This window comes from Pseudomonas oryzihabitans (genome assembly GCF_024652905.1).
Classification (GTDB): Bacteria; Pseudomonadota; Gammaproteobacteria; order Pseudomonadales; family Pseudomonadaceae; genus Chryseomonas; species Chryseomonas benzopyrenica.
Genome location: NZ_CP102428.1, coordinates 125703 through 181072 on the forward strand (window position 1 = coordinate 125703; position 55370 = coordinate 181072).

Below are 55370 nucleotides of genomic sequence, written 5' to 3' on the forward strand. Positions count from 1 at the left end.
TCCACACCTTTTTGAGTGGCATCACCCTGGCCGACCTGGTCGCCCGCAACGAGATCCAGCAGGTGGCCAAGCGTCAGGACACCAAGGCCTGTGCCAGTAAGCAATCGCCCTTAGCGGTCGAAAAAATCGAAGCGTCCACCATCGACTGAGCAGAGACGCCCGTCTGATTAGGAGTAACCGATGAAATTGCCGATCTACCTAGACTATTCCGCCACCACGCCCGTCGATCCGCGCGTCGCTCAGAAGATGAGCGAGTGCCTGCTGGTGGACGGCAACTTTGGCAACCCCGCATCGCGCTCCCACCTGTTCGGCTGGAAGGCCGAGGAAGCTGTGGAAAACGCCCGTCGTCAGGTGGCCGAACTGGTCAACGCCGACCCGCGCGAGATCGTCTGGACCTCCGGTGCCACCGAGTCCGACAACCTGGCCATCAAGGGCGCCGCGCACTTCTACCAGAACAAGGGCAAGCACCTGATCACCTCCAAGATCGAGCACAAGGCGGTGTTGGACACCACCCGCCAGCTCGAGCGCGAAGGCTTCGAGGTGACCTATCTCGAGCCGGGCGAAGACGGCCTGATCACCCCCGACATGGTCGAGGCGGCCCTGCGTGACGACACCACCCTGGTGTCCATCATGCACGTCAACAACGAGATCGGTACCGTCAACGACATCGCCGCCATCGGCGAGCTGACCCGTTCCCGTGGCGTGCTCTTCCATGTCGACGCCGCCCAGTCCACCGGCAAGGTCGAGATCGATCTGGAAAAGCTCAAGGTCGATATGATGTCCTTCTCGGCGCACAAGACCTATGGTCCCAAGGGCATTGGCGCCCTCTACGTTCGCCGCAAGCCGCGCGTCCGTATCGAAGCCCAGACCCACGGCGGTGGCCATGAGCGTGGCATGCGTTCGGGTACCCTGGCGACCCACCAGATCGTCGGCATGGGCGAGGCCTTCCGCATCGCCAAGGAAGAGATGGTCCAGGAAAATGCCCGCATTAAGGCCCTGAGCGATCGCTTCTACCGTCAGTTCGAAGGCCTGGAAGAGGTCTACCTGAACGGCAGCCTGATTCATCGTGTGCCGCACAACCTGAACCTGAGCTTCAACTACGTCGAAGGCGAGTCGCTGATCATGGCGCTCAAGGACCTGGCGGTCTCGTCCGGTTCGGCCTGTACCTCGGCGTCCCTGGAGCCGTCCTACGTCCTGCGTGCCCTGGGCCGCAACGACGAGCTGGCGCACAGCTCCATCCGCTTCACCTTCGGCCGCTTCACCACCGAAGAAGACGTTGACTACGCCGCGAGCAAGGTCACCGAAGCCGTCAACAAGTTGCGCGAATTGTCTCCGCTGTGGGACATGTTCAAAGAAGGCGTAGACCTGAGTCAGGTCGAGTGGCAAGCCCACTGACCCACCCTGATAAGCGAGGATTGAACCATGGCATACAGTGAAAAGGTCATCGACCACTACGAAAACCCGCGCAACGTCGGCAAGTTCGATGCGGCCGATCCCGATGTCGGCACCGGCATGGTCGGCGCTCCGGCCTGTGGCGACGTGATGCGTCTGCAGATCAAGGTCAACGAGCAGGGCATCATCGAAGATGCCAAGTTCAAGACCTACGGCTGTGGCTCCGCCATCGCCTCCAGCTCCCTGGCCACCGAGTGGATGAAGGGCAAGAGCATCGAGGAAGCGGCGTCGATCAAGAACAGCATGATCGCCGAAGAACTTGCTCTGCCGCCGGTGAAGATCCACTGCTCGGTACTCGCCGAAGACGCCATCAAGGCGGCGGTCAGCGACTACAAGCAGAAGAAAGGCCTGCTCTAAGGAGGAACCATGGCGATCAGCATGACCGAGTCCGCCGCCCGCCACGTGCAGCGTTCCCTCGATGGACGCGGCAAGGGGGAGGGCATCCGCCTGGGCGTTCGTACCACGGGTTGCTCGGGGCTGGCCTACGTACTCGAGTTCGTCGATGAATTCGCGGCCGAGGACCAGGTGTTCGAAAGCCATGGCGTCAAGGTCATCATCGACCCCAAGAGCCTGGTCTACCTGGACGGCACCGAGCTGGATTTCGTGCGTGAAGGCCTCAACGAGGGCTTCAAGTTCAACAATCCCAACGTGCGTGGCGAGTGTGGCTGCGGCGAAAGCTTCAACATCTGAGGCCCGCCATGGGTAAGCCCTGTCACTTCGCGCTGTTCGAGATCAAGCCCGCCTTCGAGATCGACCAGGCGGGTCTGGCCGCGCGCTATCGCGACCTGGCCCGCACGGTCCATCCGGATCGGTTCGCCGATGCGCCGGAACGCGAGCGGCGCCAGGCGCTGGAGCGGTCGGCCGAGCTCAACGAGGCCTATCACGTGCTGCGCGCGCCGTCGCGCCGCGCGCGTTATCTGCTGGAGCTCGAAGGTCACGAGATGCCGCTCGAGGCGACCATCCAGGACACCGATTTCCTCATGCAGCAATTGCAGTGGCGCGAGGAGTTGGAAGACCTGCAGGACGCCGGCGACAGCGCGGGCATTCCCGCCTTCCGCCAGCGCCTCAAGGAGGCGCAGCGCGACATCGAGCAGGCCTTCGCCGCGATCTGGCAGGACCCCGCCCAGCGCGAGTCTGCCGAACGCCTGGTCCGTCGCATGCAGTTTCTCGACAAGCTGGCCAGCGAGATCCGCCAGCTCGAAGAGCGTCTGGACGATTAATCACAGGTGTCGCTCAGGCACCGACAACCATAAGCCGACTAGCCAATGGCTCTATTGCAGATAGCCGAACCCGGAATGGCGCCCAAGCCGCACCAGCGCAAGCTGGCGGTGGGCATCGATCTGGGCACCACCAATTCCCTCGTGGCTGCCGTCCGCAGTGGCGTGGCCGAGACCCTGCCCGATCTGCGGGGCGAGGTGATCCTGCCCTCCGCCGTGCGCTATGCCGCCGATGGGGTGGACGTGGGGGCAGGCGCCAAGGCCGCTGCCGCCCAGGATCCCTTCAATACCATTCTCTCCGTCAAGCGCCTCATGGGGCGTGGCATCGCCGACGTCAAGCAGCTGGGCGAGCAGTTGCCCTATCGCTTCGTCGCCGGTGAGTCGGAAATGCCCTTCATCGATACCGCTGCTGGGCGCAAGAGTCCGGTGGAGGTCTCCGCCGACATCCTGCGGGTGCTGCGCGAGCGGGCCGAAGCCACCCTGGGTGGCGAACTGGTCGGCGCGGTCATCACCGTGCCGGCCTACTTCGACGATGCCCAACGCCAGGCCACCAAGGACGCCGCCCGCTTCGCCGGACTGAACGTCCTGCGCCTGCTCAACGAGCCTACCGCGGCCGCCGTGGCCTATGGCTTGGACCGGGGCGAGGAGGGCGTGGTCGCCATCTACGACCTGGGTGGCGGCACCTTCGACATCTCCATCCTGCGCCTGACCCGCGGCGTCTTCGAAGTCATGGCCACCGGTGGCGACAGCGCCCTGGGCGGTGATGACTTCGATCATGCCATCGCCGGCTGGATCGTCCAGCAGGCCGGGTTGTCCAGCGATCTGGATCCGGGCACCCAGCGGCGCCTGCTGCAGAGCGCCTGCGCGGCCAAGGAAGCCCTGTCGGCTGCCGAGCGCGTAGAGGTCAGCCATGGCGACTGGTCGGGCGTGCTGGAGCGCAGCACCTTCCAGGAACTCATCGCCCCGCTGGTGGCGCGCAGCCTCAAGGCCTGCCGCCGCGCCCTGCGTGATGCGGAAGTGGAGCCGGCGGAGATCGCTGCCGTAGTCATGGTCGGTGGCTCCACCCGCGTGCCCTATGTGCGCGAAGCCGTGGGCGAACTGTTCGAGTGCACCCCGCTCACCGACATCGATCCGGATCGCGTGGTCGCCATCGGCGCGGCCCTGCAGGCCGATTCCCTAGCCGGCAATCGCGCCGGCGAAGAACTGCTGCTGCTGGACGTCATCCCGCTGTCCCTGGGTCTCGAGACCATGGGCGGCCTGATGGAGAAGATCATTCCACGCAACACCACCATTCCGGTGGCGCGGGGGCAGGACTTCACCACCTATCGCGACGGCCAGACCGCCATGCTGGTGCATGTGCTGCAAGGCGAGCGCGAACTGGTCAAGGACGCCCGCTCCCTGGCCCGTTTCGAATTGCGCGGCTTCCCGCCCATGGTCGCCGGTGCCGCCAAGATCCGCGTCACCTTCCAGGTCGATGCCGACGGCCTGCTCGGCGTCAGCGCCCGCGAGCTGTCCAGCGGCGTGGAAGCCAGCGTCCAGGTCAAGCCGTCCTACGGCCTGACCGACGGCGAGATCGCCAACATGCTGCAGGACTCCTTCCGTCATGCCGGTGACGACATGCAGGCCCGCGCGCTGCGCGAGCAGCAGGTCGAAGCGCGGCGGCTGATCGAGGCGGTCACCGCCGCGCTGGCCGCCGACGGCGAGCGCCTGCTGGACGCCGAGGAGCGTCAGGTGATCGAGCTGGAAATCGGCCAGTTGGCCGAGCTGCTGGACGCCACCGACCTCCAGGCGCTCGAAGACCAGACCAAGCGTCTTTCTCACGTAACCGATGCCTTCGCCGCCCGGCGGATGAACGCCTCGGTCAAGGCGGCCCTGGCGGGTCGTCGTCTCAACGATATCGAGGAGTAGTTCCATCATGCCGCAGATCACCCTGCTGCCCCACGCCGAGCACTGCCCCGAGGGCGCAGTCTTCGAAGCCAGCGAAGGCGAAACCATCATCGCCGCGGCCATGCGCAACGGCATCGACATCGAGCACGCCTGCGAGATGTCCTGTGCCTGCACCACCTGTCACGTAGTCGTCCAAGAAGGCTTCGATTCCCTCGAGCCTTCCGATGAACTCGAAGACGACATGCTGGACAAGGCCTGGGGCCTGGAAATGCGTTCGCGCCTGTCCTGCCAGGCGGTAGTTGGCAGCGAAGACCTGGTGGTGGAGATTCCGCGCTACACCATCAACCAGGTTTCCGAAGGTCACTGAGGACAGCTGTCATGGCACTGAAATGGACCGATGTGCTGGATATCGCCATCGAACTCAACGACGCCCATCCCGACGTGGATCCGCGCTACGTGAACTTCGTCAAGCTGCGTAACTGGGTCGTGGACCTGCCGGAGTTCGACGACGATCCGCAGCGCGGTGGCGAGAAGGTACTGGAGGCCATCCAAGCCGCCTGGATCGACGAGTCCGCCTGACGCATCGCCCGTACCGCGCTACGCTTTTCACCGGGACCCGCGTATAATCCGCGGGTTTCGTTTTTGCTCTATTCTCACATTCGGAGTTCACATGTCTGTTCAACGTACCCTGTCGATCATCAAGCCCGATGCCGTATCCAAGAATGTCGTCGGTGAGATCGTCACCCGCTTCGAGAAGGCTGGCCTGCGCGTCGTCGCTGCCAAGATGGTCCAGCTGTCCGAGCGCGAAGCCGGTGGCTTCTACGCCGAACACAAAGAGCGTCCCTTCTTCAAGGATCTGGTCTCCTTCATGACCTCCGGTCCGGTCGTGGTCCAGGTGCTGGAAGGCGACAACGCCATCGCCAAGAACCGTGAGCTGATGGGCGCCACCGATCCCAAGAAAGCCGACGCCGGTACCATCCGTGCCGACTTCGCTGTCTCCATCGACGAAAACGCCGTCCATGGTTCGGATTCCGAAGCGTCCGCCGCGCGCGAGATCTCCTACTTCTTCGCAGCCACCGAAGTCTGCGAGCGCATCCGCTAAGGATGAGCGCCGGCCAGGGAAGCGGCCAGCCCGCCTTCCTGGCATCGCCCGCGTCCTGCGCGGGCTTCAAACAGATTTCGTCGAGGTGATCCCATGACCACAGCCACCGATAAGGTCAATCTGCTGGGCCTGACCCAGCCGCAACTCGAGTCGTTCTTCGAGTCCATCGGGGAGAAGCGCTTTCGCGCCGGCCAGGTCATGAAGTGGATCCATCACTTCGGCATCGATGATTTCGACGCCATGAGCAACCTGGGCAAGGCGCTCAAGGAAAAGCTCAAGGCCGCCGCGGAGATCCGTGGCCCCGAGATCGTCAGCGAGGACATCTCCCGCGACGGCACCCGCAAGTGGGTGATCCGCGTCGCCTCCGGCAGCTGCGTCGAGACCGTCTACATTCCGCAGAACGGCCGTGGCACCCTGTGCGTGTCGTCCCAGGCCGGTTGCGCCTTGGACTGCAGCTTCTGCTCCACCGGCAAGCAGGGCTTCAACAGCAACCTCACCGCCGCCGAAGTGATCGGTCAGGTGTGGATCGCCAACAAGTCCTTTGGCAGCGTACCGGCCAAGATCGACCGCGCCATCACCAACGTGGTGATGATGGGCATGGGCGAACCGCTGCTGAACTTCGACAACGTCGTCGCCGCCATGCGCATCATGATGGACGACCTGGGCTACGGCATCTCCAAGCGCAAGGTCACTCTGTCCACCTCGGGCGTGGTGCCGATGATCGAAGAGCTGGCCAAGCACATCGACGTCTCCCTGGCGTTGTCGCTGCATGCACCCAACGACGAGTTGCGCAACGAGCTGGTCCCGATCAACCGCAAGTATCCCTTGGCCATGCTGCTCGATGCCTGCCAGAGATACATCCGGCAACTGGGCGAGAAGCGCGTCCTGACCATCGAGTACACCCTGCTCAAGGACGTCAACGACCTGCCCGAGCACGCCCTGCAGCTGATCGAGCTGCTGCGCAACGTGCCCTGCAAGATCAACCTGATCCCTTTCAATCCCTTCCCGCACTCCGGCTACGAGCGGCCGAGCAAGAACGCCACCCGCCGGTTCCAGGAGCTGCTGGTGCAGGCCGGTTTCAATGTCACGGTGCGGACCACCCGCGGTGACGACATCGATGCCGCCTGCGGCCAGCTGGTGGGGCAGGTCATGGACCGTACCCGCCGCAGCCAGCGTTACATCGCCGTTCGCCAGCTCGACGGTGCCGAAACCGTGACGCCGCTCCAGGGCTGAGGGCGCGATCATGGCGATCACGCGCTTTGCGGCTGTCGCGCTCGCCCTGGTGGTCGGTAGCCTGGCCGGCTGCGTGACCGAGGGTGACCGCAACCCCATGGATACCCGCCAGGGACGGATGCAGGCCCGTGATGCCTACATCCAGCTTGGCCTCGGCTATATCCAGCAGGGCAACACCGAACAAGCCAAGGTGCCGTTGAAGAAGGCCTTGGAACTGGATTCCTCCAGCGCCGACGCCCATGCCGCCCTCGGGCTGGTGTTCCAGGCCCAGGGCGAGACCGAACTGGCCGATCAGGAGTATCGCCTGGCCCTGCGCGAGCGGCCCCGCGATGCCCGCATCCTCAACAACTATGGCAGCTTCCTCTATGAGCAGGGGCGCTACAAGGATGCCTACGAACGCTTCACCCAGGCCGCCGAAGACAGCCTCTACCCCGAGCGCGCGCGGGTGTTCGAGAATCTCGGCCTGACGGCCTTGCGACTCAATCAGGTCGACTTGGGCAAGGAAAATCTGGAAAAATCCCTGCGGCTGGATCGCAATCAGCCCAGGGCCCTGTTCGAATTGGCTCAATTGGCCTATCAGACGCGCGACTACGTGCCGTCTCGCAGCTATTACCAGGCCTTCAGCCAGCTCAGCCCCCAGGATGCCCGCAGCCTGTTGCTCGGGATCCGCCTCGCCGAGGTGTTCAACGATCGCAACACCGCCGCGAGCTATGCCCTGCAGCTGAAGCGCCTCTACCCGAACTCACCTGAATATCGTCAACTTCAGTCGGAGCAGAAATGACCGCAGTGCAATCCGAAGCGGTACACGCCGGACGGGGCAATCCCGGTGAGATCTTGCGTCAGAAGCGACTGGCGCTTGGCTGGAGCCAGGCGCAGGTCGCCCAGAATCTCAATCTCAGCGAGCGCATCATCGAGCAGCTCGAGTCCGGCAACTATCTGCAGATGCCGGGGCACACCTTCGCCCGTGGCTACACCAAGGCCTATGGCAAGCTGCTGGGCCTGGACCAGGTCGAACTGGTGCGTACCTTCGACAGCTACACCGGCACCGATGCCAAGGGCAGCACCGTGCACAGCCTGGGCCGCCTCGACGAGCCGGTGCGGCTGTCGCGCAATGTCCTCAGATTCGTCAGTTTCGTCCTGGTGGTGCTGATCATCGCCATGGGTCTGTTCTGGTGGCAGGAGCGCAGTCGTCAGACTTCCAGCAGCAGCGCCGTGAGCATGGAGCATGTCGAGGTCGAGGGTGCCGACGGCAAGACCGAGATCCATCCCATCGACGAGCCGGAAGAACAGACCCCAGTCACTGCTCAGCAGCCCGCCGTCACCCTGCCGTCTCCGGTAGGCACGCCGACGCCGGATGCCAATGCCGTGGCCGCCATGACCACCCCGACCGCCGCGCCCACCCCGACTCCGGCCCCGGCCAGCGGTTCGAGCACGTCCACCCCTCCGGCGCCGGCTGCAACGGCGCCTGCCGCCCCGGCCACCGCGCCTGCCGCAGCGCCCGTCGCCGGCAGCGACAGCCTCAACATCCGCTTCACCGCCAACTGCTGGACGCAGGTCAGCGACGGTACCGGCAAGATCCTTTTCAGCGGCGTGAAAAAGGGCGGCGAGAGCCTCGACTACGCCTCGATCAAGGCGCCGGTCAACATCCGTCTCGGCTTCGCTCGCGGTGCCCAGATCACCTACAACGGCCAGGTCGTCGACCTCGCGCCTTACACCAAGGGCGAGACCGCCCGCATCAAACTCGGTCAGGCCGGACAATGACGTCCGGCGACCCCATGGGAAACCAGCATGCATAGCGAATCGCCCATCAAACGTCGGTTGTCCCGCAAGATCTGGGTCGGCTCGGTGCCGGTCGGCGGCGATGCTCCCATCGCCGTGCAGAGCATGACCAACACCGAAACCTGCGACGTCGACGCTACCGTGGCCCAGGTTCAGCGCCTGCAAGACGCTGGTGCCGACATCGTGCGCATCTCCGTGCCCGATATGGACGCCGCCGAAGCCTTCGGCCGCATCAAGCAGCGGGTCAGCCTGCCGCTGGTGGCCGACATTCACTTCGATTACAAGATCGCCCTGCGCGTGGCCGAGCTGGGCGTGGACTGCCTGCGCATCAACCCTGGCAACATCGGTCGCGAAGACCGGGTCAAGGCGGTGGTCGACGCGGCCCGCGAGCGCGGCATCCCGATCCGCATCGGCGTCAACGCCGGTTCGCTGGAAAAGGACCTGCAGAAGAAGTATGGCGAGCCCACCCCGGAGGCCCTGGTGGAGTCGGCCATGCGCCATGTCGACCATCTGGAGAAGCTGGACTACCCGGACTTCAAGGTCAGCGTGAAGGCCAGTGACGTCTTCATGGCCGTGGCGGCCTACCGTCAGCTGGCCACCCGCATCGAGCAGCCGCTGCACCTGGGCATCACCGAAGCCGGCGGCCTGCGCTCGGGCACGGTGAAGTCCGCCGTGGGCCTGGGCATGCTGCTTGCCGAAGGCATCGGCGACACCATCCGCATCTCGCTCGCGGCCGATCCGGTCGAGGAGATCAAGGTCGGTTTCGACATCCTCAAGTCCCTGCGCCTGCGTTCGCGTGGCATCAACTTCATCGCCTGCCCGAGTTGCTCGCGGCAGAACTTCGATGTGGTCAAGACCATGAACGAACTGGAAGGGCGCCTGGAGGACCTGCTGGTGCCCCTGGACGTCGCGGTGATCGGTTGCGTGGTCAACGGTCCCGGCGAAGCCAAGGAAGCCCACGTCGGCCTGACCGGGGGTACGCCCAACAATCTGGTGTACATCGATGGCAAGCCGGCCTCCAAGCTGAACAACGACAATCTGGTGGACGAGCTGGAAGGGCTCATCCGCCGCAAGGCGGCCGAAAAGGCCGAAGCGGATGCCGCGCTCATCGCGCGCAGCTGAAAGATCAAGGAATAAGGCCCTTTCGTGAGCAAGTCCCTGCAAGCCATCCGTGGCATGAACGATATCCTGCCGGAGCAGACTCCGGCCTGGCGCTACCTGGAACGTACCTTCGCGACGCTGCTCGACGGCTATGGCTACCACGAGATCCGTCTGCCCATCATGGAGTTCACCGAACTCTTCGCCCGCGGCATCGGCGAGGGCACCGACGTGGTGGACAAGGAGATGTACACCTTCCTCGACCGCAACGAGGAGTCCCTGACCCTGAGGCCGGAAGGCACCGCGGGTTGCGTGCGGGCCGTGCTCGAACATGGCATGACCGGCGGTGGCCAGGTGCAGAGGCTCTGGTACGCCGGGCCTATGTTCCGTTACGAGAAGCCGCAGAAGGGTCGCTATCGCCAGTTCCACCAGATCGGCGTCGAGGTGTTCAACCTGCCCGGTCCGGACATCGATGCCGAACTGATCGTGCTCACTGCACGTCTCTGGCAGCGCCTGGGCCTGACCGACGCCGTGACCCTGCAGCTCAACAGCCTGGGTTCCAGCGCCGATCGCGCCCGCTATCGCGAGGCCCTGGTAGCCTATCTGCAGGAACGCTTCGAGCAACTCGACGAAGACAGCCAGCGTCGGCTGACCACCAATCCGCTGCGCATCCTCGACAGCAAGAACGCCCAGACCCAGGCGCTGCTGCAGGACGCCCCGACCCTGGCCGACTATCTGGACGACGAATCCCGCGCCCACTTCGACGGCCTCAAGGCCCGTCTGGACGCCGCCGGCATTCGCTACCAGATCAATCCCAAGCTGGTGCGTGGCCTGGACTACTACGGTCGTACCGTCTTCGAGTGGGTCACCGATAAGCTGGGTGCCCAGGGCACCGTCTGCGCCGGTGGCCGCTACGACGGCCTGATCACCCAGTTCGGCGGCAAGCCCACCCCGGGCGTCGGCTTCGCCATGGGCGTCGAGCGCCTGGTGCTGCTGCTGGAAACCCTGGCGTGCCTGCCGGGCGATCTGCAGCGTCCCGCCGATCTCTATCTCTGCGCCTTTGGCGAGGCGGCCGAACTGGCCGGCCTCAAGCTGGCCGAGCAGTTGCGCGATGCCCGTCCCGACCTGCGTCTGCTGGTCAATGCCGGTGCCGGCAGCTTCAAGAGCCAGTTCAAGAAGGCCGACAAGAGCGGCGCGCTCTGGGCCATGATCCTGGGTGAAGACGAACTGGCCGCGCAACAGGTGGCGCTCAAGCCGCTGCGTGGAGATGCGCCCCAGGAAAAGGTCGATTTCGCGGCCCTGGCCGCCCGTCTGGACGAGATTTTGCCCCCGGCCGGTTCCGGTCGCGGGAATTGAGGAGAACGGATTTGAGTTCCATCGACGACGACAATCTGGTGGTCGCCAAGGCCTGGTGGCAGCGTAACGGCAAGCCGCTGGTGGCCGGTGGCGTCATCGCCCTGGTGGCGGTACTTGGCTGGCAGGGTTGGCAGCGTTATCAGAACAACCAGGCGCAGGGCGCCTCGGTGCTCTATCAGCAACTGGTGGAAGCCGCCCTGGCGCCCGGTGGCAAGGTCGACACCGCCCGGGTGACCGATACCTACGGCAAGCTCAAGCAGGATTATTCCGGTACCGCCTACGCCCAGTACGGGAGCCTCTTCGTTGCCAAGGTGGCGGTAGAGAACAATCGCCTGGACGACGCCGCCGCCGAACTCAAGGCCGTGGTGGACAAGCCCCATGACGCCGAACTCGGCGAGCTGGCGCGTCAGCGCCTGGCCCGGGTGCTGGCGGCCCAGGGCAAGGCCGAAGAGGGCCTCAAGCTACTGGATGGCGAGGCGCCCAAGGCCTATGTCGCCAATCGCGAAGAATTGCGTGGTGACCTGCTGGTGGCGCTGAAGAAGCCGGCCGAGGCTCGCGCCGCCTATGAAAAAGCCCGCGCCGCGCTGCCCAACGACGCAGCCGAAGGCGTGCTGCAGATGAAACTCGATGATCTCGCCAAAGGAGACGCCTGATGTTGCGCTGGAAGTCTATCGCGGTACTGGGTCTCGCCCTTGCGGTCGTCGGGTGCAGCAGCACCGGCAAGAAGGAATTGCCGCCGGCCGAGCTGAAGGACATCAAGGCTGAAGTTCGCCTGGATGAAGTCTGGAGTCGCTCGGTGGGCGACGGCCAGGGCAAGGAATACAACCGCCTGGTACCGGCCGTCGACGGCCAGACGATCTTTGCCGCTGATGCCGACGGCCGGGTCATGGCGATGAATCGCGAGACCGGCCAGGTGCTGTGGAAGAAGGACCTGGACCTGCCGGTGTCCGGCGGCGTCGGCGTGGGCTCCGGCCTGGTGCTGGTCGGCACCCTGCGTGGCCAGGTGATCGCCCTCGACAGTGCCAGTGGCGACGAGAAGTGGCGCGCCCAGGCGTCCAGCGAAGTGCTGTCCGCCCCGGTGGTCAACAACGACGTGGTGGTGGTGCAGTCCCAGGACGACAAGCTGCAGGCCTTCGAGCTGGGCAGTGGTACCCGTCGCTGGATCTACGAAGACACCCAGCCGGTGTTGAGTCTGAGAGGCACCGGTGCGCCCCTGGTCACCAACCAGGTGGTCATGGCCGGTTTCGCCAGCGGCAAGGTGGTCGCCCTGGACGTGCAGCGCGGCCTGCCGCTGTGGGAACAGCAGATCGCCGTGCCCAAGGGTCGTTCCGAACTGGAGCGGATCGTCGACGTGGACGGCGGCCTGTCGCTGTCCGGCGACACCCTCTATGTGGTCAGCTACAACGGCCGCGTGGTCGCGCTCAATCCGGCCAACGGCCAGATCCTCTGGCAGCGTGACGCCTCCAGCTACGACGGCGTGGCCGAAGGTTTCGGCAACGTCTACCTGAGCCTGGACAACGGCACCGTGGAAGCGGTCGAGGAATCCTCCACCTCCGCCCTCTGGACCAATGCCGATCTGGCCCGTCGCCAGCTCACCGGTCCGGTGGTCTGGTCGAGCAACGTGGTGGTGGGCGACTACGCCGGCTACATCCATCTGCTGAGCCAGGTCGACGGTCGTTTCGTCGGTCGGACCAAGGTCGACGGTGACGGCGTCCGGGTACGACCACTGGTCGTCGGCGACATGCTCTACGTTTACGGCAATGGCGGTAAACTCGTCGCCTATCGTCTGCGCTAGAACCCTTTATCCTCAACCGATGGCCGCTACCGTGAAGTTCGGTAGCGGCCATCGTGTTTTCTGCTCTGGGAGAGCCGCATGGTTCCCGTAATTGCCCTGGTGGGGCGGCCGAACGTCGGCAAATCCACGCTTTTCAACCGCCTGACCAAGACCCGGGACGCCATCGTCGCCGACTTCGCCGGCCTGACCCGCGATCGCAAGTACGGCGAAGCCAAGTGGCAGGGGCGCACCTACATCGTGGTCGACACCGGCGGTATTTCCGGTGACGAGGAAGGCATCGACCTGAAGATGGCCGAGCAGTCGCTGCAGGCCATCGAGGAATCCGATGCGGTGCTGTTCCTGGTGGACTCCCGCGACGGCATGACCGTCGCCGATCAGATGATCGCCGAGCACCTGCGGAAGCGAAACAAGCGCACCTTCCTGGTGGCCAACAAGGTCGATACCGTCGACCCGGATATCGCCCGGGCGGAATTCAGCCCGTTGGCCATCGGCGACGCCTATCCTATCGCCGCGGCCCACGGGCGCGGCGTGAACAACCTGCTGGAAGACGCCCTGGGCGTCTTTCCCAAGGATGAGGTCGAGGTCGAGGAGCTCACCGAGGAGCAGGTGCGCGCTGCCGCGGAGGAGGGGGGCGACGTCTTCCGTCGCGTGCAGGGCATCGACGAGACCACCGGCATCAAGATCGCCGTGATCGGTCGGCCCAACGTCGGCAAGTCGACCCTGGTCAATCGCATGCTCGGCGAAGAGCGGGTGATCGTCTATGACCAGGCCGGTACCACCCGCGACAGCATCTACATTCCCTTCGAGCGCAACGAAGAACGCTACACCCTGATCGACACCGCCGGCGTGCGCCGCCGCGGCAAGGTCTTCGAGGCGGTCGAGAAGTTCTCGGTGGTCAAGACGCTGCAGGCGATCCAGGACGCCAACGTGGTGATCTTCGTCATGGACGCCCGCGAAGGCGTGGTCGAGCACGACCTCAACCTGCTCGGCTTCGTGCTGGAGACCGGGCGTGCCCTGGTGATCGCCCTGAACAAGTGGGACGGCATGGAGTCCGGCGAGCGCGACTACGTCAAGACCGAACTGGAACGCCGCCTGCTGTTCGTCGACTTCGCCGACATTCACTTCATCTCGGCGCTGCATGGCACCGGCGTGGGCCATCTGTACAAGTCGGTGCAGCAGTCCTTCGCCTCGGCCACCACCCGCTGGCCCACCAGCCGCCTGACCCAGATCCTCGAGGATGCGGTGCAGGAGCACCAGCCGCCGATGGTCAGCGGCCGGCGCATCAAGCTGCGCTATGCCCACCTGGGCGGCGCCAACCCGCCGCTGATCGTCATCCACGGCAACCAGACGGAAGCGGTGCCCAAGTCCTATACTCGCTACCTGGAAAAGACCTATCGCCGGGTACTCAAGCTGGTGGGTACGCCGATCCGCATCGAATACCGCGGTGGCGAGAATCCCTTCGAGGGCAAGAAGAACACCCTCACCGAGCGCCAGGTCAACAAGAAGCGCCGGCTGATGAGCCACCACAAGAAGGCCGAGAAGAAGCGCAAGGACAAGCGGCGGTAAGCCGGTCGGGCGTTGTGAAGGGAAGGGGGCTAATAGCCCCCTTTTTCTTTGTTAGAGGATTGGGGCGAGGAGGCTACTCGCGCACCGAACTTCCCCCTCTCCCTTTGGGATAGGGTTGGGGTGCGGGCATCCCGTACGACGTTTGTTCCAGTGGAAAAGACTGCGCCGTTTTCCACGCTACGGTGGTTCCTCTTCGCGGCAGCGGCGGTGCATTGATGCGTCCGGGTGGACGAAACATCCCCTCTCCTTTTGGGAGAGGGGATGTTTGGATCAAGCCTTGTACCCAGGCTATGCCGAGACCGCTGGCTGGCTGATCGGCATAGCACTACTTGCCCTCTCGCGCAAAAAATCGCAGTCTGCCGATCTCCTTCCAGCCAGACCCGTGCCCGCGCGATGATCCAGAGCAAGCTTCCCGACCTCGCCGTCACCATCTTTACCCGCATGTCCCAGCTCGCCGCCCAGACCGGTGCGCTGAATCTGTCCCAGGGCTTTCCCGACTTCGACGGCCCCGCCGAGTTGCTCGCGGCGGTCGGTCGCCATGTCGCGGCGGGCCACAACCAGTACGCACCCATGACCGGATTGCCGACGCTGCGCCAGCAGGTAGCGGCCAAGGTTGCCGCCTTCTATGGCCGCGAGGTGGATGCCGAGGCCGAGGTCACCATCGTGCCCGGGGCCACCCAGGGCCTGTTCTGCGCCCTGCAGACGCTGGTACGACCAGGCGACGAGGTGATCGTCTTCGACCCCTGCTACGACAGCTACGAACCCTCGGTGCAACTGGCCGGCGGGCGCTGCGTGCATGTGCCCCTGGCGCTGCCGAGCTTCGGTATCGACTGGACGGCGCTGGAAGCGGCCCTGAGTCCGCGTACCCGCGCCATCGTGCTCAATACCCCGCACAACCCCAGTGGCGCTCTGGTCAGCGCCGCCGAGTTGGATCGCCTGGCCGCACTGATCCGCGGGCGCGATCTCTATCTGGTCAGCGACGAGGTCTATGAGCACCTGGTCTACGACGGCGAGCGCCATGCCAGCGTCATCGCCCACGACGAACTCTATGCCCGCGCCTTCGTGGTCAGCTCCTTCGGCAAGACCTATCACGTCACCGGCTGGAAGACCGGCTATGTGGTAGCGCCGCCGGCGCTGTCGGCCGAGTTGCGCAAGGTGCACCAGTACGTGAGCTTCTGCGGAGTGACGCCGATCCAGGCCGCCCTGGCCGACTTCATGGCCGCCCATCCCGAGCACCTCAGCGAGCTGCCGGCCTTCTACCAGGCCAAGCGCGATCTCTTCTGCGATCTCCTGGGTAACTCGCGCTTCACCTTCCAGCGCGCCGCCGGCACCTATTTCCAGGTGGTGGACTATTCCGCCATCCGCCCGGATCTGGACGACGTGGCCATGGCCGAATGGCTGACTCGCGAGCATGGCGTCGCCGCCATTCCGCTGTCGGTGTTCTACCAGACGCCGCCCGCTGACCTGCGCCTGGTGCGCTTCTGCTTCGCCAAGCGCGAAGACACCCTGCGTCAGGCAGCGGAGCGGCTATGCGCGATCTGACTCCTACCGCAGACCTGCGCCTGGCGCTGCTGCAGAGCGAACTGGCCTGGCATGACCCGGCCGCCAATCGCGCCCATTTCGAGCGTCTGCTGACAGCCGTGGGCGAGACCGACCTGGTCATCCTGCCGGAGATGTTCACCACCGGCTTTTCCATGGAATCGGTGGTCCTCGCCGAACCCGCCGATGGGCCGACCGCCGTCTGGCTACGAGAACAGGCCCGACGTGTCGGCGCCGTGGTGACGGGCAGCCTGATCGTGCAGGACGAAGCTGGACAGCATCGCAACCGGCTGCTGTGGGCGACGCCCGAAGGCGAGTTGCTGCACTACGACAAGCGTCATCTGTTTCGCATGGCCGGCGAGCACGAGCATTACGCGCCTGGCGAGCAGCGCCTGGTGGTGACGCTCAAGGGTTGGCGAATCCGCCCGCTGATCTGCTATGACCTGAGATTCCCGGTCTGGAGTCGCGCCCAGGACGACACCGATCTGCTGCTCTATGTCGCCAACTGGCCGGCACCGCGCCGCGGCCACTGGAATCGCCTGCTGCCGGCGCGGGCCATCGAGAATCTCTGCTATGTCGCAGCGGTGAATCGTGTTGGCAGCGACGGCAACGGTCATCCCTACGCTGGTGACAGCCAGGTGCTGGACTTCCAGGGTGAGCCCCTGGTCGAGGCCGGCGCGGCGGCCGGCATCTTCCACACGACGCTGTCGGCCGCAGCCCTCACGGCCTATCGCGAGCGCTTTCCGGCGCAGCGCGATGCCGACGCCTTCCGCCTGGACTGATCAGGCCCAGAAGGGCGTGGGCTGGACGGCATGCTGGTGGATCAAGGCGACGGCCTGGTCAACGTCCGCCGCGGTGGTGTAGCGACCCAGGCTGAATCTGTAGCTGCGCGCGGCCTGTTCGGCAGATAGGCCCAGGCCCAGGAGCACATGGGAGGGCGCCGCCTTGGCCGAACTGCAGGCCGAGGTCGTCGAGAAGGCCAGCTGACGCTGCAGCGCCACGGTGTCCAGTGGCGTGGCGAAGGTCAGGTTCAGGGTATGGGGAATGCGCTGCCGGGCGCAGCCGTTCAACTGCATGCCAAGCAGGTTCTGGACGCCGACCAGGAACCGCTCGCGCAACTGGCCGAGACGCTCGTTCTCCCGCGTCATGGCCTGGCCGGCGAGGGCGAAGGCGGTCCCCATGCCCACGATCTGGTGAGTGGCCAGGGTCCCCGAGCGCAGCCCGCGCTCATGGCCGCCGCCGTGGATCTGCGCCTGCAGGGCACCCTCCGCCCGCGGGCCGACGTAGAGGGCGCCGATGCCCTTGGGCCCATAGGTCTTGTGCGCGGAAAAGGACATCAGATCGACATCCAGGCCGGTTAGGTCGATGGCGACCTTGCCGGTGGCCTGGGCGGCGTCCACGTGGAAGAGGGCGCCACGGGCGCGGACCAGCCGGCCGATGGCGTCGATGTCGGTCAGGGTGCCCAGCTCGTTGTTCACCAGCATCAGCGAGACCAGGCAGGTGTCCTCCTGCCAGGCTTCGGCGACGGCATCGGGGGTGATGAGACCTGCCGCGTCCGGCGCCAGGTAGGTGACGGCGAAGCCTTCGGCTTCCAGCTGGGCCGCGGTATCGAGCACCGCCCGGTGTTCCAGGCAGCTGGTGATCAGATGCCCACGTCCGCGACGGCGAGCCACGCCGAGCAGCGCGAGGTTGTTGGACTCGGTGGCACCGGAGGTCCAGATCAGTTGCTCGGGCCGGGCGCCGACCAGGTCGGCCACTTGCTGGCGAGCGCTATCCACGGCGCGCTGGGCGTCGTTGCCGAAGGCATGGCCGCGAGAGGCGGGATTGCCGAAGACGCCCTGGCGCCCCAGGCAACCCAGCATGGCCTCGATGACGACATCGTCGACAGGGGTGGTGGCGGCGTAATCGAAATACAGGGGATAAGCGTCCATGGCGGCCTCGAGCGATCAGATGAGAATAGACTAGCGTCTTCATCTCGAAAGGAATTTGCTTTTCGATCGCTAACTGTGGGGTCTATGCGAATAGAATTCCTCTGTAAAGCCTTTTAGGGGAAAAGCATTTCATGGATCGCTTCGATCGCGCCATTCTCGACATCCTCCAGCAGGACAGCACCCGGTCGGTAGCTGATATCGCCGAGCGCATCGGTTTGGGCACCACCGCTTGTTGGCGGCGCATCCAGAAGCTGGAGGAGCAGGGGGTCATCCGCGCTCGGGTGGCGCTGCTCGATCCCCGCCAGCTCAACGTGGGGGTGACGGTGTTCGTCTCGGTGCGCACCAACCAGCACGCCATGGACTGGCTGCAGCGCTTCCACGCGGCGGTGGCGGCCATTCCGGAGGTGGTGGAGCTCTATCGCATGGCCGGCGACACGGATTACCTGATGCGCATCGTGGTGCCGGACATCGCCGCCTATGATGGTGTGTACAAACGGCTGATCCAGGTACCGGGGTTGCTGGACGTCAGCTCCAGCTTCGCCATGGAGCAGATCAAGTACAGCACGGCCTTGCCGCTGGATTATGTGCGTTGAGGGGGCGGTCTATCGCGGCCATGGGCCGCTCCTACGGCTAAACCGGAGCGTGTAGGAGCGGCCCATGGCCGCGATTAAATCCTATGATCGCTACCCAACACTGGCGGCGCCTCGAGGCAAGGCCTGTTGGGCTTCGCTACGCTCAGCCCAACCTACGGCGGCCCGTCATGACCGCGATGAAGTGGGTTGGGTGGCGCCAAGTCTCAGCGATAGGCGCTGACCTGATTCAGCAGGGTGATGTCGTCGGCCGGTAGCTGCAGCCGGGTGGCGGCCACCAGGTCGTCGAGCTGGGCCTGGGAGGTAGCGCTGGCGATGGGGGCGGTGATGCTGGGGCGGGCGATCAGCCAGGCGAGGGCGACCTGGGCCGGGGTGGCGTCGTGCTTTTCGGCGATCTCGTCGAGGCCGGCCAGGATGGCCATGCCGCGTTCGTCCAGGTAGCCCTTGACCATGTCCGCGCGTGAACCCTGGAGATCGTCCTTGGTGCGGTACTTGCCGGTCAGGAAGCCGCTGGCCAGGGAGAAGTAGCTGATCACGCCCAGGCCGAGTTCCTCGACCACCGGTTCCAGGTCGGTCTCGTAATCCTGACGGGCATGCAGGTTGTAGTGAGGCTGCAGGCTCTGGTACGCCGGCACGCCCAGGCGTTCGGCGACCTGGGCCGCTTCGCGCAGGCGCTGGCCACCGTAGTTGGAGGCGCCGATCACCCGCACCTTGCCCTGTTCCACCAGCCGGGCGAAGGCGCCCAGGGTTTCCTCCAGCGGCGTGTCCTCGTCATCACAATGCGCCTGATAGAGATCGATGCGATCGGTCTGCAGACGCTTGAGCGAGGCTTCCACCGCCTGCTGCACATAGCTGGCCTTGAGGCCTTTGCGGCCCTCACCCATATCCATGCCCAGCTTGGTGGCCAGGATCACCTGATCACGCTTGCCACTGCGGGCCAACCACTTGCCCAGCAGGGTCTCGGATTCGCCCCCGCTGTTGCCCGGTGCCCAGCGCGAATAGACGTCGGCGGTGTCGATGAAATTCAGACCCGCTTCGAGCAGGGCGTCCAGCATGCGAAAGGACTGGGCCTCGTCCAGCGTCCAGCCGAAGACATTGCCACCAAAGCAGAGCGGCGGCACCTGGAGGTCTGAATGGCCAAGGGTACGTGTTTGCATGGGATCCTCATCGGGTTGGGGAAGTCATGCAGGTTACGACCGATGGCCTGGGCTCAAGGTTCGAGGCGCGACGGCCCCGGCCACTCGCGCAGAGGAAGGGGTTTGCCGAGGGCATAGCCCTGGGCGTAGTCCACGCCGATGGTGCCGAGCAACTCGAAGGTAGCCTGGGATTCGACGAATTCGGCGATGGTCTCGGCGCCCAGGTGGTGGGCGACCTGGTTGATGGACTCGACGATGGCGCGATCCAGCGGATCCTGGTCGAGGGTGCGGATGAAGCTGCCGTCGATCTTCACGTAGTCGACGCGGAAATGCTTGAGGTAGGCGAAAGAGCTGAGGCCGGCGCCGAAGTCGTCCAGGGCGATGCGGCAGCCGCGTCCGCGGACCTGGCTGATGAGTTCGGAGGCCACCGAGAGCTTGTTGATCACCGCAGTCTCGGTCAACTCGAAGAGCAGGCGCTGCGGATCCAGCGGCGAGGCGGCAATCAGCTCCAGCAATTCGGGCAGGAAGTCGGGATCGCTCAGGCTGTTGCCCGAGAGATTGATGCCCACGTGCAACTCGGGTCGCTCCTGCAGCCAGGGCACCAGTTCGACCAGCACCTGACGTACCACCCAGCGGTCGATGCTGCTCATCAGGCCGAAGCGTTCGGCGGCCGGGATGAAGGTGGCCGGCGAGATCAGTTGGCCCTGGACATCGCGCAGGCGCAGCAGCAACTCGACATGCTGTGCCGCGCTGCCGCGGCTACGGGTAGGGACGATGGTCTGGGCGTGCAATTCGAAGCGGTGCTGCTCCAGGGCCTCGCGTAGGCCGCTGGCCATGAGAATCTCGCGGTGTTGGCGCTCCACGTCCTCGCTGCCAGCGCGATAGAGCGCCGCACGATTGCGCCCGGCATGCTTGGCGGTGTAGCAGGCCACATCGGCCTGGCTCATCAATTCGGCCGGACTGCGGGTCTCGGCGGTGATGGCGACGATGCCGGCGCTGGCACCGACGTCGTAGATCCGGCTTTGCCAGTTGAAGCGCACGGCGCCAATGCTGGCGATGAGCTTTTCGGCGACGGCCTCGGCCTGCACCAGATCGCAATCACGCAGCAGCAGGGCGAATTCGTCACCCCCGATGCGCGCCACGGCGTCGGAGCCGCGTAGGGAATCGCGCAGCAGGGTGCCCAGCTCGCGCAGCAGCAGATCGCCCGCGGCATGGCCGGCGGAATCGTTGACCACCTTGAAGCGATCCAGGTCGATGAAGCACAGCGCATGCTGGGTGGTGCCGGCCTGGGCCTGTTGCCAGGCGGCTTCCAGCTCCTGCTCGAACTTCAGGCGGTTGAAGAGTCCGGTCAGGGCGTCGTGGGAGGCGTTGTAGCTCAATTCGCGCTGCAGGTTGCGGGCATGGGTGACGTTCTGGAACACCAGTACCGCGCCGATGATGTGGCCATCCACCGTGCGTACCGGTGCTGCGGAATCCTGTACCTCGTGTCGCTCACCGTGCCGGCTGAGCAGCACGGCGCCTTCGTCCAGCGAGGTGATGGTCTGGTCGCGCAGGCAACGGGCCACCGGGCTGGGCAGCACCTCATCGCTCTGGCTGTCGTGGATGAGGAACACCTCCTCGTGGGGGCGCCCCTGGGCATCCGCCAGCGACCAGCCGGTGAGCTGCTCGGCGACCGGATTGAGAAAGAGGATGCGACCGTCCACGTCGGTGGTCAGGACGGCGTCGGCGATGGAGGCCAGGGTGACCTGCAGCCGTTCCTTTTCCTCATAGAGCGCCGTGGTCAGCTGATGGTGCTCGGTGACGTCGCTGTTGCTGCCGACCAGGCGGACGTGGCCATCGGCCTCGACCACCGAGATCAACTCGGAGCGGATGTGCCGCACCTCGCCCCCAGGCCCGCCGCGATTGATGCGGAAGTTGAAGGTGTAGGACATCGAGGCGCTGACGACCTTCTCGAACACCTCCAGCGAGAGTGCCTTGTCATCCGGGTGGATGAAGGTGAGCCAGAAGTCCATGTCCCGGCTGAGATTGTCGGGGGCGATGCCATACAGGTCACGCAGGCGGGCATCGGCATTGAAGCCCGGACTGCGGGTATCCCACTCCCAGATGCCCACGTTGCTGGCGCGAATGGCCAGTTGCAGGCGCTCCCGGAGCCGGGCGTTGGTCGCCTCGGCACGGCGCTGGGCATCGATGTCGCGCGCCTGCAACAGGTAGCCGCTGAGCAGGTCGCCGTCATCGTGGTCGGGCGACAGCGCCAGTTGCATCCACAAGCCCTGGCCATCACGGTGCAGCAGGCGCCGGGTCTGTTCACCTTCCTGGACCGTCAGCTGTTCTTCGGGATCGGCGATCAACTCCTTGAGCAGCCGGCCGTCGAGACTGTGGCGCGGATAGCCGAGCATGGCTTCCAGGGCCGCGTTCACCTGGCTCAGACGCCCATCCACCGACAGCAGCGCCATGCCATAGGGCGCGGTGCTCAGGGCATGACGGAAGCGTGCCTCGTTGCGCGCCAGGCGCTGGTTGTGATGACGGCTCTGCTCCACGGCAGCGGCCAGCAGCAGCGGTGGAATCTGCATCAGCGCCACCGGGATGTAGGTCAGGGCCTCCTGCACCAGCGAGACGGCTGGGGCGCCAAGCAAATAGCCGTGAGCTACCAGGTAGGTGAAGATCAGGATGTTCAGGCCGCCCACCACCGCGGTACCCAGGGCGGTGAGCCTCAGGGTGATCAGCAGCAGCAGGGTGGAGACATAGACGAAGGGATAGGGCACATAGGCCAGCAGTCCGAGCACCAGCAAAGGGCTGATCAGCAGCAGGGCGAGGAATTCGCGGGCACCCTGGCGGCTGAATTGCTGCCACTGCAAGGGGCGGCGAAGAAAGGCGAGGGGCATCACCACCAGCAGGCCAAGGGCGTCGCCCAGGTACCAGTGCATGGCCACCCTCAGCAGCTCGGGATTGCCTTGCTGGGCGGCGATCAGGGTACCCAGGGCGGTACCCGCCAGCGGGGACATCAGCACCCCGTAGAACAGCAGTCGCCCCATGGCCGCGATGTTGCGTTCGGGGTGGAGGATGCGGCCATGCAGCAGCCAGGCGCCGAACAGGATCTCCGCCAGATTGGGTAGGGAATAGAGCGCTCCGATGGCCGGGTCACCACTGAAGGGCAATTCGGCCAGGGCGCCAGCCACCCAGATCGCCAGCAGCTGCAGCGGCCAGCGACGCCGGGCCGAGCGCAGCAGCCAGGCGATCGCCAGCCCATTGGGCAGCCAGAGGGTGGCCACGGTGCTGGAGGCCTGGCGGGTGAAGAGAATGCACAGGACGGAACTGATCAGGAACAGCAGGGACAGCGCGGCGATGTCACGCCGCAGGCTGGTGTTTCGCGACAGAATGGAAGTCATTGCCTATCCAGACAAGCTGCTCGGCCGGCAGGTGCCAGGCAGACGAGACGATCCCTAGGAAGCGGGGAGTATCTCCGCTGGTTCGCCATAAAAAAAGGGAACGCCGACGGGCATTCCCTTAAGTTTGACGAATGTCAGTATTAGGCAGCCTTGGCCTGGGCCTGGGTGACCGCGCGATTCAGGGCGCTGAGCAGGGCACGGAAGCTGGCGGTGGTGATGTTCTCGTCGATGCCGATGCCATGCAGCGGGCGCTGGCCCTCTAGGCGAATCTCGATGTAGGAGGCGGCCTTGGCGTTGGCGCCGGCGCCGATGGAGTGCTCGTGGTAGTCCATGATCTCCACCGCCTGGGGCAGGCTGGCGACCAGGGCTTCCAGCGGCCCCTTGGCGGTACCGTGCCAGTGCTCGGTACGACCTTCGACAGCGACCTTGATGTCGACGGTGGAGGTGCCGTCTTCCTCGCGCAGCTTATGGCTGACCAGCGCATAGGGGCTCTTGGCCTGCAGGTATTCCTGTTCGAGCAGACCGTGGATCTGCGCCGCGGTCATCTCCAGGCCCAGGCGATCGGTCTCACGCTGCACCACCTGGCTGAATTCGATCTGCATGCGACGCGGCAGGCTGATGCCGTATTCCTGTTCCAGCAGGAAGGCGATGCCACCCTTGCCCGACTGGCTGTTGACGCGGATGACCGCCTCGTAGTCGCGCCCGATGTCGGCCGGGTCGATGGGCAGATAGGGCACTTCCCAGAGCGCATCCGGCTTCTGCTGGGCGAAACCCTTGCGGATGGCGTCCTGGTGGGAGCCGGAGAAGGCGGTATGGACCAGATCGCCGACATAGGGATGACGCGGGTGCACCGGCAACTGGTTGCACTCCTCGACGGTCTTGCGCACGGCGTCGATGTCGGAGAAGTCCAGCTCGGGATCGACGCCCTGGGTGTAGAGGTTGAGCGCCAGGGTCACCAGGCAGACGTTGCCGGTGCGCTCGCCGTTGCCGAACAGGCAGCCTTCGACGCGATCGGCGCCGGCCATCACCGCCAGCTCCGAGGCGGCGACGCCGGTGCCGCGGTCGTTATGGGTGTGGACGCTGATCAGCACGCTGTCGCGGCGATCGATGTGGCGGCCGAACCACTCGATCTGGTCGGCGTAGTTGTTGGGCGTGGCGCACTCGATGGTGGCGGGCAGGTTGAGGATCAGCTTGTTGGCCGGGGTCGGCGCGAACACCGCGATCACCGCGTTGCACACCTCGACGGCGAAGTCGGTCTCGGTGGAGCTGAACACCTCGGGGGAATACTCGAAGCCCCACTGGGTCTCCGGGCGCTCGGCGGCCAGGCGCACGATGGTCTGGCCGGCGGCCACGGCGATGGCCTTGACGCCCGCCTGGTCCTGGTTGAAGACGATGCGGCGGAAGCTCGGCGCGCAGGCGTTGTAGTAGTGGACGATGGCGCGCTTGGCGCCCTTGAGCGACTCGAAGGTGCGCTCAATGAGGTCGTCGCGGGCCTGGGTCAGCACCTGGATGGTGACGTCATCGGGGATGTGCCCGCCCTCGATCAGCTCGCGGACGAAGTCGAAGTCGGTCTGGGAGGCGGAGGGGAAGCCCACCTCTATCTCCTTCAGGCCCACGGCGACCAGGCACTTGAAGAAGGCCATCTTCTTCTCGGCATCCATCGGCTCGATCAGCGACTGGTTACCGTCGCGCAGGTCGGTGGACAGCCAGATCGGCGCCTTGTCGATGACCTTGTCCGGCCAGGTGCGGTCGGGCAGGGCGACGGGCGTGAAGGGACGGTACTTCTGCGAGGGATCTTTGAGCATGGTCATGGCGATTCTTTCCTTGGGCGTGGTCGGGACTTACGAAGCGAGCGCGGTCGAGCTTCGCAGTCGTGGACTGACCAGTCGCAGGCAGCGGTGCTGCCGGAGGAGGATGAGGGTATGGGCGTTGTGCATGGCGCTAACGGTAGTCCGCTCAGGGTAGGGCTCGCAATCTTCTTTTTAAAATTGGCAGGAATGGTCGTCTAGATTCTATAGTCGACGATTTATTGCTATGTAGGGCTCCCTATTGGTGATTTATGAACAGTGGGCCTTGCGGTTTTTGTGTAACCCGAAATCGCAAGGGCGATCCCTGACGCCGGACCGAGGTCAATGCTGGACGACTCTTGGCAACCGAACGGAAGGAAGGCTTCCATGAAGACCCTCGCACTGGTAGGCCTGGCGACCACCCTGATCGCCGGTCTGGTCTCGACGGCCCAAGCGGCCGACAACCCCCTGGAGGCGGAACGCTGGAAGACGCGACCGCTGATCCTGGTCGCGCCTACGGCGAACGATCCCCAGGTGGTGAAGCTGCGCGAGGAGCTGGCGCAGCCAGCGAATCGCGAAGCCTTCGTCGAACGGGACATGGTGCTCTATACCGTGGTGGCCGGCGCCGGCAGCCGCAACGACCAGCCATTGCGTCCGGAGCAGACCCGGGCGCTGCTCAAGGCGCTGGACGCCCGCGCCGTGCAGCCGGCGACGCTTTATCTGGTAGGTAAGGATGGTGGGATCAAGGTGCGCGAAGAGCAGGGGTGGTCGCTCAAGGCCTTGTTCGGCACGGTCGACCGGATGCCGATGCGGCGGTAAGGGAGGGGACCCTCACCCCAACCCTCGCCCAGGGGGAGAGGGGGCCTGTCGAGGCAGCCGGATGCAGCGTAGGTTGGGTTGAGCGTCAGCGAAGCCCAACACCCATGGCACCCTGCGCCTGTTGGGCTTCGGCGATGGAGCCGCCTCAGCCCAACCTACAGGTGCGGGCATCGGCGTCAGAGTCTCGGCGTAGACGTAGTAAAAGGTACCGGGCCGTCAGTGGAGAGCGCTGGTGCGGTTTTCCACACTATTGGGGATTAGGGCTTCCCTCACCCCAGCCCTCTCCCGGGGGGAGAGGGGGCCTATCGAGGCAGCCGGATACGGCGTAGGTTGGGTTGAGCGTCAGCGAAGCCCAACACCCATGGCACTCTGCGCCTGTTGGGCTTCGGCGATGGAGCCGCCTCAACCCAACCTGCGGGGTGCGGGCAGCAGCGTCAGAGTCTCGGCGTAGACGTAGTAAAGGTACCGGGCCGTCAGTGGAAAACGCTGGCGGTTTTTCACACTATGGGGGTGGGGCTTCCCTCACCCCAGCCCTCTCCCTTGGGGAGAGGGGACCTATCGACGCAGCCGGATGCGGCGTAGGTTGGGTTGAGCGTCAGCGAAGCCCAACACCCAAGGCACCCCGTAGGTTGGGCTTCGGCGATGGAGCTGCCTCAGCCCAACCTACGGGGTGCCGGTATCGGCGTTCGAGTCTCAGGCGTAGACGTAGGGGCCGCCCTGTTCCAGTGCGCGCTGGTAGGCCGGGCGGGCGTGGATGCGCTTGAGGAAGTCCACCAGCCTGGGGCGCTTGCCGTTGTCGAGGCCGGCGCGGGCAGCGGCGGCTTCCAGGGGGAAGCTGAGCTGGATGTCGGCGGCGGTGAAGCTGTCGCCGACGAACCAGCCGCTGGCCCCCAGCTGGCTTTCCAGGTAATCCAGGTGCAGGTCCAGTTGCGGCTGGATGAAGCTGGCCGTGGCCTTGGCGGCGATGCCCTTGGCGATGGGTCTCGCGAAGAAGGGCATGGGCGAGGTGGCGATGCGGTCGAACACCAGTTTGAGCAGCAGCGGGGTCATGGCCGAGCCTTCGGCGTAGTGCAGCCAGTAGGTGTAGCGCACGAACTCGGGACTGTCCTGGGCCGGCAGCAGTTGCGGCCCGTAGCGCCGTGCCAGGTAGTCGACGATGGCGCCGGATTCGGCCAGGGTCAGGTCGCCGTCGACGATTATCGGCGACTTGCCCAGGGGATGCACCTTGCGCAATTCCGGCGGCGCGAACAGCCCGCCAGCGGCGCGTTCGTAGCGCTGTACCCGATACTCGATGCCGAGTTCTTCGAGCAGCCAGAGCACCCGCTGGGAGCGGGAGTTGTTCAGGTGGTGGACGACGATCATGGTCTTTCCTTAGGCCGGGGGCGGGGGATCAGGGCGCCGGGGTGCCCGGTTCGCCCAGGGAGGTCATGGCCTCGCGTGGTTCCAGGCGTCCGCGGAAGTCACGTCCGCTCGGGTGCTGGAATACATGGAGGCCGAATTCCGGGAGGATGGAGAGCAGGTGATCGAAGATGTCCCCCTGGATACCCTCATATTGCGCCCACACCGTGGTGTTGGTGAAGCAGTAGATCTCCACCGGCAGACCCTCGCTGGAGAGCGGCATCTGGCGTACCAGCAGGGTCATGCCCTGGTGGACCCCGGGATGGGCGCGCAGATAGCGTTCGACATAGGCGCGAAAGGTGCCCAGGTTGGTGACCCGGCGGGTGTTGACCGGTTCCTGGCCGCGCTTTTCCAGCTTGCGATTCCAGTCCGCCAGTTCCTGTTCCTTGGCGGTGAGGTAGTCGTCCAGCAGGTTGAAACGGTGCAGGTGCTCGCGTTCGGCGTCGCTGAGGAAGTGCACGCTGTTCTGGTCGATGTTGAGTGCCCGCTTGATGCGCCGACCGCCGGCCTCCTGCATGCCGCGGTAGTTGCGGAAGGAATCGGTGATGAATCTCTTGGTGGGGATGGTGGTGATGGTCTTGTCGAAGTTCTGCACCTTGACCGTGTGCAGGGCGATGTCGATGACGTCGCCATCGGCGTTGAGCTGGGGCATTTCGATCCAGTCGCCGACGCGGATGATGTCGTTGCTGGAGATCTGCACGCTGGCCACCAGGGAGAGCAGGGTGTCCTGGAAGATCAACAGCAGCACCGCGGCCATGGCGCCGAGGCCGGAGAGCAGGATCAGCGGCGAGCGGTCGATCAGGGTGGCGATCATCAGGATGACCGCGATGGCGTAGATGACGATCTTGCTGACCTGGAGGTAGCCCTTGATCGGCTTGAGCCGCGCCGAAGGGCGCCGCGAATAGAGCACGTTGACCATGTTCAGGGCGCTGCCCAGGGCCAGGGCGATGGTCAGCACGATGAAGGCGCTGCAGACGTTCTGCACCACGGTGACCAGGGCATCGGGGCGACCCGGCACCAGCTCGATGCCGATCGAGAGCACCAGGGCCGGGACGATGTTGGCCAGCCGGCCGATGACCCTGTGGTGATTGAGTTCGTGATCCTGGCCGAAGGAGGTGCTGCGCAGCAGGCGATAGAAGCCGCGCACCAGGATGCGCTTGACGATCCAGTTGAGAACCCAGGCCGCCAGCAACAGGCCGAGGCAGGCGACCAGGGTGAGCAGTTGAGGGTGTTTTTCGAGGTCGTCGATCAGTCGGGTCAGGGCCGTGGGCATAGGGGGTCTCTTGACGGGATACTACGGACGCCACGTTAGCAAAGCTGCGCCCTGCTTGCCGTATTCGTCATCTGCGGTCGGTCCTAGGTTCAGCCCTTTCAGGAAGATATCCATGCGTCCCTTAGCTGCTGTTCTTACCGTCGCCGCGACACTGCTGCTCGCCGGGTGCGTCGGGCGCCCCTTCGCTCCACCGACCCTGGACGATCGCCTGGCCGATCTGGGCTATCGGCAGGGCGCTGCCGTGGACACCATCCTGGGCTTCGATCTCTCCGGCTGGCACTACCTGGACACCCGCCATCTGGCGCTGGGGACCGGGCTGGGTCATGCCTATCTTGTGGACTTCGCCGTGCCCTGCCGCAACCTGGCCGCCGGCAATCGGCTGGGCTATCGCTCGCGGGCCGCCGGCCTGCGTCCGGGCGACTTCCTGGTCTCCACCGATGCCCGGGGCAGTCGGATGGAGTGCCCCATCGGCGGGCTGTATCGCCTCGACTCCCGGCGTTGAGCGGCCATGATCCTGACTCTCGGGCATTCCAATCATCCGCTGGCGCGCTATGTCGAACTGCTGCAGGCGCAGGGGGTGACGGCGGTGGCCGATGTGCGCTCGCAACCCTATAGCCGCCATGTGCCCCAGTATCGCCGGGAGGCCTTGCGCGAGGGGCTGGCCGCGGCCGGGATCGCCTATGTGTTCCTGGGCCGGGAGCTGGGTGCGCGCAGCCCGGATCCGGCGCACTACGAGGATGGGCAGGTACGTTATGACCGCCTGGCCGCCAGCGCGCTGTTTCAGCAGGGACTGCTGCGCCTGGAACAAGGCCAGGCACGCTGGCGGATTGCCCTGCTGTGCGCCGAGCGCGATCCCCTGACCTGTCATCGTGGTCTGCTGGTGGCGCCCTGTCTGGTGCAGCGGGGCCTGGCGGTGACGCATATCCACCCGGACGGTCGGCTCGAAAGCCAGACCGAGCTGGAAGATCGGCTACTGGCCGCGAGCGGCCTGGCGGATGGCGATCTGTTCAGCTCGCGCGAGGAGCGGTTGAAACGGGCCTATGCCCGCCACGGTTGGCGGTAGCCCGCCTAGCGCTCCACCGGCTCGCGCTTCTTCCACCAGCCGGCGTAGAGGCCAATGGGATAGACGCTGATCAGCACGGCGTAGACCACCCAGGTGCGCCAGGACCAGGCCGACAGCACGAAGCCCTGGGAGAAGCCCACGAGCAGGTAGCAGGCGGCGGCGACCAGCAGAATGCTGCCGAGGGCGCTGCCGAAGCGGGGTCTTGGGGTCATGGCGGTTCCAGGTCTGGGCAGAGGAGGGCGTCTCTTTTAAGCCAGCGCCGGACGCCTGGCAATGCCCCTGACTGCAACCAATTGTTTATTGTCGATCAGGGCTTGAAGGCCCCGATGAAGATGCTCGGGTCGACCCGCACGTCGTTGAGGCTGACGTTCCAGTGCAGGTGCGGACCGGTGGCGCGCCCAGTGCTGCCGACGCGACCGACCACGCCACCGCGGGGCATCTCCTGGCCGACCTGGACGTCGACGCGGGACAGGTGGCAGAACATGCTGATCAGCCCCTGGCCGTGGTCGACGAACACCGTCTTGCCGTTGAAGAAGTAGTCGCCCACCAGCACCACCTTGCCGGCGGCCGGGGCCTTGACCGGGGTGCCGGCGGGTACCGCGAAGTCCAGCCCCGAATGCGGATTGCGCTCCTGGCCGTTGAAGAAGCGGCGCAGACCGAAGGGGCTAGAGAGCGGGCCGTCCACGGGTTTGTCCAGCAGCAGATTGCTGGGCTGGTTGGGAGAGAACATTCGGTAGGCGGCCTGCTGCTCGGCCAGTTCGCGCTCGAAACGCTTCAAATCCTCGGGATTGGGCGTGACCTGGCGCTGGTTCTTCAGGGTGATGCGCTGCTCGGCGTAGTGGCGGCTGCCAACCGTGAAGGCCTGGGGCGCGGCGCCGGCGACCTCCAATGGCTGGCGGCCTGTGGCCGTGCCCAAGGGGATACCGACGATGGCCACCCAGCCATTGCCATCCTTGACCACCAGCACCGGCTTGCCCTGGTAGCGCACCCGCGGCGCGGCGTCACCGGGGATGGGGACCACGGCGACACCGCCCGGCACCGGCTTGTCCAGCAGACGTTGCAGATAGGTGCCGGCGTGAGCGGGCAGTGCGAGGAACAGGCAGCAGAGCAGCGGCAGCAGGCGGGACATGGGGTTTTCCAACGGCGAAAACGCCCATGCTGGAGCAGGCGAGGGCCGCAGGGCAAGGCACCTGCGGCTCTGTTCGTCAGTTGGGGATGATCTTGTAGAGCACGGTTTCCAGCGCCGGCTTCTGCTTGGGATCGAAGAAATTCATCTTGGGGATGCGCGAGTCCGTGACATAGACGGTGCCATCCGGACCGCGACCAAAGGTGTCCGGCCAGATCAATTTCTTGTCCTGTACCAAGGTGGTGAGCTGGCCGTTCTCTCGGATCTTCACCGCATGCTCTTCCACGGCGCTGACATAGAGGCGCCCTTGCGGATCCATCAGCAGGCCATCGGCCGGACCGTTCTCGCCGACCTTTTCCACCTTGGCCGGCAGGCTGGCGAGGTCGTCACTCTGCAGGCTGGCGGTGGCGATGCGATAGAGGGTGTTGCCCTTGACCGCCTGCCAGTAGAGGTAGTCGCCGGCCGGCGAGAGGGCGATGCCGTCGGCGGAGAATTCCACGCCGCGGCCATCGGGGCGCATCAGCGGCTCGCCATCGGCCTTGACCTTGACGCCCTTCTCGGCCTGGGTGCTGGGGTCGCCATCCAGGGCGCGGCGGGCCTTGCCGCTCTCCAGGTCCAGCACCACCAGGGCGCCGCGGGCGCCGGAGTCGGTGATGTAGGCATGGCGACCGTCCGGGCTGAATCTCATGTCGTTGAGATAGCTGCCCTGGGGCGCCACGCTCTCGTCCAGCGCATAGACCTTGCTCACCTGGTTGCTGGCCAGGTCGATCTTGACCAGCTTGGGTGCGCCGGGCACCACCAGGGCCTGGGCGGGAGCGCCCGGATCGATCACCCAGAGACTGCCACGGCCGTCGGCCACCACGGATTGCACGCAGACCCAGTGATTGCCCGGGGTCAGCTCGTCGCGCTTGGTGTTGCGCCAGCCATTCCAGGCCAGGTCCGGATAGGGCATCAGGCTGCCATCGGGCTTGAGTTCGGCGACCGAGACTTCGCTGTCCTCGGTCCAGCGCGGGAAGTTGACGAAGATCCGACCGTTCTCGCTGACGGTTACGCCAGTGACCTGATGGTCGAAGCTGGCGACCTTTTCCAGCTTGGCGCTGGAGTCGGCGGCCAGGGCGACGGGGGCCAGAGGCAGGGCGGTCAGCAGGGTGGCCAGGGCGAGGCGGGAGAGGGCGGGTCTGGGCATGGCAGGGTCCTTGTAGGGGTGACCGGACGGTCCGGTGCTACAGGTACGACTGCCTTGGCCGTGGAGAAAGTCGCCGGGACCGACGACCGGCTGGCCGTTGGCCAGCCCGGGAACGCACCGGGAAATCCCGAGGTCCTCCCTGAAACCCCAGAGGAGAAGACCATGGTCCGTCCCATCGCCAGCAGCCTGGCCCTGCTTACCCTGAGTGCGCTACTCGCCGGTTGCGACAAGCCACCGGAAACCCCGCCGCCCCAGCGTAGCGAGGTGGTGCAGAAGAGCGCGCCTGGCAGCGATCCGGCCACTCAGTCGCCCGATCGCACGGTGGAGCATGGCAACCCAGGGACCAAGGCGCCCTGAGGCGCTGGCGTCAGTCCAGCAGCGACAGGGTGACCGGCGCCTGGTGATTGTCCAGCACCCGCACCTCCAGCTCGCCCTCGGCCAGGCGGGCCTGGAGCTTCTGACCTGGCTGTACCTGGCCAGCCGCACGCACGGCCTGGCCGCGTTCGTCGAGGAGGATGCTGTAGCCACGGCCCAGGGTGGCCAGGGGGCTGACGATCTGCAGGGTCTGGACGGTGCCGGCCAGGCGCTGCTGGCGCTCCTTGAGTTGCCGCTGCATGACTCGCGGCAGGCGGTCGGCCAGTTGCTCCAGCCGTTGGCGCAGCAGGGCCAGCTGGCGCCCGGGATGCTGGCCGGCCAGGCGGGTATCCAGGTGGGCCAGACGATCGCGGCGACGATTCTGGGCGATGACATAGGCGCGCCGCAGACGCAGATCCAGATCATCCAGGCGCTGGGCCTGCTGGCGCAGCCGTTCGCCGGGATGGCGCAGGCGCCGGCTGCAGGCCTCCAGGCGCAGGCGTTCGCGCGCCAGGCGCTCGCGCATGCGCAGGAGCAACTGGCGATGCAGACCATCCAGGCGCTGGCGCAGATCGGCGCTATGGGGGGCGAGCAATTCCGCCGCCGCCGAAGGGGTGGGCGCGCGGACATCGGCGACGAAGTCGGCGATGGAAACGTCCGTCTCGTGACCCACGGCGCTCACCACCGGGGTCTGGCAGGCCGCCAGGGCGCGGGCCACGGGTTCTTCGTTGAAGCACCATAGGTCTTCCAGGGAGCCACCACCGCGGGCCAGGATCAGGGCGTCGAAGCCCTGGCGGTCGGCCAGTTGCAGGGCGCGAACGATCTGGCCGGTGGCCTCGCGGCCCTGCACCGCGGTGGGAATCAGCGTCAGTTCGACCTGGGGCGCGCGTCTCTTGAAGACGCTGACGATGTCGCGGATCACCGCGCCGGTGGGCGAGGAGACGATACCGATGCGCTGGGGATGAGCGGGCAGCGGGCGCTTGCGCTCGGCGGCGAACAGCCCTTCGGTGGCCAGGCGCTCCTTGAGGGCCTCGAAGGCCAGGCGCAGGGCGCCGTCGCCGGCCGGCTCGACGCTGTCGAGGATCAGCTGGTAGTCGCCGCGGCCTTCGAACAGCGAGACCTTGCCGCGCACCTTGACCGCCAGGCCGTCGCGCAGCGCCTGGCGCACTCGGCTGGCATGCTGGCGGAACAGCGCGCAACGCACCTGGGCCTGGCCATCCTTGAGGGTGAAGTACAGGTGGCCCGAGGCCGGCTTGGCCAGGTTGGAGATCTCGCCCTCGACCCAGACCTGGGCGAAGACGTCTTCCAGCAGCACCCGGGCGCGGCTGTTGAGCTGGCTGACGCTGAGCACCTCGCGGTCGAGACCGAGGCGGGCGAAGGGATCCTTGAACATGGGGCGCTTTCTGTGGCTTTCGTCGGCCTCACCTTAGCAGCTCTGGGCGTGGGGCGAGCAGGGGATTAAGCTGCGCGCCCCCTTTGCCGAGACCCGCGTTCCATGACCCTGCGCCAGACCATCCTCGCTCCCCGCATTTCCAGCCATCCGCGAGTGGAGCGTACCGCCGTGGAGATCCTTGGCTGGCTCGCCGCCAGCGGTGTGGTCAGGGCCGAGGCCTCGCCGTGCCTGCCCAGCCGCGGACGGCGCGGCCATGCGCCGGGACCGCGGCTGACCGAGGTATTGCACCTGACGCCGGGCATGGACGATCCGCGCGACTATCCCGATGGTGGCCTGGAGATCGTCACCGAGCGCTGCATCTTCACTCCGCTGGACGGCTTCGAAGGTCGCGCGCGTTGCCCCGCCTGCCGTCGCGAGATCGGCGAGGCGCTGTTCGAGCACCTGGAAGTCTGGATGCCGGCGGAAAGCGACAACTTCGCCTGCCCGGAATGTGATCACGAAGACGACATCAACGGCTTCGACTTTCCCCAACCCTGCGCCTTTTCCGACCTGGGCTTCATCTTCAACCACTGGCCGGCGCGGGCCTTCGCTGCGGCGTTCCTGGAGGAGTTCCGGAGGCGGCTAGGACAGCCGTTGGCGGTGGTGGAGGTGTAGGGGCGGGTGGGTCTATCGCGGCCATGGGCCGCTCCTACGGTTGCCCCGCGGCCGCATCGGCGGCCGCGATTAGGCATCGGTACATGACGGTGAACAGGGCTCAACCGTAGGTTGGGCTGAGACGGCTCTTTCGTCGAAGCCCAACAAGGGCAAGCGACTGGCGTTGCGAGGTGTTGGGCTTCGCTGTGCTCAGCCCAACCTACGGGTTTACGCCTGCAACTGGCGCAGCCACTCCAGCCTCGCCGGGCACGGTGCCTGATCGTAGGTTGGGCTGAGACGGCTCTTTCGTCGAAGCCCAACAAGGGCACGCGACCGGCGTTGCGAGGTGTTGGGCTTCGCTGTGCTCAGCCCAACCTACGGCTTTCAAGCTTCAGTTTGCGCAGCCACTCCAGCCCGGCCGAGGTGTCGCCCCGCGGACGGTATTCGCAGCCGATCCAGCCGTCGTAGCCGAGGGCGTCGAAGCGCTCGAACAGGTAGGGATAGTGCAACTCGCCCAGGTCCGGTTCGTGGCGATCGGGCACGCCGGCGATCTGCACATGGCCGATGCCGGCGAAGTCGCGTTCGAAGGTCTTGCTGACGTCGCCCTCGACGATCTGGCAGTGGTAGCAGTCGAACTGCACCTTCAGATTGTCAGCGCCTATGGCCTGGCGGATGGCCTGGGCGTCGTCCTGGCGATTGAGGAAGTAGCCGGGCATGTCGCGCCCGTTGATGGGCTCGATGAGGATCGTCACTCCAGCCTTGGCCGCCTGTTCGGCGGCATAGGTCAGGTTGCCCAGGTAGGTGTCGCGGGCACGGGCCCGGTCGACCTCGGCGGGCAGCAGCCCGGCCATCACATGCACCAGGCGATTGCCCAGCACGGCGGCGTAGTCCAGGGCGCGGTCGATGCCGGCGCGGCATTCGGCTTCGCGACCGGGCAGGGCGGCCAGGCCACGTTCGCCGGCGGCCCAGTCACCGGGCGGGGCGTTGAACAGCACCTGGGTCAGGCCCGCGGCGTCGAGGCGTGTCTTGATCTCGGCGGCACTGTGCTCATAGGGAAAGAGGTATTCCACGGCCTGGAAGCCATCCGCCGCGGCGGCGGCGAAGCGGTCGAGGAAGGCATGCTCGGGGTAGAGCATGCTGAGGTTGGCGGCGAAACGGGGCATGGCTTGTCTCCCAGATCAGACGAAGGGCCAGAGCAGCAGGGTGATGGCGAAGCCCAGGCACCCCAGCAGGGTGGTCAGGACGGTCCAGGTACGCAAGCCGTCGGCGACGCTCAGGCCGACCAGCTTGGTGAAGATCCAGTAGCCGGCGTCGTTGATGTGCGACACGGCCAGGCCACCGGCGCCCATGGCCAGGCAGAGCAGGGCCATGTGGTTGGCCGAGAGGTCCAGGGTGGCGATCAGCGGGCCGAGGATGCCGGCGGTGGTGACCAGGGCCACGGTGGTGGAACCCTGGACCGCGCGCAGCAACAGGGTCAGTACGAAGCCCAGCGCCAGCACCGGCAGGCCGGTGGCGCGCAGCAGCTCCGAGACCACCGCGCCGATGCCGGTGTCCACCAGCACCTTGCCGAAGACGCCGCCGGCACCGGCGATGAGGATGACCATGGCCACGCCGGGCAGCGCCGAGCCGATGACGTCCGAGACCTGCTCACGCGACCAGCCGCGGCGGAAGCCCAGCACATAGGCGCACAGCAGGGTGTCGATCAGCAGGGCCACCAGGGGCGCGCCGACCACGGTGAGGATGTCCCGCAGCAGGTTGCCGGCGGGCAGCCAGCTGGTGGCCAGGGTGCCCAGCAGGATCAGCACGATGGGCAGCAGGATCAGGGTCACCACCAGGCCGAAGCCAGGGGCCGGGGCGGGCGGCAGACCGGCGGCGAGGCCGGCCGGGGTCTCGTCGACCTTGACCGCGGCGGCGCCGAGGCTGGGCAGGCCGGGGGCCATGTCCTGGCCGCGACCCCACTGCTGCAGATGGGTGTCGGTGATCTGCGGACCATAGACGTCGCTGCGGATGTCGTCGGTCATGGGGTAGTGACGGCGGGTCATGCGCCCGGCCACCCACCAGCCGATCAGGGCCAGCACGGCGGTGATCGGCAGGCCGAACAGCAGTACCCGACCCAGGTCGGCGCCCAGCTGGCCAGCGGCGGCCACGGCGCCCGGGTGGGGCGGCAGCATGGCGTGCACGGTGAGCATGGTGGCGCACATCGGCAGGGCGAAGACGATCAGCGGCTTGCGCGCGGTGCGGGCGATGCCATAGGCCAGCGGCATCAGCACGATCACGCCGACTTCGAAGAACACCGGGATGCCGACCAGGAAGCCGGCCAGGGTCAGGGCCAGCGGCGTGCGTCTGTTGCCGAAGCGCTCGATCAGCGTCTTGGCCAGGGCCTCGGCGCCGCCGGAGAGTTCGATGATGCGGCCGATCATGGCGCCCAGGGCGATGATGATGGCGATGTGGCCGAGGATCTTGCCCATGCCGCCTTCGATGGTGGCGACCAGCTTCGACGGTTCCACGCCAGCGGCCAGGGCCACCAGGATGCTCACCAGCATCAGCGCCACGAAGGGCTGGAATTTGTACTTGAGAACCAGGAACAGCAGCAGGGCGATGCCCGCCGCGGCGATGAGGACCAGCAGCAACGGACTCATGAGCGGGACTCCGGGCGGGTAGGGCTGACGACGTGGGACATGGCACTTTCCTCGCTATTGTTGTTTTTCCAGGGCAAGCCGATCCCGCGACGGCCGGCGAGGGCCATCGTGGGGGTGTTGCGGTAGCGCGGGCTTCAGGTCACCAGACGGCGCCGAAGGTCTCCGCCAGTTCGGCCAGGGCGGCGGCATCGAGCGGCGCCGGGCGCGGTTCGCTGAGCAGCCACAGCCGCGCGGTTTCTTCCAGCTCCTCCAGGGCGAAGCTGGCCTTGCTCACGCTGCTCTCCCAGACCACCGGGCCGAGGCGTTCGAGCATCACGCCGCGAACCCGGTTGGCCAGTTGCGCCACCTGCTCGGCGACGCTGGCGGCGCCGGGACGGGCATAGGGAATCAGCGGGATATGGCCGACCTTCATCACCTGGTAGGGGGTGATGGGTGGCAGGATGTCGTCCGGGCGCCAGACCCCGGCCAGGGTCAGGGCCACCAGGTGGGTGGAGTGGGTATGCACCACGCCGCCCACGCCGGGATTGCGGTCATAGACCTGGCGATGCAGGGCCAGGGTCTTGGATGGCTTGTCCCCGGAGACCCAGTCGCCATCCAGGCCGACCTTGGCGATGGCTGCCGGGTCGAGACGACCCAGACAGGCGTCAGTGGGGGTGATCAGCCAGCCGTCTTCCAGGCGGGCACTGATGTTGCCGGCGCTGCCCACGGTGTAGCCGCGGGCATAGAGGCTGGCGCCGACGGTGCAGATCTCTTCGCGCAGACGGGCTTCGACGCTCATGCCTGCTCTCCTGCCAGCTGGCGCAACGCCTTGGCGAAGAAGTCGCGGCTGCCGAAGTTGCCGGACTTGAGCGCCAGGGCCAGGGGTTCGCCCGCGACCTGGCCGAGGGTGGCCGGCACGCCCGGATCGATCTGGGCGCCGATGCGCAGGCTTTGCACGCCCAGGGCCTGGACCACGGCGCCGGAGGTCTCGCCACCGGCCACCACCAGACGGCGTACGCCTTGGTCGAACAGGCCGCGGGCGATCAGGCCGAGGGCGCGTTCCACCAGTTCACCGGCGCGCGCCACGCCCAGCTCGCGCTGGATGGCCTTGACCTCGTCGGCGGGACTGGTGGCATAGATGAGCACGGCCTGGCCCTGCTCGCGCGCCCAGGCGAGGGCGGCGTCGATACTGTCGTCACCCCGGGCCAGGGCCAGCGGGTCCAGGCGCAGGGCCGGGCGACCGGCTTCCAGCCAGGCGGCGACCTGGCCATTGGTGGCCTGGGAAGCGCTGCCGGCCAGCACGGCTTCGCCACCGGCGGGCAGCGCCAGGGCGGCAGCGTCATGGGCCTGGAGCAGGCCGGCGCGGCGGAAATTCTCCGGCAGGCCCTGGGCGATGCCCGAGCCGCCGGTGACCAGGGGCAACTCGGCACAGGCCGCGCCCAGGGTATGCAGGTCGGCGTCGGACAGGGCATCGGCGATGGCCAGGCGATGACCCGAAGTACGCAGTTCGGCGATGGCCGCGCGCACGGCCTCGGGGCCCTTGGCGACCTGATCGTAGCGCAGCAGCCCTACCTTGCCGCGGCTCTGCGCCTGCAGCACCCGCACCAGGTTGGCGTCGCCCATGGGCGTCAGCGGGTGATGCTGCATGCCGGATTCGCTGAGCAGCTGGTCCTGCACGAACAGATGGCCGCGGAACAGGGTGCGCCCGGTTTCCGGGAAGGCCGGGCAGGCCAGGGTGAAATCGCAGTCCAGCGCCTCCTGCAGCGCCTCGGCCACCGGGCCGATGTTGCCTTCGGCGGTGGAATCGAAGGTCGAGCAGTACTTGAAGAAGAACTGCCGGCAGCCGCGCTGGCGCAGCCAGGCGAGGGCGGCCAGGGATTCGCTCACCGCCTCGGCGGTCGGCGTGGTGCGGGATTTCAACGCCACCACCACGGCATCGGCCGCTTCGAGTTCGGCGTCGGCCGTGGGCACGCCGATCACCTGCACGGTGCGCATGCCGCCGCGCACCAGCATGTTGGCGAGATCGGTGGCGCCGGTGAAGTCGTCGGCGATGCAGCCCAGCAGCGGGCGGGTCTCGGTCTGGCTCATGGGGCTCACTCCGCGGCCTTGGGCAGCTCGATGCCCGGGAAGATCTTGATCACGGCCGAGTCGTCTTCACGACCGAAGCCCGCGGTGGAGGCCTGCATGAACATCTGGTGGGCGGTGGCCGACAGCGGCAGCGGGAATTTCGAGGTGCGCGCGGTATCCAGCACCAGGCCCAGGTCCTTGACGAAGATGTCCACGGCGGACAGTGGCGTGTAGTCGGCCTTGAGGATGTGCGGCACGCGATTCTCGAACATCCAGGAATTGCCGGCGCTGTGGGTGATGACCTCGTAGAGGGCGTCCGGGTCGACGCCTTCGCGCAGGCCCAGGGCCATGGCCTCGGCGGAGGCGGCGATGTGCACCCCGGCCAGCAGCTGGTTGATGATCTTGACCTTGGAACCCTGGCCGGGCGCATCGCCCAGGCGATAGACCTTGCCGGCCATGGCGGCCAGGACCGCTTCGCCCTTGGCATAGGCCTCGGCGGTACCGGAGGTCATCATGGTCATCTCGCCGCTGGCGGCCTTGGCCGCGCCGCCGGAGAGCGGGGCGTCCAAGAGCAGGATGCCGCGCTCGGCCAGGCGCTCGCCCAGCTCGACGGCGTAGGCCGGGGCCACGGTGGCGCAGGCGATCACCAGGCTGCCCGGCCGCAGGGCAGAGGCGGCGCCGCCTTCACCAAACAGCACCGCCTCGGTCTGCTCGGCGTTGACCACCACGGTGATCAGGATGTCGCAGCTGTCGGCCAGGGCCGCGGGCGAGGTGCAGGCCACGCCGCCTTCGCTGGCGAAGCTTTCCAGCACGCTGGCGCGCACGTCACAAGCATGCACGGCGAAACCCGCGCGCAGCAGCGAACGGGCGACGCCCAGACCCATGGCCCCGAGGCCGATGACACCGACGTTGTCTTGCATCTTGTTGTTCTCCGTAAAAAAGGTCAGGCGAAGCCGGCCTGCCGCAGGCGGCGGGCGGCGTTGTAGATGTGCTGGCGGGCGGCGTTGGCGGCGGCCAGGGGATCGCCGAGGCGGATGGCGGCGACGATGGCCTGGTGTTCTTCATGCACCTGGCGGGAGAAGTCCTCGCGCCGCGCCTCGTTGGTGCGGGTGATGCGCGTGGCCGTCTCCAGGTACTGGCTGACGAATTCCAGGGTCTTGATGAAGTAGGGGTTGCCGGCGGCCTGGGCGATGGTGCGGTGGAAGGCCACGTCGGCGCGTACCCCGTCATGGCCGTCGGCGACCTCTTCGTCGATGGCCGCCAGGGCCTCGTCGATGGCCACCAGGTCGGCTTCGCTGCGGTTGATGGCGGCCTCGGAGGCGATTTCCGCCTCGACGGCGCGGCGCAGGGCCAGCAGGTGGAAGACGCTGCCGGGCAGGCTGGCTTCGTCGGCGTCGATGCGCAGCGGGCGGATGCTGGCGTGGGTGGTGACGAAGATGCCGCGCCCTTGCTGGGGCTGCAGCACCCCTTCGTTCTTCAGCCGCGAGATGGCTTCGCGCACTACGGTACGGCTGACGCCGAAGGCTTCGGAGAGCAGGGCTTCGCTGGGGATCTTGCTTCCGGGGGCGAAAACACCGGCTTCAATCTTGTCCAGCAGTTGCTGAGCGACGTTATCGCTCAGGACATTGGCGGGGACCTTGGCGAACATGGAGACCTGCTGTTGTGGTTGTAAGGTTGTCATACAGGTTGTGGCGCTACTCTCTCATAGCCTTTTGGCTTTGTGTAGTGGTTTGGCAAAGGCACTACGAGATTTTTGTGACGGCTTCGCTAGGTACAAGACCCAGGCTAGAGCACTTGTGAACTGTTATAATATAACATTTATGTCGAGGAGCGCTGTCGTATGACCCCTGAAGAACTCTTGGCCCAACCCGAGTCGGCCTATATGAACGAGGCCCAGCGCGACTTCTTTCGCCGGCTGCTGCTCGATCAGCGTGGCGATCTGCAGCGGCTGATCGACGAGCAGGTGGAAGACCTGCGCGGCATGGACGCCCATGGCGATCCCGCCGATGTCGGTAACGCCGAGCAGCAGCGGCAATGGCAACTGCGCCAGCTGGAACGGGAGAAGAAGCTGCTGGACAAGATCGACGAGGCCCTGGAGCGTCTGGCCCGTGATGAGTATGGGTGGTGCGAGGAGACCGGCGAACCCATTGGCCTGGCACGGCTGCTGCTGAGACCCACCGCCACCCTTGGCGTCGAAGCCAAGGAACGCCAGGAGCAGCGCGAGCGGCATATGCAGTCGTCGTGAGGGTGCGGTGACTGGGCTTTCCCTCACCCCAGCCCTCTCCCGAGGGGAGAGGGGGCGGTATGGCGCAGGAAGGGTCGCCCGTAGGTTGGGCTGAGACGACTCCATCGTCGAAGCCCAACAGAGCAAGGCCGAGCACGGTACCGTTAGGCTTCGCTGACGCTCAGCCAAACCTACGAAAGCCGTTGCGCCTCGAACCACTGGCCGTAGGTTGGGTTGAGACAGCTCCATCGTCGAAGCCCAACAGAGCAAGGTCGAGCACGGTACCGTTGGGCTTCGCTGACGCTCAACCCAACCTACGCAAGACATTGCGCCTCGAACCACTGGGCGTAGGTTGGGTTGAGACGGCTCCATCGTCGAAGCCCAACAGGCAGACTCGAACGTGGCACCGTTGGGCTTCGCTGGCGCTCAACCCAACCTACGCAAACCGCTGCGCCTCGAACCCTGGCCCGTAGGTTGGGCTGAGACGGCTCCATCGTCGAAGCCCAACAGGCAGACTCGTAATAGGCACCGTTGGGCTTCGCTGATGCTCAACCCAACCTACGCAAACCGCTGCACCTTGAACCCTGGCCCGTAGGTTGGGCTGAGACGGCTCCATCGTCGAAGCCCAACAGGCAAACTCGAACGTGGCATCGTTGGCTTCGCTGACGCTCAACCCAACCTACGCGAGCCGTTGCGCCTCGAACAGCTCGCCTGGTCGCACGATTTGCTCGCGGGCGGCGATTAGCGGCAGGTCGCGGCTGCCGGGAGCGGTGCGGGCGACCAGGGCGTAGAGGGCGCTGACCGCATGGGACGCCGCGGCGGGCGTGGACTGGCCGTTCAGCAACTGGCCGAGCAGCACCGCCGAGAAGACGTCACCCATGCCGTTGGGCAGCGGTTGCAGGTCCAGGTAGGGCGTCTGCACCAGCCAGGCATCTTGGCTTTCCACCACTAAGGTACTGAGGACGTCGGCGGGCAGGTCCGGGGTGCGCAGGCTGGTGATGACGATGGTCGCGGGGCCCGGCTGACCAGGGCGGCCAAGCAACAGGCGGGCGGCGCTCACGGCGTCGGCGGTATCCGCCAGCGGCTGCCCGTGCAGCAATTCGAATTCGTACTGGTTGGGGGTAATCAGGCTGGCCTGTTCGATGGCGCGGCGGCGCAGGAAGTCGGGGATGCCCGGACGCACGAAGATGCCGCGACCGACATCGCCCATCACCGGATCGCAGAGGTAGTGCAGATCGCTGCGCTGGCGACGGATCTCCTGGACCACGCCCAGGATCACCTCGCCGATGGCGGCGTCGCCCAGGTAGCCGGAGAGCACCGCTACGCAGCGCTCCAGCACGCCGCGGGCGCGCAGGCCGTCGAGCACGTCGTGGATGTGTTCGGGCGGAAAGACCTGGCCCTTGAATTCGCCGTAGCCGGTGTGATTGGAGAACTGCACCGTGTTGACCACCACCGGCTGCAGGCCGAGCAGTTGCAGCGGCAGGGTGGCGGCGGCGTTGCCGACGTGGCCATAGGCGACATGGGACTGGATGGACAGCACCAGCGGCGGCTGGGCGGGCAGGGTGGCGGGCATGGCGGTCACCTGGGCAGCGGGCTCGCGATCCGAGCCGAAAACGAAAGGTCTTTGCAGCTTACCCCAGCCCTTCCGGCGAACCCTAACCCGGCTGCGGCGGTCTGCATCGGCAGTGCGGATCGCTACCTGCGCCAGGTCGTTTGGCTGGCTACACTGGAGCGGCTGTCATCCACCTCTGGCCCCAAGGAGAAACGGGGAATGTCCGAGCTTCGCTTCGCACGTCTGGTGTTGGGTCTGCAGGCCCTGGTCTGGTTTGGACTCGCCCTGGCGCACTGGTTCTACCCCTACGAGATGGCCAATGCCCGTGGCATGGTGCTGATGGATTCGGCGTCGGTGGCCGAGGCGCGGGTCTGGTATGGCGGCATGCAGTTCGCCCTGGCGCTGTTCGCCGTGCTGGCCTTTCGCCGGGCGGAATGGCTGTCGGCCGGCCTGCTGCTGGTGGCCTTCGTGCAGCTGACGCTGTTCGTGGTGCGGCTGATCAGCGGCGTGCTGGGCGAATCGGCCACCGCCGAGCTGGATCTCTATTCCCAGGGCTATCGCCTGATCATCGGCATCCTGGCCCTGTTGGCGCTGCGCGCCCACCGCCGCCACGAGCAGCGGGAGCTGGAGAATCGCCGGATCTACCAGGGCCAGTGATCAGTGGGATCGGGGCCGCGCGGTGTCGATCTGATCGCTGCGGCTCAGGCCCTGGGTGAGCTGGCGGCAGAGGTCGAGGAATTCGACCATGGCCCCGGTCTGGTACTTCTGCTTGTGCCAGATGAAGCAGAACTGGCGACGCAGATCCAGGGTCGGGGTGGCGATGGGCACCAGGGTGCCGCGGGCGAAGGCGTCGCGCAGCGCCAGCCGCGACAGGCAGCCGATGCCCAGCCCCGACTCCACCGCCCGCAGGATGGCCTCGGTGTGCTCCAGCTCCAGGCGCACGTCCAGCGGCTGGGCGTGATGCCGCATGGCCTGGTCGAAGGTCAGGCGGGTGCCGGAGCCCTGTTCGCGGAGGATCCAGGCCTGGGCTTCCAGCTCGGCCTGGGTGGCCTGCTTTCCTGCCAGGGCGTGCCCAGGCGCGCAGAACACCACCAGTTCGTCTTCGATCCAGGGCTGCACCTCCAGATCCGGATGCTGGCAATCGCCTTCGATCAGACCGAGGTCGATGTCATGGTTGGCGATGCGCTGCACCACGCTGGCGGTGTTGTGCACGTGCAGCCGCACCCGGCAGTCGGGATGGCGCTGCATGAAGTCGCCCAGCAGCAGGGTGGCCAGGTAGTTGCCGATGGTGAGGGTCGCGCCGACCTCCAGGGAGCCGAAGCCGGTCTTGCCGCGCAGCAGGTTTTCCACCTCGGCGCTGCGGTCGAGCAGGGCCACCGCCTTGGGCAGCAGCTGACGGCCCAGGGCGTTGAGCGTCAAACGCTTGCCGGCGCGGTCGAACACCCGGCAGTCGAATTGCCGTTCCAGTTCGCCCAGGGCGGTACTGGTGGCCGACTGCGACAGACTGAGCGCCTCGGCCGCGCGGGAAACGCTTTCCTGGCGGGCCACGGCGACGAAGACCTCGAGTTGACGCAACGTGAATCTCATATCTGCCTTTTGGATAACCTATATTCGAATTATTCATTTCACGGATATTTTGTCCCTCTATAAACTGTCGCGCAATTTCTATCCAGCCCCGGGCTGTACCGATTTTTCCTGGAGTCATCGATGAGCAACCTGTACACCGAGCGCGTCCTGAGCGTTCATCACTGGAACGATACCCTGTTCAGCTTCAAGACCACCCGCAATGCGGGCCTGCGTTTCGAAAACGGTCAGTTCGTGATGATCGGCCTGGAAACCGAAGGCGGTCGTCCGCTGATGCGCGCCTACAGCATCGCCAGCCCCAACTACGAAGAGCACCTGGAGTTCTTCAGCATCAAGGTGCCGGACGGCCCCCTGACCTCGCGCCTGCAGCACCTCAAGGAAGGCGACAACCTGATGGTCAGCCGCAAGCCCACCGGCACTCTGATCCTCAGCGACCTCAAGCCCGCCAAGCACCTCTATCTGCTGAGCACCGGCACCGGCATGGCGCCCTTCCTGAGCACCATTCAGGATCCGGAAACCTACGAGCGCTTCGAGAAGGTGATCCTGGTCCACGGCGTGCGCTACGTGAACGAGCTGGCCTATGCCGACTTCATCACCAAGACCCTGCCGGAGCACGAGTTCATCGGCGACCTGGTGCGCGAGAAGCTGATCTACTACCCCCTGGTCACCCGCGAGGAATTCCGCAACCAGGGTCGCCAGACCGACCTGATGCGCAGCGGCAAGCTGTTCGAGGACATCGGCCTGCCGCCGATCAATCCGCAGGACGACCGCGCCATGATCTGCGGTAGCCCGAGCATGCTGGACGAGACCAGCGCCGTGCTGAACGAATTCGGCCTGACCATCTCGCCACGCATGGGCGATCCGGGCGACTACCTGATCGAGCGCGCCTTCGTCGAGAAGTAACGCGAGCAGACTCCGCGAAAACCCGCCCTCCGGCGGGTTTTTCGTTTCCACGACCCGGCGGGCTGAACTCCCCCGGCGCCGGGCCGGTCGGTTGCTGCAAGGCGTGTCATGGCGACACGCTATTGCCGGGAGTCCCCATGAAGCCCTATGTGATCTGCCATATGATGTCGTCGGTCGACGGTCACGCCCTCACCGATGGCTGGGACCGCGCCGTCAAGAAGCAGGCCGATGCCACCTACGAGCGCCTGGCCGAGCGCTTTGAATTCGACGCCTGGGCCTGTGGCCGGGTGACCATGGAAGAGATCGCCCACGGCGAGGGCTATCCCACCGGCGTCGCCCAGGCGCCCATCCCGCGCACCCATCATTTCGCCCGGCGCGACGCGAGCAAGTACGCCATCGCCATCGATCCCCAGGGCAAGGTGGCCTGGAAGAAGAACGAGGCCCTGGATTCCCATGTGGTGGCAGTGCTCACCGAAGGGGTGAGCGACGACTACCTGGCCCACCTGCAGAACATCGGCGCTTCCTATGTCTTCGGCGGCAAGGACGAACTGGATCTGAGGGCCGTGCTGGAGCTGCTGAACGCCGAACTGGGCATCGAGCGCCTGGTGGTGGAGGGCGGTCCCCACGTCAGCGGCTCCTTTGTCGCCGCCGGCTTGGTGGACGAGATCAGCGTGCTGATCATTCCGCTGGTGGACGGTCGCGGCGCCCATCCGGCGTCCTTCGAGATCGCCGAGCGGGCCTGGCAGCAGCCGCTCTACCTCACGTTGGATTCGGCCGAAGCCCAGGACGACGGCAGCGTCTGGCTGCGCTATCGGCGCGGTTAGCCGAGCGCCTTGGCCAGGGCCAGGGCGTCGGCGTCCGCCTCGGCCTGGGCCTGCAGCGGACAGACCCCGCTGGCATAGCGGGCGATCACCTCGGGCACCTGGGCCAGGGGGACCGGGCGGCTGATGTGGTAGCCCTGGATGAAGTCGCAGCCCAGGGCGCAGAGCAGGCGCAGCTGCTCCAGGTGCTCGACGCCCTCGGCGGTGACTTTGAGCTTGAGCGGCCGGGCCATGCCGATGATGGCCTGGACGATCTGGTGGTCGGCATTGCCCTCGGCCAAGCCGGTGACGAAGGAACGATCGATCTTCACGGTATCGATCGGCAGGCGCTTGAGATAGGCCAGCGACGAATAGCCGGTGCCGAAGTCGTCGATGGACACCGTCACGCCCAGGTCGCGGATGCGCTGCAGCAATTCGGCGGTAGGCTGCACGTTCTTGACCAGGGCATTCTCGGTCACCTCCAGTTCCAGGCGCCGCGGCGACAGCCGATGGTCGTCCAGCCGCCAGGCGATCTGTCCGGGCAGGGCGTCATTGCTCAGGCTCAAGGCCGAGCAGTTGACCGCTAGGCGCAACTCCGTGAGACCGGCGGCGGTCAGCTCGGCGAGGTCCTGGCAGGCACGTCTGAGCACCCAGGCGTCCAGGTCCTCGATGAACCCATTGGCCTCGGCGACGCCAAGAAAGCAGTTCGGCGCCAGCATGCCGAGGCGGGGGTGATCCCAGCGGATCAGGGCTTCGGCCTTGTCCAGCTGGCCACTGGCGACATCGAGGATCGGCTGGTAGTAGAGCTGCAGCCCGCGTTCCTCGACCAGGGCCTCGCGCAGTTCGGCTTCCAGCTCCAGTTGCAGCGAGATCTTCTCGCGCAGGGTCTCGTCGAAGAAGCTGTAGGTGTTGCGGCCATTGCCCTTGGACAGATAGAGCGCGAGATCCGCGCTCTTGAGCAATTCCTCGCAGCAGCCGCCGTCGCGGGGATAGAGACTGATGCCGATGCTGGTGGTCATCACCAGGGTGCGGTTGCCGATGGTGACGGGGTTGCGCAGGCGTTCCAGGATGCGCTGGGCCAGCTGCCTGGCCTCTTCGGGCCCGGCGAGGCTGGCCAGGATGCAGAATTCGTCACCGCCGAAGCGCGCCACCAGATCGCCTTCGCGTACCGCGTCGCGAATGATCTTGGCCATGGCCACCAGCAGCTGGTCGCCGGCATCGTGGCCGAGGCTGTCGTTGATGCGCTTGAAGTGATCGATGTCGAGAAACATCACTCCCAGGTTGCGCCCCTGCTGGGCGTGGCGTTCGAGGATCTCGGCGAAGGCCTGGTTGAAGGCGCGGCGATTGTGCAGGTCGGTGAGGGGGTCGTAGTGCGCCGCCTGCTGCAGCGAGGCGCGGGCCTCGTCGAGCTGGCCAACCAGGGAATTGACCCGCTCCAGGTCGTTTTCCTTGCGCTGCAGCTGGCGATCCGCCCAGGCCGCGCCCAGGCCGCCCACCCCCAGCAGCAGGGCGATGATGGCGATGCCCACCCCCAGCTGCCAGGAATTGCTGGCGCCTTGCAGGGTGCTTTCGGTCTGGGCCGGTGCGATCAGCACCATGGACCACATGCCGGTGAAGTGCATGGCGGCGATGGCCAGTCCCATCACCAAGGCGGTGGCCATGCGCAGCCAGCGATAGATGCCGGTGTAGTGGCGACGGAAGATCTGAATCAGTTGCAGCGCGGCGAAGCTGGCCCCTACGGCGATGCCGATCGACAGCAGGAAGGGCAGTGGTCGATAGAGCACCACGGCCTCGGTATGCACCGCCGCCATGCCGGTGTAGTGCATGAGCACGATGCCCACGCTCAGCACGATACCGGCCTTGAGGCGCTGCCCCAGGGTGAGGTCGGGCTGGCTGAGGGCGGGCATGGCCATGAGTCCGGCCAGCACCACGATCAGCAGCGAGGCGATGGTGATGAAGAGGTCGTAGTGCACCCGGGTGGGCACGGTGAAGGCGAGCATGGCGATGAAGTGCATGCCCCAGACGCCGAAGCCGAAGCTCAGGGCGCCCATCAGACTCCAGGCCCGCCGCCGCGCCAGGGTGCGGGTCTGGCCGATGCGCTCGGCGAATACCAGGGTCACGTAGCAGGCGCTGACCGCGACCAGATAGGCGAGGGCGACCAGCCAGCCGTCGTGCTGACCGTGAAGGTGGATCTGGGTGTGGTCGAGAGGAGCGACGAGAAAGTCGAGTCCCAGCCAGTTGTTCATTCCATGGCCTCGGCAGGAAGTCTGGCGCGACTGGGTGAAGACGGCCCGGCGGGATCTCCGGTCCGGGGGATTTCACAGCGGCAGCCTGCGCGTTGAGTTTAGCTTGCCTTGCCCTATCGGCGTGGTGAAGAGGGGCTTTAGCAGGCGCCTCGACAGTTAGTGCGCGAGATTTTTTCCTCAGACGAGCGCATCTGGAAACGCAGCGGAAAATCGCCAGAAGAAGCGCTCTAGATAGCTGGCTAGCGACTTATCGATAGCATATCGCCAGTAATGCGACCGTTCGTCGATAGGAGGAGGGATGAACGGTCCCATGAGAGGGAAGACCGGCCAGAACGGCCGGTCGAACGGATCAGCTCACCACGCGGTAGCAGGGCTCGTAGGCCGCGCCGCCGGGTAGCTTCATGCGGTGCTGCTCGACGAAGGCCTGCAGCAGCCGATCCAGTGGCCGCATGATGTCGGGATCGCCATGGATCTCGTAGGGCCCGCGTTCCTCGATCAGCTGAATGCCCTTGGCCTTGACGTTGCCGGCGACGATGCCGGAAAAAGCGCGGCGCAGGTTGGCGGCCAGTTCATGGGGCGGCACGGCATGGGTCAGCTGCAGGGCGGCCATGTTCTCGTGGGTGGGATCGAAGGGCCGCTGGAAGCCTTCTTCGATGCGCAGCAGCCAGTTGAAGTGGAAGGCATCGTGGCGGTCGCGGCGGAATTGCTTGACCGCCTTGAGGCCCTGGGCCATCTGCCGGGCCACCTCGACCGGATCGTTGACCACGATCTGGTAGTGCCGCTGGGCAGCTTCGCCCAGGGTCGCGCCGATGAAGGCGTGCAACTGTTCGAGGTAGGGGGCGGCGCTCTGCGGTCCGGTGAGCACCACCGGAAAGGGGATGCCTGTGTTGTCCGGGTGCATGAGGATGCCCAGCAGGTAGAGGAATTCCTCTGCCGTGCCGGCGCCACCCGGGAAGATGATGATGCCGTGGCCGACGCGGACGAAGGCTTCCAGGCGCTTCTCGATGTCGGGCAGGATCACCAGTTCGTTGACGATGGGATTGGGTGCCTCGGCGGCGATGATCCCCGGCTCGGTGAGGCCCAGGTAGCGACCGCCCTGGAGGCGCTGCTTGGCATGGGCGATGGTGGCGCCCTTCATCGGGCCTTTCATCACGCCCGGGCCGCAGCCGGTGCAGATGTCCAGGTTGCGCAGGCCGAGTTCGTGGCCGACCTTCTTGGTGTACTTGTATTCCTCGGTGCTGATGGAGTGACCGCCCCAGCAGACCACCATCTTCGGCTCCACGCCGGCGCGCAGGGTGCGGGCATTGCGCAGCAGGTGGAAGACGTAGTCGGTGATGCCCTCGGAGCTCTCCAGATCGATGCGCAGGCTGCTCTGCTCGCTCTCGGTGTAGACGATGTCACGCAGGGCGCTGAACAGCATCTCGCGGGTGCTGGCGATCATCTCGCCGTCGACGAAGGCATCGGCCGGGGCGTTGACCAGTTCCAGGCGCACGCCGCGGTCCTGCTGGTGGATGCGGATCTCGAAGTCCTGGTAGGCCTCGAGGATGGTCTTGGCGTTGTCGCTGTGGGCGCCGGTGTTGAGGATGGCCAGGGCGCACTGGCGAAAGAGCTGGTAGAGGTTGCCCGAGCCGGCGGCGCTGAGCTGCTGGACCTCGCGCTGGGAAAGGGTCTCCAGGCTGCCCTTGGGGCTGACCTGAGCGTTGATGACCTGTCTGCTTGGAGCCATAGATGCTTCCCTATCGGTGATACGGCCGAACGGCGGCCGTAGCCGGGTGCGGACCACTTCATGCGATCCGGCACTGTCATTGTTGGGGGCGCGGGCGCCGGAATGCAAACGGGGCCGTGTCAGACCGCGGCGGTGACGTCCAGCACCTGGATGGAGGTCGCGGTTGGATAGTGCCAGTGCACCTCCACATCCCACAGCCGCACCCCGTAGCGCCGCTCGGGCGTCGGCGTCTGGTAGGCCGGGCGTGGATCCTGGGCCAGGCACTGCTCGATCAGTTCGGCCAGGGGCTCGCCCAGGCGCTGGCCATGGGCCTCGGCCTGGACCCGCGCCGCGTCCGCCCAACTGACCGCGAGGGCCGGCGGGGGCGCCTCGGCGATGGCGTTGTGGGCGCCCGGGGGGCTGTCGGCATAGGGCACATAGGGCTTGATGTCCAATACCGGGGTGCCGTCGAGCAGATCGATCCCCGAAAGCAGCAGCCGTCCCGGTTCCAGGCCGTCGAGGCGTACCACCGACTGGCCGATGCCATTGGGTCTATGGGTGGCGCGGGTGGCGAAGACGCCCAGGTAGCGATTGCCGCCCAGGCGGGGTGGCCGCACCCGCAGCCGCGGCTGGCTTTCTAGCGCCTGATGGAACAGGAACAGCAGCCAGACATGGCTGACGCCTTCCAGACCCGCGACCGCTTCGGGCCGGTCGAAGGGCGGCAGCAGTTCCAGCACGCCACGGGCGGCCGGGGCCAGCGCGGGTTGCCGGGGAATGGCGAATTTCTCCTTGAAGCAGGAGCGGACGTGGCCGATGGGGGTGACGCTGTACTGCATGGGCGGGGGCCGTCTGACGCAGGGCCGGTCATTATGCCCTGCCCGAGGCCTCCGCGACCGCAGCAGCCGGCGCTTCGCCGGCGTTGCGGCGCACCCCGCGCAGATTCATCGCCGCCAGGCCCAGCTGCAGCACGATCAGGGCATAGGCCTCGGCCTGCAGGCCCCAGGCGATCCACAGGCCGTTGCTCAGCAGGAAGACCCAGAAGCCCAGGTTGCGCCGGCCCTGACGCTGAGAGGCCACCAGCCAGGCGGCGAGCAGGGTGATGGCCATGGCCGGCCATTGCAACAGATCGAGCGCTTCCATGGAGAACCTTCAACGGAGTGACTAATGAAGGTGAACCCTGGGAGCGGTTCCGAGTTCCAGGCGACGGCTTCAGGGCGCCGGATGGCGCGCCCGCGCGTAGGCGATGAAGCCCTCGATATCGGCACTGCACAGGTGTTCGCCGGCAGCCAGGATCTCGGCTTCGGGCCAGTCCCACCAGGCGATGTCGAGCAGCGCCTGGCAGGTGGCTTCGGGAAAGCGCCAGCGGATGAAGCGCGCCGGATTGCCGCCCACCACCGCATAGGGCGGCACGTCGCGGGTGACCACGGCACCGGCGGCGACCACGGCGCCATGGCCGATGGTGACGCCGGAGAGGATCAGCGCATCGGTGCAGATCCAGCAGTCGCTGCCGATCACCACATCGCCGCGCGTACCGCCGTAGTCGGTGATATGGGCCAGATCGTCGACGAAGGCAGGGAAGGGGTAGGTGGTCACCCAGTCCAGCCGGTGGAGGCCGCCGAGCAGGATGCGCACGCCCTCGGCGATGGAGGTGTAGCGTCCCAGGCGCAGGGTGGCGCCTTCCTTGAGATCGAACACCCTGGGCGCGCCGTAGGTGCCGGCACCGATCTCATAGTCGGGCAGCTCGCGGCGCAGGCGCGCCGTGCGCTGGTGCAGGCGGGGCAGGGCGGCCAGCGCCTGGCGTTCACGTTTCTTGCGCAGCTTGTCGAGAAAACCCATGGCGATGCCCTGGCGAAAGGTATCCGGCAGGATACCGAAGCGCCCGGGCCGCGCTCAATCGCCGGCCTCGGGCTCCGCCGGATCTCGCTCGATGGCCGCCATGCCCAACTGGTCGGCGAGGTCCTGCAGGTCGCTCGCTTCCAGATCCCAGCCGCCGCTGGACACCTCGCCACCCGCCGGACCCTTTTCCCGTGGGCGCTGGATGAAGGCGGTGGCCAGGCCCAGCTCCTTGGCCGCCTGCAGGTCGCCATTGTGGGCGGCGCAGAGCATCACCTGTTCCGGTTGCAGGTCGAGCAGGGCGCAGGCGCCCAGGTAGACCTCCGCGGCCGGTTTGTAGCGCTTGAAAAGATCGGCGCCGAACAGCATGTCCCAGGGCAGCCCGGCGTGGCGGGCCATGTCCAGCAGCAGGCTGACATTGCCATTGGACAGGGCGCAGACCGGATAACCCTGGCGCAGCCGCGTGAGACCCGGTACAGCATCGGGCCAGGGCGTCAGCTGGTGCCAGAGGCGATTGATCCAGGCCACCTCGGCGGTGGTCAGGCCGACCAGGCCGTGGCGTGGCAGCAATTCGTCCAGCGCCAGACGATGGACTTCGTCGAGGGGCAGCCAGGGCAGGCTGCGGGCGGCGATCTGCGGCAGGATGGCTTCATAGGCTTCGGCGCGCCAGGCATCGGCCAGCCGCTCCCAGTCGCCCTGGACGCCGTGCTTGGCGGACAATCCTTGCAGACCGGTGACCAGACTGCCGCGCCAATCCACCACGGTGCCGAAGACATCGAAAAGTAGCGCCCGAACGGTCGTCGTCATGGGTAGACTCCTGCAGAAGGTTGTCTCCACCAGACGGACCACGGGTGACGGGGGTTCCCTCAAAGTGCCCGAAGGTCACCCTCGCCAAAGGATCTCTGCATGACGCTGCGCCACCTCAGCCACTGGGTGTTCGATATGGATGGCACCCTGACCCTGGCGGTACACGACTTCGCCGCCATTCGCCGGCACCTGGGCATTCCCGAGCAGGCCGACATCCTCCACCACCTGGCCGAGCTGCCCGCCACCGAGCGCGAGGCCAAGCACGCCTGGCTGTTCGAGCACGAGCGCGAACTGGCGGTGGCCGCCCGCCCGGCGCCGGGCGCGGTGGAGCTGGTGCGCGCGCTGCATGAGCGCGGCTGCCACCTGGGCATCCTGACCCGCAATGCTCGCGACCTGGCACTGCTGACCCTGGCCGCCATCGGCCTGGAGGACTGCTTCGATCCGCCTGCCGTACTGGGTCGCGACGAGGCGGCGCCCAAACCAGATCCGGGCGGTCTGCTGCGGCTGGCCGAACGCTGGCGGGTGGCGCCCGCCAGCCTGGTGATGGTCGGTGATCACCGCTACGACCTGGAGTGTGGGCGGGCGGTGGGGTGTCGCACCTTGCAGGTCAATCAGCCCGGTGATCCCTGGCCCGCGGCGCGTGACCAGCGCTTCGAGACCTGTGCGGATATCCTGGCGGCGCTCTGACGCTGGAAATTTGTCCGTTAGGCGTAAATAGTCTGTTGTTTGCCTGGCCGCTGGCTAAGATGCCGGCTTCGGATTCAGGTCGGGCCAGCCGTATGAGCCTCCACACGCCTTCGAGCGATCAGCCAGCCTCCGGCGATCTGCGCCAGTACGAGCGTCAGACGCTGGAAAGCCTTGCCACCGGCCTGCCCCTGACCCAGGTGCTGCACACGCTGCTGCAACGGGTGGAGGTCCTGGCCCAGGTCCGCCTGCACGCCTGCATCCTGTTGCTCAGCGAGGATGGCCGTTATCTGCAGGACGGCATCGCGCCCAGTCTGCCGGACGCCTACAGCCGCGATCTCGGGCGGCTGGAGATCGGCCCGCTGGCGGGTTCCTGTGGCACCGCCGCCTACCGCCGCGAAGCCGTCTATGTCGCGGACATCGCCGGCGATCCGCTGTGGGCCGGCGCGCGCGACCTGGCGCTGCGCTATGGCCTGCGGGCCTGCTGGTCGATGCCGCTGTTGGCCCTGGACGGTCGGTTACTGGGCACCTTCGCCAACTATTTCCTCGAGCCGCGGCGCCCGCTGGCCGCCGAGCGCGACGCCTTCCGCCTGGTCACCGAGACCGCCGCCCTGGCCATCGAGCGCCATCAGGCGGATCTGCAGCTGCGCGAGAGCGAAGATCACTATCGGCACCTGGTGGAACTCAATCCCCAGTACACCTGGACCTGCGATCCCAGCGGTCAGCACATGGTCTTTTCGCCGCGCTGGCAGCAGCTGACCGGCCAGCCGATGCTGGAAGCCGATAGCTTTTGGACGGTGGTGCATCCGGACGATCGCCAGGCGACCCGGCAGGCCTGGGACGTGGCGTGCAGCGCCGGTCAGGCCTACGACCGCGAACACCGGGTGCGGGTGGCGGATGGTAGCCATTGCTGGCTGCGTACCCGTGCCTATCCGCGCCGCGATGCGGCGGGCGCCGTGATCCGCTGGTACGGCACCAGCGAAGACATCGATGACCGTCGCGAGGCCGAGGAGGCTTTGCGCCGCGAGCGCGCTACCCTGGAGGTCCAGGTGCAGGCGCGTACCGCCGAGCTGGAAGAGACCAATCGCCAGCTGCGCGAAGAGATGCACAGTCGCGCCCAGGCCGAGGAGCTGCTGCGCCAGGCGCAGAAGATGGAAGCCGTGGGGCAGCTCACCGGCGGCATCGCCCATGACTTCAACAACTTGCTGGCCGGCATCCAGGCCAGCCTGGATCTCCTGCGCCGCCGCCTGGCACCGGAGGTCCTGGCCGGGGTCGGCAACCTGCTCGACACCGCCACCCAGTCGGTAGGGCGGGGCGCCAGTCTCACCCATCGGCTGCTGGCCTTCTCCCGGCGCCAGACGCTCAATCCCCAGGCGGTCGACGTCGCCCGGCTGATCGGCGACTTCCAGGAGTTGCTGCGGCACAGCCTGGGGCCGCAGATCCGCTGCCAGCTCGAGCTGGACGCCGGGCTCTGGCCGGTCGACGCCGATCCGCACCAGCTGGAAAACGCCCTGCTCAATCTGGCCATCAACAGCCGCGATGCCATGCCGGCGGGGGGCACCCTGACCATAGGTGCGCGCAATTGGGTGCAGCCTGACGGGGATCCGGCGCTGCCAACGGGCGACTATCTGCTGATCGAGGTCGACGACGATGGCGTGGGCATGGCGCCGGAGGTGCTGGAACGAGTCTTCGAGCCCTTCTTCACCACCAAGCCGGTGGGCCAGGGCTCGGGCCTGGGGCTGTCCATGATCTATGGCTTCGTCCGCCAGTCCCGGGGCCAGGTGAGCGTGACCAGTGCGCCAGGACAGGGCTGCCGGGTGAGCCTGCTGCTGCCGCGTCATCCGGCCCCGCCGATCCGCGCGCCGCTTGCGCTCTCCAGCGCCACGACCGACCGTGCGCTACCCAGCGTCCGGGTGCTGCTGGTGGAAGACGACGCGGTCATCCGCGCGTTGCTGGTGCAGCTGTTCGTCGAACTGGGCTGGCGGTATCGCGACGCCGTCGATGCCGAAGCGGCCCTGGCAGCGCTGCGCGAAGGCGAAGGCTTCGACCTATTGATCACCGATGTCGGGCTGCCGGGGCTTAACGGCCGCTTGCTGGCCAACGCGGCCCGTACTCTCAGACCGCAGTTGCCGATCCTCTTCATCACCGGTTATGCGGCGGGCAACGCGCCACCCGTGCCCCTGGTCGGCGAGCGGATGGCCGTGCTGGGCAAGCCCTTCACCCTGGAGGTCCTGGTCGACCGGGTACA

General features: G+C 66.3%; 55 protein-coding genes (2 of these 55 cut by a window edge). 31 read left to right on the forward strand and 24 right to left on the reverse strand.

Annotation, left to right across the window (positions count from 1 at the left end; all coding sequences use genetic code 11):
- The 19 genes from iscR to NRG74_RS00675 form a co-directional block, all read left to right on the forward strand.
- Positions 1–149: the 3' end of a Fe-S cluster assembly transcriptional regulator IscR gene (gene iscR, locus NRG74_RS00585; RefSeq protein ID WP_017639755.1), read on the forward strand. 349 nt of this gene lie to the left of the window's left edge; 149 of the gene's 498 nt are visible here — the last part of the coding sequence; its start codon lies off the left edge, out of view; the stop codon is at positions 147–149.
- A gap of 31 nt (positions 150–180) precedes the next feature.
- Positions 181–1395, forward strand: a complete 1215-nt coding sequence (locus tag NRG74_RS00590) for an IscS subfamily cysteine desulfurase (RefSeq protein WP_017639754.1) — start codon at positions 181–183, stop codon at positions 1393–1395.
- A gap of 27 nt (positions 1396–1422) precedes the next feature.
- A complete protein-coding gene (iscU, locus tag NRG74_RS00595; RefSeq protein ID WP_007162419.1) occupies positions 1423–1809 on the forward strand; it encodes a Fe-S cluster assembly scaffold IscU in 387 nt (128 codons plus the stop codon).
- Positions 1810–1818: 9 nt separating this feature from the next.
- A complete protein-coding gene (gene iscA / locus NRG74_RS00600) occupies positions 1819–2142 on the forward strand; it encodes an iron-sulfur cluster assembly protein IscA (protein WP_007162420.1) in 324 nt (107 codons plus the stop codon).
- Between the two features lie 8 nt (positions 2143–2150).
- Positions 2151–2672 carry a co-chaperone HscB gene (gene hscB / locus NRG74_RS00605; RefSeq protein WP_017639753.1) on the forward strand — a complete coding sequence of 174 codons (522 nt, stop codon included), beginning with the start codon at positions 2151–2153 and terminating at the stop codon, positions 2670–2672.
- Between the two features lie 45 nt (positions 2673–2717).
- Positions 2718–4577 (forward strand): Fe-S protein assembly chaperone HscA, encoded by a 1860-nt coding sequence (gene hscA / locus NRG74_RS00610; protein WP_257705483.1) that lies wholly within the window; start codon positions 2718–2720, stop codon positions 4575–4577.
- Positions 4578–4584: 7 nt separating this feature from the next.
- On the forward strand, positions 4585–4923 hold the full coding sequence (fdx, locus tag NRG74_RS00615; protein WP_017639751.1) for an ISC system 2Fe-2S type ferredoxin: 339 nt from the start codon (positions 4585–4587) through the stop codon (positions 4921–4923).
- Between the two features lie 11 nt (positions 4924–4934).
- A complete protein-coding gene (iscX, locus tag NRG74_RS00620) occupies positions 4935–5135 on the forward strand; it encodes a Fe-S cluster assembly protein IscX (RefSeq protein ID WP_017639750.1) in 201 nt (66 codons plus the stop codon).
- Positions 5136–5226: 91 nt separating this feature from the next.
- Positions 5227–5658, forward strand: a complete 432-nt coding sequence (ndk, locus tag NRG74_RS00625; protein ID WP_007162425.1) for a nucleoside-diphosphate kinase — start codon at positions 5227–5229, stop codon at positions 5656–5658.
- A gap of 93 nt (positions 5659–5751) precedes the next feature.
- Entirely contained in the window at positions 5752–6891 is a 1140-nt protein-coding gene (rlmN, locus tag NRG74_RS00630) for a 23S rRNA (adenine(2503)-C(2))-methyltransferase RlmN (protein ID WP_017639749.1), read from the forward strand.
- 10 nt (positions 6892–6901) lie between these two features.
- On the forward strand, positions 6902–7672 hold the full coding sequence (gene pilW, locus NRG74_RS00635) for a type IV pilus biogenesis/stability protein PilW (RefSeq protein WP_257705484.1): 771 nt from the start codon (positions 6902–6904) through the stop codon (positions 7670–7672).
- Positions 7669–8652 carry a RodZ domain-containing protein gene (locus NRG74_RS00640; protein ID WP_257705485.1) on the forward strand — a complete coding sequence of 328 codons (984 nt, stop codon included), beginning with the start codon at positions 7669–7671 and terminating at the stop codon, positions 8650–8652. Before pilW ends, NRG74_RS00640 begins: the two co-directional genes overlap by 4 nt.
- Before the next feature lie 27 nt (positions 8653–8679).
- Positions 8680–9792, forward strand: a complete 1113-nt coding sequence (gene ispG, locus NRG74_RS00645; protein WP_017639746.1) for a flavodoxin-dependent (E)-4-hydroxy-3-methylbut-2-enyl-diphosphate synthase — start codon at positions 8680–8682, stop codon at positions 9790–9792.
- 24 nt (positions 9793–9816) lie between these two features.
- Complete coding sequence (hisS, locus tag NRG74_RS00650) at positions 9817–11124, forward strand: histidine--tRNA ligase (RefSeq protein WP_257705486.1); 1308 nt, start codon at positions 9817–9819, stop codon at positions 11122–11124.
- 11 nt (positions 11125–11135) lie between these two features.
- Positions 11136–11777, forward strand: coding sequence for a tetratricopeptide repeat protein (locus NRG74_RS00655; RefSeq protein ID WP_064309412.1), 642 nt, complete (start codon positions 11136–11138; stop codon positions 11775–11777).
- Positions 11777–12919: an outer membrane protein assembly factor BamB gene (gene bamB, locus NRG74_RS00660; RefSeq protein ID WP_184285868.1), complete on the forward strand. Its 1143-nt coding sequence runs from the start codon at positions 11777–11779 to the stop codon at positions 12917–12919. Before NRG74_RS00655 ends, bamB begins: the two co-directional genes overlap by 1 nt.
- A gap of 78 nt (positions 12920–12997) precedes the next feature.
- Entirely contained in the window at positions 12998–14485 is a 1488-nt protein-coding gene (der, locus tag NRG74_RS00665) for a ribosome biogenesis GTPase Der (RefSeq protein WP_093256019.1), read from the forward strand.
- Between the two features lie 393 nt (positions 14486–14878).
- On the forward strand, positions 14879–16027 hold the full coding sequence (locus NRG74_RS00670; RefSeq protein ID WP_173149546.1) for a pyridoxal phosphate-dependent aminotransferase: 1149 nt from the start codon (positions 14879–14881) through the stop codon (positions 16025–16027).
- Complete coding sequence (locus NRG74_RS00675; protein ID WP_257705487.1) at positions 16015–16806, forward strand: amidohydrolase; 792 nt, start codon at positions 16015–16017, stop codon at positions 16804–16806. Before NRG74_RS00670 ends, NRG74_RS00675 begins: the two co-directional genes overlap by 13 nt.
- Here NRG74_RS00675 and NRG74_RS00680 read toward each other — a convergent pair whose 3' ends face one another.
- Positions 16807–17955 (reverse strand): aminotransferase class V-fold PLP-dependent enzyme, encoded by a 1149-nt coding sequence (locus tag NRG74_RS00680; protein ID WP_257705488.1) that lies wholly within the window; start codon positions 17953–17955, stop codon positions 16807–16809.
- 131 nt (positions 17956–18086) lie between these two features.
- Here NRG74_RS00680 and NRG74_RS00685 point away from each other — a divergent pair, with 131 nt between their 5' ends.
- Positions 18087–18548, forward strand: coding sequence for an Lrp/AsnC family transcriptional regulator (locus NRG74_RS00685; RefSeq protein WP_017639738.1), 462 nt, complete (start codon positions 18087–18089; stop codon positions 18546–18548).
- 203 nt (positions 18549–18751) lie between these two features.
- Here NRG74_RS00685 and NRG74_RS00690 read toward each other — a convergent pair whose 3' ends face one another.
- From NRG74_RS00690 to leuA, 3 genes are all read right to left on the reverse strand, one after another.
- On the reverse strand, positions 18752–19702 hold the full coding sequence (locus tag NRG74_RS00690; RefSeq protein ID WP_257705489.1) for an aldo/keto reductase: 951 nt from the start codon (positions 19700–19702) through the stop codon (positions 18752–18754).
- A 53-nt stretch (positions 19703–19755) separates the two neighbouring features.
- Entirely contained in the window at positions 19756–23067 is a 3312-nt protein-coding gene (locus NRG74_RS00695; RefSeq protein WP_257705490.1) for an EAL domain-containing protein, read from the reverse strand.
- 140 nt (positions 23068–23207) lie between these two features.
- Entirely contained in the window at positions 23208–24878 is a 1671-nt protein-coding gene (gene leuA / locus NRG74_RS00700) for a 2-isopropylmalate synthase (protein ID WP_093254421.1), read from the reverse strand.
- A 363-nt stretch (positions 24879–25241) separates the two neighbouring features.
- Between leuA and NRG74_RS00705 the strand changes: the two genes are divergently transcribed.
- Positions 25242–25673 carry a DUF4174 domain-containing protein gene (locus NRG74_RS00705; protein ID WP_257705491.1) on the forward strand — a complete coding sequence of 144 codons (432 nt, stop codon included), beginning with the start codon at positions 25242–25244 and terminating at the stop codon, positions 25671–25673.
- Positions 25674–26366: 693 nt separating this feature from the next.
- Here the strand turns inward: NRG74_RS00705 and NRG74_RS00710 are convergent.
- Both NRG74_RS00710 and NRG74_RS00715 read right to left on the reverse strand, forming a co-directional pair.
- Positions 26367–27035, reverse strand: coding sequence for a glutathione S-transferase family protein (locus NRG74_RS00710; protein WP_257705492.1), 669 nt, complete (start codon positions 27033–27035; stop codon positions 26367–26369).
- A 28-nt stretch (positions 27036–27063) separates the two neighbouring features.
- Positions 27064–28344 carry a mechanosensitive ion channel family protein gene (locus NRG74_RS00715; RefSeq protein ID WP_257705493.1) on the reverse strand — a complete coding sequence of 427 codons (1281 nt, stop codon included), beginning with the start codon at positions 28342–28344 and terminating at the stop codon, positions 27064–27066.
- A gap of 112 nt (positions 28345–28456) precedes the next feature.
- On the opposite strand from NRG74_RS00715, the gene NRG74_RS00720 reads away from it, so the two are divergent.
- Positions 28457–28846, forward strand: a complete 390-nt coding sequence (locus NRG74_RS00720; protein ID WP_257705494.1) for a DUF6491 family protein — start codon at positions 28457–28459, stop codon at positions 28844–28846.
- A gap of 6 nt (positions 28847–28852) precedes the next feature.
- On the forward strand, positions 28853–29407 hold the full coding sequence (locus tag NRG74_RS00725) for a DUF488 domain-containing protein (protein ID WP_184285906.1): 555 nt from the start codon (positions 28853–28855) through the stop codon (positions 29405–29407).
- A 5-nt stretch (positions 29408–29412) separates the two neighbouring features.
- Here the strand turns inward: NRG74_RS00725 and NRG74_RS00730 are convergent, their stop codons facing one another.
- The 3 genes from NRG74_RS00730 to NRG74_RS00740 form a co-directional block, all read right to left on the reverse strand.
- Positions 29413–29619, reverse strand: coding sequence for a hypothetical protein (locus tag NRG74_RS00730; RefSeq protein ID WP_257705495.1), 207 nt, complete (start codon positions 29617–29619; stop codon positions 29413–29415).
- A gap of 95 nt (positions 29620–29714) precedes the next feature.
- A complete protein-coding gene (locus NRG74_RS00735) occupies positions 29715–30536 on the reverse strand; it encodes a M23 family metallopeptidase (RefSeq protein ID WP_257705496.1) in 822 nt (273 codons plus the stop codon).
- A 76-nt stretch (positions 30537–30612) separates the two neighbouring features.
- On the reverse strand, positions 30613–31719 hold the full coding sequence (locus NRG74_RS00740) for a major royal jelly family protein (RefSeq protein ID WP_257705497.1): 1107 nt from the start codon (positions 31717–31719) through the stop codon (positions 30613–30615).
- A gap of 162 nt (positions 31720–31881) precedes the next feature.
- Here NRG74_RS00740 and NRG74_RS00745 point away from each other — a divergent pair, with 162 nt between their 5' ends.
- Positions 31882–32076 carry a hypothetical protein gene (locus NRG74_RS00745; protein ID WP_017640645.1) on the forward strand — a complete coding sequence of 65 codons (195 nt, stop codon included), beginning with the start codon at positions 31882–31884 and terminating at the stop codon, positions 32074–32076.
- A 10-nt stretch (positions 32077–32086) separates the two neighbouring features.
- Here NRG74_RS00745 and xseA read toward each other — a convergent pair whose 3' ends face one another.
- Positions 32087–33466, reverse strand: a complete 1380-nt coding sequence (gene xseA / locus NRG74_RS00750; protein WP_257705498.1) for an exodeoxyribonuclease VII large subunit — start codon at positions 33464–33466, stop codon at positions 32087–32089.
- A 102-nt stretch (positions 33467–33568) separates the two neighbouring features.
- Between xseA and NRG74_RS00755 the strand changes: the two genes are divergently transcribed.
- Entirely contained in the window at positions 33569–34120 is a 552-nt protein-coding gene (locus NRG74_RS00755) for a sugar ABC transporter ATPase (protein WP_257705499.1), read from the forward strand.
- A 344-nt stretch (positions 34121–34464) separates the two neighbouring features.
- Here the strand turns inward: NRG74_RS00755 and otnI are convergent, their stop codons facing one another.
- From otnI to NRG74_RS00785, 6 genes are all read right to left on the reverse strand, one after another.
- Positions 34465–35262, reverse strand: a complete 798-nt coding sequence (gene otnI, locus NRG74_RS00760; protein WP_257705500.1) for a 2-oxo-tetronate isomerase — start codon at positions 35260–35262, stop codon at positions 34465–34467.
- 15 nt (positions 35263–35277) lie between these two features.
- Positions 35278–36738: a GntT/GntP/DsdX family permease gene (locus NRG74_RS00765; protein ID WP_027601498.1), complete on the reverse strand. Its 1461-nt coding sequence runs from the start codon at positions 36736–36738 to the stop codon at positions 35278–35280.
- Positions 36739–36877: 139 nt separating this feature from the next.
- A complete protein-coding gene (otnC, locus tag NRG74_RS00770) occupies positions 36878–37516 on the reverse strand; it encodes a 3-oxo-tetronate 4-phosphate decarboxylase (protein WP_017638640.1) in 639 nt (212 codons plus the stop codon).
- Positions 37513–38805 carry a 3-oxo-tetronate kinase gene (gene otnK, locus NRG74_RS00775; RefSeq protein WP_257705501.1) on the reverse strand — a complete coding sequence of 431 codons (1293 nt, stop codon included), beginning with the start codon at positions 38803–38805 and terminating at the stop codon, positions 37513–37515. The genes otnC and otnK overlap by 4 nt, the downstream gene beginning before the upstream one ends.
- 5 nt (positions 38806–38810) lie before the next feature.
- Complete coding sequence (gene ltnD / locus NRG74_RS00780) at positions 38811–39704, reverse strand: L-threonate dehydrogenase (RefSeq protein ID WP_158892799.1); 894 nt, start codon at positions 39702–39704, stop codon at positions 38811–38813.
- 23 nt (positions 39705–39727) lie between these two features.
- Positions 39728–40432, reverse strand: coding sequence for a FadR/GntR family transcriptional regulator (locus NRG74_RS00785; protein ID WP_184285930.1), 705 nt, complete (start codon positions 40430–40432; stop codon positions 39728–39730).
- Positions 40433–40624: 192 nt separating this feature from the next.
- Between NRG74_RS00785 and dksA the strand changes: the two genes are divergently transcribed.
- Positions 40625–41029, forward strand: a complete 405-nt coding sequence (gene dksA / locus NRG74_RS00790; RefSeq protein WP_173149520.1) for an RNA polymerase-binding protein DksA — start codon at positions 40625–40627, stop codon at positions 41027–41029.
- Positions 41030–41687: 658 nt separating this feature from the next.
- Here dksA and pdxY read toward each other — a convergent pair.
- Positions 41688–42581, reverse strand: a complete 894-nt coding sequence (gene pdxY, locus NRG74_RS00795; RefSeq protein WP_064309387.1) for a pyridoxal kinase PdxY — start codon at positions 42579–42581, stop codon at positions 41688–41690.
- Between the two features lie 198 nt (positions 42582–42779).
- Between pdxY and NRG74_RS00800 the strand changes: the two genes are divergently transcribed.
- Entirely contained in the window at positions 42780–43217 is a 438-nt protein-coding gene (locus tag NRG74_RS00800; RefSeq protein WP_160923307.1) for a DUF4345 family protein, read from the forward strand.
- Here the strand turns inward: NRG74_RS00800 and NRG74_RS00805 are convergent, their stop codons facing one another.
- Positions 43218–44147, reverse strand: a complete 930-nt coding sequence (locus NRG74_RS00805) for a LysR family transcriptional regulator (RefSeq protein ID WP_160923308.1) — start codon at positions 44145–44147, stop codon at positions 43218–43220.
- A gap of 120 nt (positions 44148–44267) precedes the next feature.
- On the opposite strand from NRG74_RS00805, the gene fpr reads away from it, so the two are divergent.
- Together fpr and NRG74_RS00815 are read left to right on the forward strand one after the other, a co-directional pair.
- On the forward strand, positions 44268–45047 hold the full coding sequence (gene fpr, locus NRG74_RS00810; protein WP_017638632.1) for a ferredoxin-NADP reductase: 780 nt from the start codon (positions 44268–44270) through the stop codon (positions 45045–45047).
- A gap of 137 nt (positions 45048–45184) precedes the next feature.
- Positions 45185–45871, forward strand: a complete 687-nt coding sequence (locus tag NRG74_RS00815) for a dihydrofolate reductase family protein (protein ID WP_257705502.1) — start codon at positions 45185–45187, stop codon at positions 45869–45871.
- Here NRG74_RS00815 and NRG74_RS00820 read toward each other — a convergent pair.
- The 6 genes from NRG74_RS00820 to NRG74_RS00845 form a co-directional block, all read right to left on the reverse strand.
- Entirely contained in the window at positions 45868–48093 is a 2226-nt protein-coding gene (locus NRG74_RS00820) for a putative bifunctional diguanylate cyclase/phosphodiesterase (RefSeq protein WP_257705503.1), read from the reverse strand. The genes NRG74_RS00815 and NRG74_RS00820 overlap by 4 nt on opposite strands.
- A 349-nt stretch (positions 48094–48442) precedes the next feature.
- Positions 48443–49819 (reverse strand): nucleotide 5'-monophosphate nucleosidase PpnN, encoded by a 1377-nt coding sequence (gene ppnN, locus NRG74_RS00825; protein ID WP_017638629.1) that lies wholly within the window; start codon positions 49817–49819, stop codon positions 48443–48445.
- Positions 49820–49938: 119 nt separating this feature from the next.
- Positions 49939–50634, reverse strand: a complete 696-nt coding sequence (tsaA, locus tag NRG74_RS00830; protein WP_173149510.1) for a tRNA (N6-threonylcarbamoyladenosine(37)-N6)-methyltransferase TrmO — start codon at positions 50632–50634, stop codon at positions 49939–49941.
- Positions 50635–50665: 31 nt separating this feature from the next.
- Positions 50666–50938 carry a hypothetical protein gene (locus tag NRG74_RS00835; protein WP_017638627.1) on the reverse strand — a complete coding sequence of 91 codons (273 nt, stop codon included), beginning with the start codon at positions 50936–50938 and terminating at the stop codon, positions 50666–50668.
- 69 nt (positions 50939–51007) lie between these two features.
- Positions 51008–51634 (reverse strand): CatB-related O-acetyltransferase, encoded by a 627-nt coding sequence (locus tag NRG74_RS00840; RefSeq protein ID WP_064309382.1) that lies wholly within the window; start codon positions 51632–51634, stop codon positions 51008–51010.
- Between the two features lie 54 nt (positions 51635–51688).
- Positions 51689–52438: a haloacid dehalogenase type II gene (locus NRG74_RS00845; protein WP_173149506.1), complete on the reverse strand. Its 750-nt coding sequence runs from the start codon at positions 52436–52438 to the stop codon at positions 51689–51691.
- Between the two features lie 99 nt (positions 52439–52537).
- Between NRG74_RS00845 and NRG74_RS00850 the strand changes: the two genes are divergently transcribed.
- Together NRG74_RS00850 and NRG74_RS00855 are read left to right on the forward strand one after the other, a co-directional pair.
- Positions 52538–53125 (forward strand): HAD family hydrolase, encoded by a 588-nt coding sequence (locus NRG74_RS00850; RefSeq protein ID WP_257705504.1) that lies wholly within the window; start codon positions 52538–52540, stop codon positions 53123–53125.
- A 92-nt stretch (positions 53126–53217) separates the two neighbouring features.
- A protein-coding gene (locus NRG74_RS00855) for a hybrid sensor histidine kinase/response regulator (RefSeq protein ID WP_257705505.1) crosses the window boundary here: on the forward strand, positions 53218–55370 show its 5' portion. 37 nt of this gene lie beyond the right edge of the window; only the first 2153 of its 2190 coding nucleotides appear in the window; the start codon lies at positions 53218–53220; its stop codon lies beyond the right edge, outside the window.

Coding starts and splice junctions, on each gene's coding strand:
- rlmN (WP_017639749.1), top strand. CDS start 5,752: ATGACCACAGCCACCGATAAGGTCAATCTGCTGGGCCTGACCCAGCCG.
- NRG74_RS00640 (WP_257705485.1), top strand. CDS start 7,669: ATGACCGCAGTGCAATCCGAAGCGGTACACGCCGGACGGGGCAATCCC.
- NRG74_RS00845 (WP_173149506.1), bottom strand. CDS start 52,438: ATGACGACGACCGTTCGGGCGCTACTTTTCGATGTCTTCGGCACCGTG.
- NRG74_RS00725 (WP_184285906.1), top strand. CDS start 28,853: ATGATCCTGACTCTCGGGCATTCCAATCATCCGCTGGCGCGCTATGTC.
- hscA (WP_257705483.1), top strand. CDS start 2,718: ATGGCTCTATTGCAGATAGCCGAACCCGGAATGGCGCCCAAGCCGCAC.
- otnI (WP_257705500.1), bottom strand. CDS start 35,262: ATGCCCCGTTTCGCCGCCAACCTCAGCATGCTCTACCCCGAGCATGCC.
- fpr (WP_017638632.1), top strand. CDS start 44,268: ATGAGCAACCTGTACACCGAGCGCGTCCTGAGCGTTCATCACTGGAAC.
- NRG74_RS00695 (WP_257705490.1), bottom strand. CDS start 23,067: ATGACTTCCATTCTGTCGCGAAACACCAGCCTGCGGCGTGACATCGCC.
- NRG74_RS00835 (WP_017638627.1), bottom strand. CDS start 50,938: ATGGAAGCGCTCGATCTGTTGCAATGGCCGGCCATGGCCATCACCCTG.
- leuA (WP_093254421.1), bottom strand. CDS start 24,878: ATGACCATGCTCAAAGATCCCTCGCAGAAGTACCGTCCCTTCACGCCC.
- NRG74_RS00670 (WP_173149546.1), top strand. CDS start 14,879: ATGATCCAGAGCAAGCTTCCCGACCTCGCCGTCACCATCTTTACCCGC.
- NRG74_RS00675 (WP_257705487.1), top strand. CDS start 16,015: ATGCGCGATCTGACTCCTACCGCAGACCTGCGCCTGGCGCTGCTGCAG.
- NRG74_RS00720 (WP_257705494.1), top strand. CDS start 28,457: ATGCGTCCCTTAGCTGCTGTTCTTACCGTCGCCGCGACACTGCTGCTC.
- NRG74_RS00820 (WP_257705503.1), bottom strand. CDS start 48,093: ATGAACAACTGGCTGGGACTCGACTTTCTCGTCGCTCCTCTCGACCAC.
- der (WP_093256019.1), top strand. CDS start 12,998: ATGGTTCCCGTAATTGCCCTGGTGGGGCGGCCGAACGTCGGCAAATCC.
- ltnD (WP_158892799.1), bottom strand. CDS start 39,704: ATGCAAGACAACGTCGGTGTCATCGGCCTCGGGGCCATGGGTCTGGGC.
- NRG74_RS00735 (WP_257705496.1), bottom strand. CDS start 30,536: ATGTCCCGCCTGCTGCCGCTGCTCTGCTGCCTGTTCCTCGCACTGCCC.
- NRG74_RS00815 (WP_257705502.1), top strand. CDS start 45,185: ATGAAGCCCTATGTGATCTGCCATATGATGTCGTCGGTCGACGGTCAC.
- iscA (WP_007162420.1), top strand. CDS start 1,819: ATGGCGATCAGCATGACCGAGTCCGCCGCCCGCCACGTGCAGCGTTCC.
- NRG74_RS00740 (WP_257705497.1), bottom strand. CDS start 31,719: ATGCCCAGACCCGCCCTCTCCCGCCTCGCCCTGGCCACCCTGCTGACC.
- xseA (WP_257705498.1), bottom strand. CDS start 33,466: ATGTTCAAGGATCCCTTCGCCCGCCTCGGTCTCGACCGCGAGGTGCTC.
- NRG74_RS00840 (WP_064309382.1), bottom strand. CDS start 51,634: ATGGGTTTTCTCGACAAGCTGCGCAAGAAACGTGAACGCCAGGCGCTG.
- NRG74_RS00690 (WP_257705489.1), bottom strand. CDS start 19,702: ATGCAAACACGTACCCTTGGCCATTCAGACCTCCAGGTGCCGCCGCTC.
- otnC (WP_017638640.1), bottom strand. CDS start 37,516: ATGAGCGTCGAAGCCCGTCTGCGCGAAGAGATCTGCACCGTCGGCGCC.
- tsaA (WP_173149510.1), bottom strand. CDS start 50,634: ATGCAGTACAGCGTCACCCCCATCGGCCACGTCCGCTCCTGCTTCAAG.
- NRG74_RS00710 (WP_257705492.1), bottom strand. CDS start 27,035: ATGATCGTCGTCCACCACCTGAACAACTCCCGCTCCCAGCGGGTGCTC.
- NRG74_RS00715 (WP_257705493.1), bottom strand. CDS start 28,344: ATGCCCACGGCCCTGACCCGACTGATCGACGACCTCGAAAAACACCCT.
- NRG74_RS00800 (WP_160923307.1), top strand. CDS start 42,780: ATGTCCGAGCTTCGCTTCGCACGTCTGGTGTTGGGTCTGCAGGCCCTG.
- NRG74_RS00850 (WP_257705504.1), top strand. CDS start 52,538: ATGACGCTGCGCCACCTCAGCCACTGGGTGTTCGATATGGATGGCACC.
- NRG74_RS00680 (WP_257705488.1), bottom strand. CDS start 17,955: ATGGACGCTTATCCCCTGTATTTCGATTACGCCGCCACCACCCCTGTC.
- NRG74_RS00755 (WP_257705499.1), top strand. CDS start 33,569: ATGACCCTGCGCCAGACCATCCTCGCTCCCCGCATTTCCAGCCATCCG.
- NRG74_RS00705 (WP_257705491.1), top strand. CDS start 25,242: ATGAAGACCCTCGCACTGGTAGGCCTGGCGACCACCCTGATCGCCGGT.
- NRG74_RS00745 (WP_017640645.1), top strand. CDS start 31,882: ATGGTCCGTCCCATCGCCAGCAGCCTGGCCCTGCTTACCCTGAGTGCG.
- bamB (WP_184285868.1), top strand. CDS start 11,777: ATGTTGCGCTGGAAGTCTATCGCGGTACTGGGTCTCGCCCTTGCGGTC.
- NRG74_RS00765 (WP_027601498.1), bottom strand. CDS start 36,738: ATGAGTCCGTTGCTGCTGGTCCTCATCGCCGCGGCGGGCATCGCCCTG.
- dksA (WP_173149520.1), top strand. CDS start 40,625: ATGACCCCTGAAGAACTCTTGGCCCAACCCGAGTCGGCCTATATGAAC.
- NRG74_RS00785 (WP_184285930.1), bottom strand. CDS start 40,432: ATGTTCGCCAAGGTCCCCGCCAATGTCCTGAGCGATAACGTCGCTCAG.
- NRG74_RS00590 (WP_017639754.1), top strand. CDS start 181: ATGAAATTGCCGATCTACCTAGACTATTCCGCCACCACGCCCGTCGAT.
- iscX (WP_017639750.1), top strand. CDS start 4,935: ATGGCACTGAAATGGACCGATGTGCTGGATATCGCCATCGAACTCAAC.
- NRG74_RS00805 (WP_160923308.1), bottom strand. CDS start 44,147: ATGAGATTCACGTTGCGTCAACTCGAGGTCTTCGTCGCCGTGGCCCGC.
- pilW (WP_257705484.1), top strand. CDS start 6,902: ATGGCGATCACGCGCTTTGCGGCTGTCGCGCTCGCCCTGGTGGTCGGT.
- hscB (WP_017639753.1), top strand. CDS start 2,151: ATGGGTAAGCCCTGTCACTTCGCGCTGTTCGAGATCAAGCCCGCCTTC.
- ispG (WP_017639746.1), top strand. CDS start 8,680: ATGCATAGCGAATCGCCCATCAAACGTCGGTTGTCCCGCAAGATCTGG.
- otnK (WP_257705501.1), bottom strand. CDS start 38,805: ATGAGCCAGACCGAGACCCGCCCGCTGCTGGGCTGCATCGCCGACGAC.
- ppnN (WP_017638629.1), bottom strand. CDS start 49,819: ATGGCTCCAAGCAGACAGGTCATCAACGCTCAGGTCAGCCCCAAGGGC.
- NRG74_RS00685 (WP_017639738.1), top strand. CDS start 18,087: ATGGATCGCTTCGATCGCGCCATTCTCGACATCCTCCAGCAGGACAGC.
- fdx (WP_017639751.1), top strand. CDS start 4,585: ATGCCGCAGATCACCCTGCTGCCCCACGCCGAGCACTGCCCCGAGGGC.
- NRG74_RS00730 (WP_257705495.1), bottom strand. CDS start 29,619: ATGACCCCAAGACCCCGCTTCGGCAGCGCCCTCGGCAGCATTCTGCTG.
- pdxY (WP_064309387.1), bottom strand. CDS start 42,581: ATGCCCGCCACCCTGCCCGCCCAGCCGCCGCTGGTGCTGTCCATCCAG.
- ndk (WP_007162425.1), top strand. CDS start 5,227: ATGTCTGTTCAACGTACCCTGTCGATCATCAAGCCCGATGCCGTATCC.
- iscU (WP_007162419.1), top strand. CDS start 1,423: ATGGCATACAGTGAAAAGGTCATCGACCACTACGAAAACCCGCGCAAC.